Origin of the sequence: Embleya sp. NPDC008237 (assembly GCF_042956465.1) — a bacterium.
GTDB lineage: Bacteria > Actinomycetota > Actinomycetes > Streptomycetales > Streptomycetaceae > Embleya.
The window spans coordinates 724,984-781,262 of sequence record NZ_JBIBGL010000002.1; the positions used below are offsets into that span (position 1 = coordinate 724,984).

A 56,279-nucleotide genomic window follows, 5' to 3' on the forward strand; every position below is an offset into this window, starting at 1 on the left:
GTACTTCCACCCGTTCCAACAGCACGTGACTCTCCGTTGTTGAATCCGGCTAAACGACCATGTTCCGAGTGGGCCTTGATGCCGTCCGACGGGTGACGGTTGGATCGGACACGTTATCCCGACCGGCCGGATCGGCGGCGATCGGGCCTCGCAGGGGAGGGCCTGATCCCCGCTCACGGCCATGACTTGGAGTGAACGATGACGATCCCCGGGGCTGCCCAGGTGACGGGAGCGCGGCTGCGTCGCATCGTGGCCACGCTCCGGGTGTCCCTGGACGGCGTGGTGGGGACATGGCAGCAGGGGTGTCCCGCGCACTGCGCAGCCCATGTGCGCCCCGTCGCGGAGGACGTTGCCGAGTGGGACGACACCCGAGTCCTGGGGCGGGAGGTCGCCGCCGGCTTGGCTGAACTCAAGCGGCGACCCGGCAGTGACATCGACGTCTCCGGCAGCATCACCCTGACTCGCTCCCTGCTGCGGATCGGCCTCGTCGACGATCTGCACCTGCTGATGCACCCGATCGTAGTGGGCGCGGGACGACGACTGTTCCCCGCCGACGGTGAGCGCATCCCGCTCGCCCTGGTCGAGGCGACGCGCACCTGCGCCGGTGTCGTGCACCTGCACTATCGGCCGGACCGACACGGCATATCGCCGTCCCTACGGCTACAGCGGGAGACGTCCGACCGCGGACGATGACCCCGGGAAGAGCCCCGGGACGGAGCTGCGGGAAGGAGCCCCGGGAAGGAGCACGATGACGATGCGAGCCCCCGGTCGGGACTCGTTCGCGGGTCCGATGTATCGAAGGTCGTCGTGCCTGCATGCCGCGCACTTCCAGGCCCGGCACCCCAATCCACCCATACCCCGGAGACTTCCGTGACCACTTTCGTCCTGGTCCCCGGCGCCTGGCACGGCGCCTGGACCTTCCAGCCCCTGGCCCGAGGCCTTCGCGAACACGGCCACCAGGCGTACGCCCTGACCCTGACCGGTGTCGGCGACCGAAGACACCTGTTGACCGCTTCGGTCAACCTCGACACCCACATCCAGGATGTGGTCAACCTCCTGGAGGACGAGCAGATCACCGACGCCGTACTCGTCGGGCACAGCTACGGGGGAATGGTGATCACCGGTGCCGCCGATCGTGTCCCGGGCCGTGTGCGGGGACTCGTCTACGTCGACGCTCTCCTGCCACGTGACGGGGAATCCTGCTGGTCCCTGGTGACCGACCGGGAACGCGAGTGGTACCTCGGTGGCGTCGGCCGTGACGGCTACACCAGCGAGCCACTGCCGTTCTTCGATCCACGGGCCACCCCGCACCCGTTGGCCTCGCTGATGCAGGCGGTGCGTCTCGAGGGCGGCCTCGACCGGTTCGAGCGTCGGGACTTCGTGTACGCGACCGCATGGGAAGGAGAGTCGCCCTTCCAGGCCGTCCATCGGCGACTGTCGAACGACCCGGCCTGGCACGTGCACAGTGTGGCCTCCGGTCACAACATCATGCGCGACGCCCCGGACGAACTCCTGAAGATTCTGCTCGACGCCGCCTGAGCGATCCCGTACTCGACGAGGGACGCCTGTCTCCGAGTCGTCCGACACCGTTCTTCGATCAAGAGATTGAGGGGACACGGCCGTGAGTCGTCGTGGGGCGTTGTTGTTCGCGTGCATGTGTGTGATCTGGGGGATCCCGTACCTGCTGATCAAGGTCGCGGTGGACGAGGTGTCGCCGGGGGTGCTGGTGTTCGTGCGTGCCGGGCTGGGGGGCCCTGTTGCTGTTGCCGTTCGCGTTGCGGGGTGCGGGCCTGCGGGGGTTGGGTCCGTACAAGTGGCCGCTGGCGGTGTTCGCGGTGACCGAGTTCGTCGGACCCTGGTGGATGCTCTCGGAAGCCGAGCGGCGGTTGTCGAGTTCGACGACGGGGTTGTTGATCGCGTCGGTGCCGATCTTCGGGGCGGTGCTGGTGTACCTGACCGGTGGTGGCGAGCGTATGGGTGCGGTGCGGTGCGGTGCGGTGCGCTGGGCCGGGCCGGCGATCGGGTTCGGTGGGGTTGCGGTGTTGGCCGGGCTCACGCTCGCGATCGGGGCCTCGTGCGTGCTGATCCTGGGCGGCGCGGTACTGGCGACCAGAAGGAACAAGGGAATCCCCACCCGAGTACGGGAGTCCCGGGCCGCGTTCCCCGTCAGACCGGCGTCGTCACGGGCACCATCCGTTTCGTCGCTCCGTCGACGGCGAACGACTTCAGGTGGGTGACCGTGCTGTCCGGCCTGGTGCGGTCGGCGACCTTGTACCAGTCCATCTGCACGCGTGCGGCGGTCACGTCCAGCACACCGCAGCCGTTGGCTTCGGATTCGCCCCATTGCAGGGGCGGGTTCAGCTCGAGGATCGCGGTGACGATCTGCGCGCCCGCGCCGCCGGGGTAGAGCGTGCCGAAGGGCGTCGAGGTGATCGACGTCATCACGAACTGCGATGCGAGCGGCGCCCCTCCGCCGGGCGCCGGGACCTCGCCGGCCCATGAGGAGTGCAGGTCGCCGGTCAGGAAGACGGTGTTGCGTTTGTCGTGGTCGCGCAGGTGGGTGAACAACTCGCTCTGCTCGGCCCGGTAGCCGTCCCACTGGTCGGGGTTGACGGTCGCGGGCGCCCCGGGTCGGGCGCCGGGCAGCAGCCACGGCGCGGCCATGACGGAGCTGCCGATCAGGTTCCAGGTGGCGGTGCCGCGCGCGAGGCCGTCCTTGAGCCAGGCCATCTGGTCGCGGCCGGTGAGGGTGCGCGCTCGATCGTCGAGGCCGGCGGTGTCGGTCGCCGCGACCTGCCGGGAGCGGAAACTGCGCAGGTCGAGCATGGTCAGGTCGACGAGGGTGCCGAAGGACAGGCGACGCTGGGTGGAGCCGGGCATCGCCCGGCGTACGGGCAGCCATTCGAAGTACGCCTGTTTCGCCGCCGCGACGCGGTCCGCCCAACTGCCGTCGGAGGCCGGATCGTGCTCGTCCGCCCCGCCGGACCACCACCCGTTGCACACCTCGTGGTCGTCCCACGTGGCGATGATCGGTACTACGGCGTGCATCGCCTGCAGGTCGGGATCGGTGCGGGAACGGCCGTGCCGGGCCCGGTAGTCGGCCAACGTGCGGCACGCGGTGGGCGGTTCCATCGCCCGGACGGACCCCGGCTTGGCAGTCCGGGTCGGGGGTGACGCGGGTCCGGATGACGACCCCGTCGGGCAGGGGGTCGCCGGACGCGACGCCGTGCAGGAACGACCCCCACGCGACGCCGGCCGCCTCGGGGGCATCGGCCTCGGCCGCCTGCGCGCCGGGGGTTCCCGACCGCGTGACGCGCGTCGGCCCCGCCCGCGCGTGGCGGACGGGGCCGAACGGCTACGGGGGCGGGCTACTTCATGCCGATCCGGTCCATGACACCGGCCGCCGCCACGCCGGAGGCGGCAGCCGTGATGCGGACGAAGTCGCGGCGGTGCAGCGGAGTTCCCGTCATGCGTTCCTCCAAAAGGTGTGGCACGGCCGGGTGGGACCGAGGCGCGGTGACCGAGATTGAAACACCTGCGTTAACTTGGGAAGGGGCAGGAGCGGAGCCCGGGTTGTCGAAAGGTCACAACGAGACGGTCGCCGCCCAAAGGAGCACGCGGATACACCCGCGAACCACACTCGCGGCCGTCCGGGCGATCGCGGCGGGCGCACCACGCAGGCGTGGCCGTGATTCCGGCGGACACACGACCCAGGCTTGGCCGGTGATCCCGGCGGCTCCGGCGTACCCCCCCGGCGAGGGGTTTCGGCAGGTGGGTGAGGTCGCTCGGCAGCGCCGGCGTGATGGTGTCGGGCCCCTCCGGGCGGGCGGCTTCGTGGGCGCGCCTACTGCGATTTCAGTAGGTGGTCGTGCGCTTTCGGTAGGCCGCAGTGTCCGTAGCGGCATGACGACGGGACGGGTATTGCCGGGCGAGCCTTGAGCGGACATCGCTTCCGGAATATGGAGACCCTGACGTGGCGACTTTTCTGTATCGGCTCGGGCGCGGCGCCTTTCGGCGGCGCGGCTGGGTCGTTCTGGTGTGGCTGGGGGTGCTGGCCGCGGTCGCGGTGGGCGCTGCGGGGGCACCGGGGCCCTCGGACGAGGAGTTCTCGATGCCGGGGATCGAGTCGCAAAAGGCGTTCGATCTCATGGAAGAGCGTTTTCCCGGAGAGGCCGCGGACGGCGCCACCGCCCGCGTCGTCTTCGTCGCCCCGGCCGGGCGGAAGGTGACCTCGGGCGACCTGCGGAAGGCCGTCGGGGACGCGGTGCGTTCGTTGTCCGGCGGCCCGCAGGTGGCCGGTGTCGCGGACCCGTTCGAGTCGAAGGCCGTCAGCAAGGACGGTTCGACGGCGTATGCGACCGTCACCTACAAGGTGGAGTCCTCCGAGGTCACCGATGCCGACCGTGCGGCGGTGGACAAGGCGGCGAACCAGGCGCGGGCGGCGGGCTTGACGGTGGAGACCGGCGGGTCGGCGATGGACAGCGGCGGTGGACCCGACGGGACCGCGGAGATCGTCGGCCTCTCGGCGGCGGCCATCGTGCTGCTGTTCACGTTCGGTTCGCTGGCGGCCGCGGGCCTGCCGCTGCTGACCGCGATCGTGGGCGTCGCCGTGAGCCTGTTCGGGATCCTGCTGATGGCGGGCCCGTTGGGCCTGTCCTCGGACACGCTCACGCTCGGGATGATGCTGGGCCTGGCGGTGGGCATCGACTACGCCCTGTTCGTGGTGTCCCGCTACCGGGAGGAACGCGGGCGCGGCCGGGCACCGCAGGAGGCGGCCGGGGTGGCGGTGGGTACCGCCGGTTCGGCGGTCGTATTCGCCGGACTCACCGTGGTGATCGCACTGTCGGGCCTGGCGGTGGTCGGGATTCCGACACTGACGAAGATGGGCCTGGCCGCCGCGGGGACCGTCGCGGTCGCCGTGCTGGTCGCGTTGACGGTCGTCCCCGCACTGCTCGGCTTCCGGCCCGACGCGGTGCTGGCCCGCAAGGTCCGCAAGGCGCGCACCCGGGGCGGCGACCGAGCCGTGCTCACGAGCGGCGGACGAGACAACCTGGGCGCGCGCTGGGCGCGTTTCGTGCTGCGTCATCCGGTGCCGGTGCTGGTTCTCGGCGTGGTGGCGCTGGTTGCACTCGCCGTGCCGATGGCGTCGCTGCAACTGGGCATGCCGGGTGACGAGGCCAAGTCCACCGCCACCACCGAGCGGCGGGCCTACGATGCGCTCGCCGAAGGTTTCGGCCCCGGCTTCAACGGCCCGCTGACCATCGTCGTGGACGCGAGGGGAGCGGCCGACCCGCACGCCGCGGTGCGCGCCATCAGCGACCGGATCGGCGGCACGGACGGCATCGTGTCGGTCTCGGCGGCCGGCTTCAACCAGGCCGGCGACACGGCGGTCTTCCGGGCCACCCCGTCGACCAGCCCCACGGACGAGAAGACCAAAGCCCTGGTGGAGACGATCCGCCGCAACCGTACGGCCGTGGAGAAGCAGACATCGGCGACCTTCGAGGTCACCGGCACGACCGCGCTGAACATCGACATCGCGGCGAAGGTGCAGTCGGCGCTGGCACCGTATCTGGCGGTGGTGGGCGGCTTGGCGGTGGTGCTGCTGCTGGTGGTGTTCCGGTCCGTACTGGTTCCGGTCAAGGCGGCCCTGGGTTTCGTGCTTTCGGTGCTGGCGGCGCTGGGTGTGCTGGTGCTGGTCTTCCAACAGGGACACGCCGCAGGCCTGTTCGGGGTGGAGCAGACCGGGCCGATCATGAGCCTGATGCCGATCTTCATGATGGGCATCGTCTTCGGGCTCGCCATGGACTACGAGGTCTTCCTGGTCTCCCGGATGCGGGAGGCGTACACCCACGGGGAGAGTGCCGGTCAGGCGGTCGTGTCCGGGTTCCGGCACAGCGCCCGGGTGGTCACGGCCGCCGCGCTGATCATGATCGCGGTCTTCTCCGGGTTCATCGGGGAGCAGGGCTCGCTGATCAAGATGCTCGGATTCGGCCTGGCCGCCGCGGTGCTCTTCGACGCCTTCGTGGTCCGGATGGCGATCGTGCCGGCCGTCCTGGCCCTGCTCGGCGACCGGGCCTGGTGGTTGCCGGTGTGGCTGGGCCGCGTCCTGCCCCGGGTCGACGTGGAAGGCGAGAAACTCGGCCATACGCGGTCCGCCGGCCCGAACCCTCATCCGGACGGGCCGGTCGAGGCGCACGTGTGACCGGCTCCGGCCCGCAGGACCGCCCGAGCAAGGTGCCTCGGGCGGTCCGCACGCCCGTGCCGGCGATCATCGGCGACCATGGACCTCGGCCACGCCCCCTCGCGGAGACTACGATGACCAGCAATCTCGAACGATACGCGGAGCGCCATGCCCGGGCCGCGGACGTGGTGACGGCGGTGGCGTTGTGCGTCTGCACGCTCTTCGGGGCCCAGATCGGCACATCGGAATCCTCGCCCCCGCACGCCCTGTGGCCCGCCTGGATCCTCGCCGCCGGCAGCGCGGCCGTCATGGCCGCCCGCAGCCACCCGCGTGCCGCCCTCGCGGTCGCCGCCGCCGCGGCCGCCGTGCTGACCGGCCTGGGCTACCTGCCCAGCCCGCTGCTGCTGGCTCCGGTCATGGCCGCCCTGTACTGGCTTGCCGCGCTCACCGACTCGCGGACCACCGGCATCTACGGTTCGGCGACCCTGGCCGTCCTGGTGGCCACCTCGCTGGCAGGCGCGCCGCTCGGCGACGACCTCATGCTCCGGACCGTGGGCACCGTCCTGTGGCTGATGCTGCCGGTGTCCTTGGGCGGCAGAAGCCGCTTCCGGCGCGCCTTCCTCGAATCCGTCAAGGCCCGCGCCGCGAACGCCGAACGCACCCGCGAGGAGGAAGCCCGGCTCCGCGTCGCCGAGGAACGCATGCGCATCGCCCGCGAACTGCACGACGCCGTTGCCCACCACATGGCCGTCGCCCACGCCCAGGCCGGCACCGCCGCCCACCTCGCCGACACCCACCCCGAACAGACCCGCAAGATCCTCGCCGACCTGGTCGGCACCACCACCGCCGCGCTGCTGGAACTACGCGCCACCGTGGGCGTGCTGCGCCGGACCGCCGACCCGGACGCCGACCCACTGGCGCCCACCCCGGGCCTGGACCGGCTGCCGACACTCGTCGCGGGTTGCGCATCGGCCGGCCTGACGGTCACCGTCAGCACCGAAGGCCAGGCTCGTCCCCTGTCCCCGGGAGTGGACCTGACCGCCTACCGGATCATCCAGGAAGCCCTGACCAACGCCACGAAACACGCGCCCGACCACGCGGCCCGAGTCCGGCTCCACTACGCGGGCTCACGCCTGCTCGTCACCGTCACCAACGACGGCACGGCGAACGGGGCCACCGTGCCGATGCCCGGCGGCGGATACGGACTGATGGGTATGCGCGAACGCGCCCACTCCGTCGGCGGCGACCTGCGCGCCGGCCCCCGACCCGAAGGCGGCTTCGAAGTCGCCGCCGCCCTCCCGCTCCAGCCCCACACCCCGGCGGACGCCCCGGCCGGACAACGACACGAGGACACCCGTTGACCATCCGCGTCCTGCTCGCCGACGACCAGGCCCTCCTGCGCGGCACCTTCCGCCTCCTGATCGACTCCTGCGACGACATGGAGGTCGTCGACGAAGCCGCCGACGGCCACCAAGCCGTGGAACTCGCCCGCGCCCACCGGCCCGACGTCGTCCTCATGGACATCCGCATGCCCGACACCGACGGCCTCGCCGCCACCGCCGCCATCTGTGAGGACCCCGACCTCACTGGCACCCGCGTGCTCATCCTGACCATGTTCGAGACCGAGGAATACGTCGCCCGGGCGCTCCGCGTCGGCGCCAGCGGCTTCCTCGGCAAGTACGTCACCACGGACGCGCTGCTGGACGGAATCCGCACGGTCGCCGCAGGCGAAGCCCTGCTGTCACCGGGAGCCACCCAAGCCCTGATCACCCGCTTCCTCACCACCCCCGCCTCCGGACCACCCCTCGCCCCCGCCGAACGCCTCGCCGACCTCACACCTCGCGAACAGGAAGTCACCGTCCTGGCGGCCCACGGCAAATCCAACGACCAAATCGCCCGGGAACTCGTCCTGAGCGTCCTGACCGTCCGCACCCACATCCAACGCGCCATGACCAAACTCGGCGCCCGCGACCGCGCCCAACTCGTCGTCATCGCCTACCAAAACGGCCTTGTACGCCCTGAACCACCCCATCTTTGAAGACAACGGGCGGAGCGTCCACTCGCCGACGACGAAGACTTCGACGGGACCACGGCGCCGCCGTGGAGTGCGGCTTGGGGCTCGGCGGCTCGGCGGGGTCCGGCGGTCGGGCGGTCCGGTGGTCCGGATGAGGATGTGGTGCGGGAAATCAGGCGACCGATCGGGGAATCTCCGCTTTCCTTGGCAGGCCGGTCGGTTCCGTCGTCGTCGCTCGCCGGTGTCCCGGTGTACCGCCCGCACTCTGCTCGACCGCACAGGCCATGACGGCCGGAGGTAACGGATGACCCTAGCGACAACCGCATTCGCCACGCTCCTGGACTCCCTCGCACCCGCAGAGCTCGCCGAGGTGTCGGCGAGGCTGCCCGCGGACATCCGGCGAGACCTTCTGCGACTTCGACCCTCCGCCGACGTGGTCGCATGGGCCCTGGAGACCGGAAGCGCCGAGGACCGGCTCGTCCTCGCCGAGAACCCCGGAGTCGGCCGGGGGGTGCTGCGCCGCCTGCTGGAACGGGCGGAACCTCGGGTTGCCGTCGCGGTCTATGTGCATCCGGAGTTCACCGCCGCCGATCGCCGCACCGTGTGCGAAGCCGATGACCTTCCCGGCGCCGTACGGGAGTTGCTGCTCACGACCCGGTCCCGGAAGCTGCTCGCTCCGGCGCTGCGCGCGAGTGACCCCGAGGTCGCCGCACATGCCGGCCGCAGCATCGGCGGGCCGAAGAAGAAGCGGCCGGAGGGCCGACCCGCGGAGTTGTACGCATGGATGGCGCAGACACCGCACGCACGCATTCGCCACCTGCGCGGCCGGATGGCGCTTTTCCGCCCGGAGGACTGGTCGGTGGCGGACTGGCGAGAACTCGTCGAACTCCACCACCGACACCCCATGGCGGACAGCGCCTGCCGGGCCGTCGTCGAGTCGGGCGTGTGTCCGAAGGACACGGCGCTCGCGTTCTTGGACTGTAGGCAGGGGAGGGCACTCGGTCACTTCTCTCGGCAACCGACGACGGCGATGGTCGACACGGCCGTGACCGCGCTGCGAGCCGGGCTGATCGACGCAGCGGATCTGCTGCACCGCGCGCAAGCGGCTCCCCGCATCCTGGAACTGATCATGGCGCTCCCTCGGAACTCGGGTGCCGGGGAGGCATTGCGGACGCAGCTCCACGAGCACCTCGGCGAGAACCCGGCACGCTGGGTGAGCCTGTTCGCACTGCTGCCCGGATTCACCGGCACGGTCGGCGCACTTCTCGAAGCGGCACAGGAACCCGTGATGGCAACGGCGGAACTCCACGAAGACCAGGCCTCGTTCCCGCACCTACTCGGGCTTGCCGGGCCGAAGAACGCCCGGGCGATCGTCTCCGCACCGGGGCTCGCCGACGTCGTCTACCCTGTCACCGCCGCAGGCTGGGCTCCCGGGCACGTCGTCGAGGCAGTCGTCGACGAGATCACCGACGAAAGGGAGTTGCTGCGAATCGCCGGGGAGGCAAAGAGCCGCCCGGAGGTCTACCTACCGCTCCTGAGCCGTGACGACCCCGACGTGAACGCGGCGGTCCTCATCCACAGCAGTGTTCCGGGAGAGATCGCCCGACGAGTCGTGGCCGGTGTGCCGTTCGGGCCGGGGCGGCGGAAGACGCTGCGAACGACCCGGAGACTCACGTCCCACCTCATCTCGGGCCTGAACAAGAACATCGAGACGAAACACCTCACCCCTTACGCGAACGACGCCGGCGTCCTGGCCGAGGCGGTACTCGACGTGCGTGACCGTCTGCGGGACAGCGAGCAACTCACCGCCGCCGCTTCCCTGGTGCGCACCGGGCGCGTCGACATCCTCCGGGACGTCATCGCCAACGGCCAGATCCAGAACGTAGCCGTCTCCCTGACGGTGTCCGACGCGCTCCGGGCAGCCGATCCGGCAGCCTTCCTGGACGCCCGGATCACCGAGGCACGCCGCCACGAGTGTGTGGAAGGAGTCGAGCTGAACGCCGACGCGTTGGACGATTTTCTGGAATGGGACTGGATTCGCGAGGCCCTCGCCGACGGCCGCCCCTTCAGCGGCGCCGCGCTGCGCCACCTCTGCACCCGCCCGCACTGTCCCGACGATGTTTCGCTGGCCCTGCTGCGGGCCGATCCGACGCGGACCGCGACCTGGCTCGCCCACCGTTCGCCGGAACACGCGCTCTCGGCCCTCGCCCTGCTGCCCGGAGACCAGGTGTCCGCCGCCCTCCTCGAGGACTGTGTGAAGTCGGGCGCCCTCACCCTCACCGACCTGTTCGCCCTCGGCTGCCCGGCGGAGGCGGTCCTGCGCACCGGTCACCCGGTGCCCGCGGACCTCGTGGCCGACCTCGTTTCGGCAACTGCGGATGCGTGGGCCGTCGTTGCCCGGCTTCTCCCCGACTTCCCCGGCACCCTCCGCGAGTTGATCGACACGGTGAAGGCGATCACGGACCTTCCTGCCGACTGACGCCGCCGACTGACGCGGCCGCGGCCCCGCAGCGGATCCGCCTCGGCCCGCGGCCCCCGGCCCGGAGCCTCACATCCACACGCAATCGGCCCTTCACCAGCGCATGCCGAGTTCGGTGAGCAGCCGCTCCCGTTCCTCGCCCAGCGAACCCCGCCGCGTGCGTTGGTTGTTGACCCATTTGCCCAGTCGTACCAAGACCACCTCACCCGACCCGACCGCGGCCACGGTCTCGACATGAGCCCGAGGCACTTCCAGATGCCCTTCCCGCCCCCGATACCGGACCGCCGCCGCGAACGCGGTCCTCCAGGCCCCCTTCCCACGCCGCGCCCGCACCCCGATCGCCCCGTCTCCCTCGCCGACACCGGCCGCGCCGGCCGGGCGGTCGGGGCGCGCGTCGCCAACCACCGTGTCGCTACCTCCTTCGAGCTCATTGCCCAACTCGCCGAACGCGCCGAACGCGCCGAGCTGCCGGAGCTGTCCGGGCTCGAGCTCGGCGCGTACGGCCGCTCGGCGCTCACGGCACTCACGGCACCCGGCGCGGAGGCTGGGAGCCACCGCCCACCACTCACACCGAGGCCACCGGTACCGGCACTGGCACCGCAACACACCAGCTCATCAGAGCCATTCGCGTCGTTCCCCACGCGCACGCCGGCCGCCCCCGTGTGGCGGCCATCGCGCACCTGATCCAAGCCGAAGACCGAGAGCGAGCCTTCGACTATCGGGTCTGCCATCGCCGTGGCCACGATGGCAGGCATCCGCGCTGCACTGACCAGGTCCGTGGAGCCCGTTCGCCAACCGATGGACTCACGAACGGGCTCGCGGCTCGCGGTTCTCAGTGATAGGCCCAGAGGTAGTAGTAGCCATCGGTGTGCGGGCCCCGGCACTGGGTCGCCCATCCGGTGGAGTAGGTCAGCTGGACCGCAGCCGAATGGCACTCGACGGAGAAGAAGTACCTGTTGCCGGTGTACCGCCACTGCACGGCGGCGACCTCATCGGCGGAGGCCCCATCACCGGCACCCGCACGCACCGCCACGGCAGGCCCCGCGCTGTTCGGGGACGCTGTCGCCTGTGCCGGTACGGACAAGGCGCCCACGATGATCGCCGCGCCCATCCCGACCGCAGCAATCCTCTTGCGTATACGCATGCCTCTCCCTCGTTCTGGCCGATACCGCGGCAGACGCGGCCGGCCGTGAAACCATCCGGTGAAGTTCGGCCGGCTCCGGCACCAACGTCCGAGACGACGACCTCGAACGATCCTGCGCTGCGCCATGTCGGCCTGTTCCGCACCCGGAAATCCCCCCCACGCTGTGGGAATGCGACCGTACGGATGCCGAACACCCAGCTTCCGTGGGGCAATTCGGCATGGTCAAGACGACTTCACCGTCCCGGACAGGCGAGACGGCGTCCTGCCTGGTCAGCACCTCGTCCCGATACCGTCCCGGACAGGATCCGGCCACCCGACCGCGGTAGCTGCGGGGCCGCGACTTCCGGTGCTTGCCCGGCGGATGATTGGGCTGCCCAGCGTAGGAACGGTCCGGACCGGCCCACCGCCCGGTTGCCCAAGTCATTGCAGCCCTGGGCGTGTTGACTCCTGACACCAGCCATCCGACACCGAGGACACCCGACCGGACTCGGAATACATCGTGACCGACACCGGGGCCACGGCCGCTCGCGGTGCGTCGATGTGTACAGAGCCGGGCGCCGGGCTGCGGGTAACCGTGAACTCCCTTGCGAACGGGTCGATTAGGGGAGATGACGACGTTGTCACCGCGAGCAGGCCGGCTGGGGTCATGCGACGTTCTCACCTCGACGTCGGTTGCCTTCGGCCCACCATCGGCGGCACACACGAGCGCGGCCTTCGCGACAGGTTGGCGACCGCAGGCGCTGCGCACACACGGGAACGACAGCCGCCCGCAGCCCTCGACCCCGAACGACCGCGCACGAACGGGGCTCTCGACGAAACTCGTTCGCCTCACAACCACTCCCGCGCGCCCCGGCGGGAGAGCGCCACAGCTCCGGCACCGGGCGGGCAGATGTCAGCCACCGAGAGGCCGCACCACGGTTGTCTTGGACGCGGGCAGTCACGACTTCGCGAGGATATCGAGTGAACCGTCGGGATCGCTCACCATCCTGACGTTCACCGGCACCACGGGGCAGAAAGCAGCCTTCACCTCCTCCAGCGGCACGATCAGCCAAATCAACACCGCAATGTCGGCGCCGAACCCCAACGGAACGTCCTACTCGGCGCCAGGACCACGGCTCATCGCGCGCGCCGGCCACGACCACCCTCCTCCCGGCGAGCAGGTACCTAAACGATCCTTTCGACCCGAATAGTGGCAACGACGAGACCTTTGCGCTCACCCATGCCTTTACGGCCCACCCTCACCTGCGTGGGGACGTCGGCAAGTTGACGCCAGCGGACTGCCAGGCGTACGGCTCACCCCCACCTGCGTGGGGACTTCCCTTGCTGACCTGTGGGTTCTCGAGGGCTTTGCCGATTCGTGATCCAAATCCGTTCATTGCGGCAAGATAACTTCCTGAATTCACCTGGTGGGCTGGCAACTGTCCCCGGAAGTTGTCGCTTGGGTGTCCCGATCATGGCGATGGTCGGATGGATGCGTCCAGTCGGTTTGCGCCGAGTAAGAGTCCGAAGAGGTGCTTCCGCCGACATCCCCGGAGGGCGGTCCGCCCAGACCCATCACGGTCGCGGGAGTAAGCATACGAGCCTGGCCCGGGCTATCTGACGACCGGCAGAACCGCACCGACGACGACATTCCGCGCCCTGTTCCGCCTTGGGGGACACCTGTGCACGCCCGTTCCGGCGGGGCGCGAGCCGGCGGTGCGGAACCAAGAACGATGCTTGCTGCAAGTCGGACTCGTATCGTCGGGACGCTACTGGTATCCAGGCTCGACACGTTCCTGTCGCTTCCCGCCGTGTCGGCGCACTGTGGCTACGAACTCGCGTCAAAGGTGGTGTGATCATCGATCCGAGGTGGCGGCGCGTCTGGTGACTCCGGGTGGGTACACGCCCGAAGGGCCAGCTGGCGTTGGCTGTCAAGGTCGGTCACACGCTCACCTCGCTGCATCCAGACGGCTCGGCGGACGTGGCTTCCTCCGGGTGAGCAGCGTGCATTGTCGTGGGTAGGTAATGAAGTAATGATCCGCGGACGGAGCATCGGCATCATTGCGGAGTCTTACTGCGGGCCGTTCTATCGACGAGGTGAGAATTACGGTTTCCGCTCGGGCTGGTGCGCGGCCTTGCCTGTCTTGGGACTTCAGCCTTATCGGGAGTGCTTCAATCCAGTAGCCGGAGCTCCGCGTTGCCGACCGGGTTGCCCTGGCCGGCCAACGGGGTCCTGTTGCTGGGCTGTATGTGCGCTCGGGGGCGTCGGGTTCGATTTCCCCGGTGTGATTACAGTAGGCCCGCAGCTGCGCATGTAAATACTGCATCCATTCCGGCGCGCGCGTCATTGTGACCACAACGTTCAGTGACAATCGGAAACCCGGGTGGCACATCGTGGCCTGTATCTGGCAAACCGATCCGTCGGCCCTGTCCGTCAGGCACATGGGAAGTCGGCGGAGGAACTGGGGAACTCTCAGGGCGGGGAGCAGTGTCCGGACACTTGGCAGGTCAGCAAAGACGCCGTCGGCCGTCATCGGCCGGGATCCGACCGAGGCCTACGTTCGCGTCTGCCAGCAGGGGTGGCACTCGGAGCCGGAGAACGGCGTGTCGTGATTCGCGGCGAAGCCGGATATTCGATGCTTGGCACCCGTGCCCCGTGCTTCCCGCGGAGCATGGCCTCCGCTTTGGAAAAGAGGCGTACCTTCGGGCATTTCACGCCGGGGATGGGACCATTTGATGTCCGATCTGGCCCGACAGTGGCTCCGCCACCAACGGCCACACCGCGATGAGCAAGCTGCGCCGTTGGCTGGGCAGCGACCTTGACGGAGAGCCGTACTGCCGATAATCGGCGACGCCGGCTACCGCTTCGCCTCGGGCGTGACCTGAGACTGGACCCGCTTCCAGCGCCTGGCAGGCAAGAGCATGCGGCTGGGCTCGCTGGGCGGCCCCGACCTCACCACGGCCCTGTTCCTGCGCGGACGCCCGTTCGGCGGCGCCAGCCCCCGCCGCTATTTCTGGGCGGCGTACCTGCACCAGGACATGACGACGTCGATCGTCGACGTGGCCGCGCACCTGGGCGAACTGCGCGCCCTGCGTGACAGGGGCGTCCGCGGCGCGAAGCTCGCCCGGAGCAGGGCGTCGAGGTCTGCCCCGAGTCCGAGATGCTCTACCGTTTGATGTTCCGTGCTGCCTAGTGCCGCATCAGGCAACGTTTGCCCTGTCGTGATGTGACGCGCCGTCCGGGTTGCGCCCCGGACGGCGGGTGGACCGCGAGGCTGTGTCCGTGGCGGAACGCGTGCGGGTACGAGAGATCGACGACGACGAGGGACGAAGACTGCTGCGGATCGTCCGCAGAGGAACCGGATCGGTGGTGACCTGGCGGCGGGCCCAGATGATCCTGTTGTCCGCGCAGGCCATGAGCGTCGCGAGGATCGCGGAGGTGACGTTCACCAGCGCGGACCGGGTCCGCGACGTGATCCACAACTTCAACGCCGACGGCTTCGACTCCCTGACCCCCAAATACAAGGGTGGTCGACCGAAGACGTTCACGCTGCCCGAGCGGCGCGAGATCAAGAAGACGGCCAAGTCCAAGCCGGCCGAACACGGTCTGCCCTTCTCGACCTGGAGCCTGGCCAAGCTCGCCGACTTCCTGGTCGCCGAGGGGGTGGTCGACGACATCAGCCACGAGGGACTCCGCGTCCTGCTCCACGAGGAAGGCGTCTCCTTTCAACGCGTGAAGACCTGGAAGACCTCCCGCGACCCCGACTACGCAGTCAAGAAGGCCCGGATCGAACACCTCTACGCCATCGCCGACGGCGAGGTCCTCCCCGAGTCGGGTGAACCCGAAGTGGTCTGGTGCCTCGACGAGCTCGGCCCCCTCAACCTCCAACCCCACCCCGGCCGGCAGTGGACCGAACGCGGCGGACGACACAAGGATCCCGACCGTGAACCCCGACCCCGCCGCCGCGCGACCTACACCCGGCCGCACGGGGTGCGGCACCTGTTCGCCGCCTACGACCCGAGCGCCGACAAGCTCTACGCGCACGTCAAGAAGTCCAAGACCCGTACGAGGTTCCTGGAGTTCTGCCGCTACCTGCGAACCCTCCACCCGATCGAGACCCGAATCGCGATCGTGCTCGACAACTTCTCCCCACACCTCACGACGAGGAGATGCCAACGCGTCGGGGACTGGGCCACGGCCAACAACGTCGAGTTCGCCTACACACCGACCAACTCCTCGTGGCTGAACCGCATCGAGGCCCAGTTCACCGCCCTCCGCTACTTCGCCCTCGACGGCACCGACCACCCCACCCACAAAGCCCAAGGCAGCATGATCCGCCGCTACATCATCTGGCGAAACAAACACGCCGCCGACGAACGCCTACGTCAGATCGTCAACAGGGCAAACGTTGCTTGATGCGGCACTAGCTCTCCGGCGACATCGACGAACTTGAGGCGTACGCCGCACGCCTCAACCGCCTGCTCGACGATCTCGGGTGCGATATGGAGGAGGACACGATTCACCCTCTCTGTTCCCTCCTGGAGGCCCGCCGCAGAAGCGCCGACCCCGGGTCGCGGGATAGGGGACTAACATCGACGATCCCGAGTTCCAGCCCGGCCAGGCTCTCCGAGGGGCCATATGGACGAACCGTCAACCGGAGAAGCTGAATCAGGCAAGCCGTTGCCTGATTACCCCGATATTCGATCACGGATTGACAACGGCCTCGGGAAGCCGCAGGTCAGCAAGGGAAGTCCCCACGCAGGTGGGGGTGAGCCGGCCGTGGTCTCGGGCGTAACCGGGCTCTGGGAGAAGTCCCCACGCAGGTGGGGTGGGACGACTGTCTACACGAGCGGAGTGGGGTTGAGCCCGGGGCCGAGGATGGTTGGACGGCGTTCTTTGCCCGCCTCCGCTGGGGTGCGGTGTGAAAACTGGGCCTGGTGCGGCCGCGGTCGGTGGGTGGCTTCGGAGTTCGAGGGGGCTTCGGTTATCGACGCCAGGCCGTGATGAGGTCGGCGGGGCCCCAGTGGAGGTCGATCGGTTCGGTCGGGACGTCGGAGGCGATGCCGGACAGGGAGACCACGGCCAGGGCGGTCGAGCCGAGGGTGAAGCCGGGGACCTGCGGAGCGGCTGCGGCGAGGTCGGCCATGTCGTGGCGGTCGAACGGGCTCGACAGCCATTTGATGGAGCCGACCAGACGGATGTGGCGGGCGACGGGTGCGCGGTCCGCGCCCACGATGTCTACCTCGGGATCGAAGCGGCGGTTCCACCATCCGCCGACCGCCTCGATGTCGTCCCACGGCAACCGGCCGTCGCCGGCGGCGAGTTCGAGCGCCTCGCGCACCAGTGGTTCGACGGCACGGCCGCGCCACGCGGCCCAGCGGCGCTCGACCAGCCGGTACGCGGCTTCCGGCCGGCCGCGTCGCACCTGCTCCTGGGCTCCGCGCAGGACGGCGAGGTACAGCCGCAGGTTGCTGTCATGGATCCGATACAGCGCCGGTTTGCCCGGCTGGGTGGAGATCGGTTCGTCCGTCGCGAGGACGCGTTTCTCCTCGACGAGGCGGCGGAGTACGGGGGACAGCGAGCCGGATGGGATGGCGCCGCTCCTGCCGCCGGCGGTTGCCGCGATGTTCGCGTGCGTGCGGTCGCCGCCGCCGACGGCCTCCAGTACGCGCCGTGTCTGATCCGGGGCGGGGAATTCGGCCAGTAGCGAGGATTCGGGGACGCCGAAGATCGGGGAGGCCGGGTCCGCGCACTCGGCCCGGAGGAACGAGAGCGCGGGGGTGCCGTGGGGCCAGGCGCGCAGGATGCCGGGCAGGCCACCGCAGACCAGGTGCGCGTCGATGGCGTCGGCGGCTTCGAGCCCTAGTGCGTCCGCGGTCTCGGCCGGGTTGAGCGGGCCGAGAACCAGGTTGTCCGCGCGACCGTAGAACGGCCGGTCGTACGCGGTCAGCCGCTCCATCATGTGGAGATCGCTGCCCAGGAGCAGCAGAAGCACCGGGCGCTTGGACAACAGGCGGTCCCAGGCGGTCTGCAACGCTCCGTCGAAGAGATCGTCCTGCTCGGCGAGCCAAGGGAGCTCGTCGATCACCACGATGGTGGGCCGATCGGGCAGGACGGCGGCCAAGGATCGGAAGGCGTCGGGCCAACTGCCCGCGCCGCCCGACGGGACCAGCTCGGAGTCTCCCGGCAGCGACGATTCCGCCAGCTCGGTCAGGAAGTCCGCAACCGCCTCGACCGGCGAAGCGCCCTTGGTGGCGGTGAAGAACACGTACGGCGCCCCGGCCGCGTCGCAGAACTCCTGGACCAGGCGAGACTTGCCGACCTGCCGCCGACCGCGCAGCGCGAGCGCGGCTCCGGCACCGGTGGTTGCGACCCGCTCGAGACGCTTGGACAACAACGCCAGCTCAAGGCGGCGACCAACGAAGGACATGCGATTCCCCGAAAATCTGGATACTTGGTAGGAGAAATCTACAAAGTTGGGATCTATGTAGAGTCATCCTACCTAAGGGAGGGGGAGATCGGGCGTTCGAAGCCCGATGCCCGCATCCGGGCGTCGCGTCCGTCCAGGTCCACTCTCGCGGCCGGCGAGGAGTTCGCCGATGCGTTCCAGGCGGGCCGGGGCCGGGGTCACTGGGGCGCGGATGGGCCGAGACCACCCGCCCCTGGGGCGCGGCCGGGCCGGGCCGACGTGAATGCCGGGCCGCACGATCCGCACTGCCGCCCGGCACCCCTCCTGCCCCTGCCCCCAGGGAGGACCGGAGCGGCCAGTCACCGAAACGGTCAGCCCCGATTCCACGCCGCCCCTGGGGGCGCGCCAGATCAGTACGCGTGCGGCGTGCTGTGAGCGGCGATTTCGTCGTCGGGTGCGGCGAGGAGGGCGCGCAGGGTGACGCTATGCCCCTTCGCGCTCGGCGCGCGCCAGCGCAACCAGTGCACGCCGGACTCTTCCCAGCATCGACGGGGACTCATGCCACCCCCGCCCGGACCGCGTCCGCGTCGCGGGCAGACGAGAGAGACCCGGTGGACAACCGCCGGGAGTGGTTCTGCATGATCTGCGGGATCCGCAGTATGCGATTCGGGCGATCGAGAACAACCTCTCCGGCCGTCGGGTCGGGGACTCGGCGACGGAGCTGGGCCTGGCTCGCATCGAGGACCCGAACTACCCCAGCGTCATCCAGAACTACCCCAACCGGTTCCCCGACGGCCGCCCGGTCAAGAGCACGTCCATCGGGATCAAGAACGCCGCCGGCGAGTACGTCGCCGCCCTCTGCCTGAACCTGGACGTGTCGGTGCTGTCACCGGTGACACTCGCGTTGTCGAACCTGGTGGCCACGGACACCGAGCGGCGCACGGACACCGAGAACCGGGACCAGCCACTGGAACCCTCCGGGACCGCAACGCCCGCGAGTTGCGCCGGGCGGTGGAGGAACTGGCCGCGGAGCGCGCGGCTGCCCCTCGGTCGCTGAGCAGGGAGAGCAAGAAGGCGCTCGTGCGGCAGTTGCACCAGGACGGCCACTTCGACTCGCGCCATGCCGCGCAGACCATCGCGGACCTTCTCGGCGTGTCCCGGGCAACCGTCTACAACTACACCAAGTGAACCGCCCACAGCTGCACCAAGTGAAAAAGCCACACCCGTGAACGGGCCCCACCCGGTGAACGAACCACACCAAGTGAACAGCACCTCGTGACCACTGCCGGTTCGACCACCCGCCCCGTGCCCGCTCCCTCCTCCGGCTACGGCCGGCCACCGGTTGTGCGTCGCCTGCTGCACATCGCTGCATGGGTGCGGACGCCCCCGGCAAACGCGAATTCCCACCCGAACTGTTCAGGCGCGCCCACCTCTTCTGTAACCTGCCGGTGCAGGCCCGCCACATGGGCGAAAGCCAACACGCCCCTGCGCACACGGTGTTCACCCGCTCGGCGAAGTCCTCACCGGCCGCGCTCCGGGACGCAGCGACGACAACGACATCACGGTCTTCGACAGCTCCGGAATCGGAGTGCAGGACCTGTACCTGGGCCTCTGTACCTGGGCCTCTGTACCTGGGCTCGGCCCTTCTGAAGAAGATGGAGGTCTCCCTGTGAACAGCCCCGCAAGGGTCACCAGCCCGCACGTCACCCGCACCCTGGCCGATCCCGACACCCCGTTCGCCGTCGTCGACGTCCACAAGACCCGGCGGGACAGCGAACGACTGGCAGCCAGGGCCGACCGGCTCGGGGTCGCCCTGCGGCCTCATGTGAAGACTGCCAAGAGCCTGGACGTCGCAGGCCTGATGCGCGACACACCCGGCCCGATCACCGTCTCCACCCTGGCCGAGGCGGAGGCGTTCGCCGACGGCGGCTACGTCGACATCACCTACGCCGTCGGTATCGACCCCCACAAGCTCACGCGTGTCCTCGCGCTGCTGCGCCGCGGTGTGACCCTGCGGATCCTGCTGGACAGCATCGAACAGGCGGCATTCGTCGCCGAAGCCTCCCGCCGGGCCGGCTTTCCCATGCCCACCCAGATCGAGATCGACTGCGACGGCCACCGAGGGGGCCTCGAGCCCGACGACCCCGCGCTTCCCGTGATCGGCCGCATCCTGCACGACGCGGGATGTCTGGACGGTGTGCTGACCCACGCGGGCGAGTCCTACTTCGCCTACACCGCCGAGGAACGGCGCCTGGCAGCCGAGAACGAACGCGACGCCGCCGTCGCCGCGGCCGAGCGGCTACGCGCGGCCGGTCTGCCCGTGACCACCGTCAGTGTCGGCTCCACCCCCACGGCCCACGCAACCGAGGACCTCGACGGAGTCACCGAACTGCGCGCGGGAAACTACGTCTTCTTCGATCTGGTGATGGCCGGCATCGGCATCTGCCGCATCGAGGATCTCGCCCTGTCGGTCGTGGTCACCGTCATCGGCCATCGCCGCGAACGCGGGTGGATCGTCACCGACGGCGGCTGGATGGCCATGTCCCGCGACCGCGGCACCGCCGTCCAGTCGCAGGACCAGGGCTACGGCCTGGTCACCGACCTGGCCGGCAACCTCGTTCCGGGCTTGGTCATGACGGCCGCAAGCCAGGAACACGGCACCCTCACCGCCCGCGACGGCGCCTACCTGCCTGAGCTGCCCGTCGGTACTCGCCTGCGCATCCTGCCCAACCACGCCTGCGCCACCGCCGTCCAGCACCGCGGTTACCACGTGGTCGACGGCACACCGACCACGAACGCCGCCCCGGCGATCCAGACCTTCTGGGAACGCGTCTCCGGCTGGTGACCAACCGGTCCACGAGGAGACGAAGAGGACCGACGAGACACGAAGAGACACGACGAGACACGAAGAGACACGAAGAGACACGAAGAGAACGACGAGACGACGGGAAACGAAGAGAAACGCAGAGAAACGCAGAGACCAGCCGCCCGGTCGGCGCCGGCCCGTGTCCGATGGCCCACGGCATGCCGGCGGGGGGAGCCGTTCGGCTGAACGTCGCCTGGTGGTGCATGGATCGGTGGGGCAGGGGAACGGGGTGCGCGTTCGCCGCGACGTGTTGTCGCGGTGCCGTGAGGGGATGGCTGTGGACGCACGGTTCCTGAGTGAGGACGAGCGGCGGGCGTGGTCCGCCATCGAGGCCGAGTTGCGGCTCGACGCGGTGTCGCGTCGATTGCCACAGGCATTCGCCGCTCCGCTGTCGGAACGCCGGCTGCGCGTGATCGCGGGCGCCGCGATCCTGATTCCGGTGTCGTTCGCATGTGGCGTGGTGGCGGCGACGAGGTTGGCGCACCCGGTGGTTCTCGCTCCGGTCGCATCGCTCGCCGTACTGGGAGCACTGCTTATGACGGCGTGGATCGTACGCAGTCATCGCCGTCGCCCGTGATCGGCGTTCCCCCTCCGGCGCGCCGGTCGACCGTTTCGACGCGGCTCCTTCTTTCCGACTCTTCCGTGGAGCGTGCATGACCGACGTCCAGGCCCCGGTGTCGCCTTCCGGGCCCCGCACCGTGGTTCCGCGCTCTTCTCGTCGCGGCGCGATCGTGGTGAAGTGGCTGACCACCACCGATCACAAGACCATCGGCACCCTGTACCTGACGACCTCGTTCCTCTTTTTCCTGTTCGGCGGCGTGCTCGCGCTGGCGATCCGGGCGGAGTTGGCGCGCCCGGGAAACCAGTTGCTCACGAACGAGCAGTACAACCAGGCATTCACCATGCACGGCGCGATCATGCTGCTGATGTTCGCAACGCCCCTGTTCGCCGGGTTCACGAACTGGATCATGCCGCTCCAGATCGGCGCGCCCGATGTGGCGTTCCCGCGCCTGAACATGCTCGCGTACTGGCTCTACCTCTTCGGCTCGCTGATCGCGGTCGCCGGTTTCCTCACGCCGCAGGGAGCGGCCGACTTCGGCTGGTTCGCGTACACCCCGCTCAGCGGAGTGGTGCGCTCGCCCTCCGTCGGCGGCGACATGTGGATCATGGGACTGGCCATGTCCGGATTCGGCACCATCGTGGGCGCGGTCAACTTCATCACCACGATCGTGTGCATGCGCGCGCCCGGGCTGACGATGTTCCGGCTGCCGATCTTCTGCTGGAACGTGCTGTTGACCTCGGTCCTGGTGATCATGGCCTTCCCGGTTTTGGCGGCGGCCCTGTTCGCGTTGGAGGCCGACCGCAAGTTCGGCACCCACGTCTTCGACCCGGCCAACGGCGGCGCACTGTTGTGGCAGCACCTGTTCTGGTTCTTCGGTCATCCCGAGGTCTACATCATCGCGCTGCCGTTCTTCGGCATCGTCACCGAGATCCTCCCGGTCTTCTCCCGAAATCCCGTCTTCGGCTACAAGGGCCTGATCGCCGCCACCATCGCCATCGCGGGCCTGTCGGTCACCGTCTGGGCCCACCACATGTTCCCCACCGGCGCCGTGATGCTGCCGTTCTTCTCCTTCATGACGTTCCTCATCGCCGTCCCCACGGGTGTGAAGTTCTTCAACTGGATCGGCACCATGTGGCACGGGTCCCTGTCGTTCGAGACACCCATGTTGTGGTCGATCGGCTTCCTGGTCACGTTCCTGTTCGGCGGCCTCACCGGCGTCATCCTCGCCTCGCCACCCCTCGACTTCCACGTGACCGACTCGTACTTCGTCGTGGCCCACTTCCACTACGTCGTCTTCGGCACCGTCGTGTTCGCCATGTTTGCCGGATTCCACTTCTGGTGGCCCAAGTTCACCGGCAAAATGCTGGACGAGCGACTCGGGAAGATCCACTTCTGGACGCTGTTCGTCGGCTTCCACACCACCTTCCTCGTCCAACACTGGCTCGGCGCCGAAGGCATGCCCCGCCGGTACGCGGACTACCTCGACTCCGACGGCTTCACCACGCTCAACACGATCTCCAGCATCGGCGCGTTCCTGCTCGGCCTGTCCACCCTGCCCTTCCTCTACAACGTCTGGAAGACGCACAGGTTCGGACGCGAGGTGGTCGTGGACGACCCCTGGGGCTACGGACGCTCACTGGAGTGGGCAACCACCTGCCCGCCGCCCCGCCACAACTTCACCAGGCTGCCCAGGATCCGTTCCGAATCACCGGCCTTCGACCTGCACCACCCCGAGATTGCCGTCCTGGACTACGAGACCCAACGCGGCATCGAGGGCGTCCTGGACGTCAACCCCGACAAGATGGGGAGGTAGCGGCAACGAGCGATCAGCCCGACCGACGACCGCTCGCCGCTCGCCGCTCGCCGCTCGCCGCTCGCCGCACGGCGGAGCGCGGACGAGGAGTTGCGGGTCCACGAACCCGCCGGCCGTCTGCTCGGGCGCGCCGGCGGCTTCGTGGTGCGGAGGAGTTCGTGCGGCGCTTCAGCACCGGACGCGGGCCGGAGCCGAATGCCAGAGCCGAACGTCCTACCCTCCCCGCGGAAGTCGGATCGTGACGAGGAGACCGCCGGTGGGGCGGGGGGTGAGGTCGAGGGTCCCGTCGTGTGCCCGGACGATGCTGTGCACGATGGCCAGCCCGAGGCCGACGCCCGCCTGCTCGTCGGCGCGTACGCGTCCTGTTCCGCGTTGAAAGGGTTCGGTGAGGGTCGGTACCAGTTCCGCTGGGAGCGCATGACCCGTGTTCTCGACCCGCAACACGCTTGCGCCGTGCTGCGACTCGGTGTGGATCGTGACGGTGCCGTCGGCGGGGAGGTTGTGGACGATGGCGTTCTGGACGAGGTTCGTCACCATCCGCAGGAGCAGCGCCGCAGAGCCGACGGTCTGTGTTGTGTTGCCGGTGACGTCGAGCGTGATCCGGCGCTTTTCGGCGAGCGGAAGCAGTGTTTCGGCGGCTTCTTCGACGATGAGGGAGAGGTCGACGGGCTCGCGGGTGAAGCTCCCGTGGTCGGCGCGGCTGAGCAACAGGAGTGCCTCGGTGAGGTCGATCGCCCGCGTGTTGACAGTGTGGAGGCGTTCGATGACTTTGCCCTGGTCCGGCGTGGGGTCGTTGCGGGCGGCGTCGAGGAGCGTCCGGGAGATTGCCAGCGGGGTGCGCAGTTCGTGGGAGGCGTTCGCGGCGAACCTTTGCTGTTCGGCGACGTGGGATTCCAATTGTTCGAGCATGATGTCGAACACGTCGGCGAGTTCGCGGAATTCGTCTCGGGGGCCTTGCAGGCGGATCCGGTGGGACAGTGATCCGTTCGCGGCCAGCCGTGCCGCGGACGCGATCCGGGTGAGGGGTGCGAGCATTCGGCCGGCGAGGATCCATCCTCCCAGGAGGCCGACCACGAGGAGGCAGGCCAGTGCCGTGGCCGCGGCGGGGACGAAGCCGCGCAGGAGGTCGGAGCGGCCGGGTCCGACGATGATCACGCCCCCGAACTTCTCCTGGAGGCTTGGGGCGTCGTCGTCTCGTACCCAGCGCAGCATGAACACCCAGACCACGGCCAGCAGGAGCACGCCGGCGACGAGGAGGAATCCGGCGTAGCTGAGGGTGAGTTTCAGTCGGGCGCTGAGCCTTGGGCGTCTATTCATGAGTGCCGCCAGGGTGGGTGGTGTCCATACCGGTGTCGATTCGGTGGCCGACGCCGGGCGTCGTGGCAATCAGCCAAGGTTCGCCGAGTCGTTCGCCCAGGGCGGTGACGGCGATGCGGACGGCGTCGGTGCATGGGTCGGCGTTGGCGTCCCGGGTCCGCTCCGGTGACTCTTTGCCACTGACGACGTCGCCACTGACGACGTCGCCACTGATGGCACCGCCTTCGGCGGCGACGCTGCCGGTCGGAGGTCGTCACGGACGGCTTCAGCCGGCAAGAGCTCGTCCTCCACGATCAGCACGCACATCCACGAACCCTAAACAGGGCGGCGTATCGCCGACGTATGCAAAGCATGCAATCCGGCACGCCGCTGCCATGCCGCAGTACGCCCCCGGTACGCCCCGGTACGCCTTTGCGCGGCGCGGCATGGTCGCGGCCCGGCAGGGATGCGCTGGGCGTCGCGTCCGGCGCAACCGAAAGCGGATCCGTCATCTCACGCTCTCCCGTCTCGTGCGATCACTGACCGCGATGAGAACATCCCACAGAGCGCCGGACGGAGCCACGACACTTCCGGAGGGTGATCAAAGGCGTTCAGGGACGACCGCGGCTGCGGGGGATCGGTTCCCCGGCCCGCTCACGGTCCGGAAGCGGCTTGGTCCGGTGCCGGACAGCCTCGCCAGGCCGGCGGACGGCCTCGCCGGCCAGACACGAAACGCACCGGGTCGATCAACTCGCCGAACGTGCCGCGCACCGCGTCGTCACCGCCGACGCCGGTACCGCCACCATCCGCGCGCCTGCACCACCGCGGCGCACAGGCACTCAGCCTGTCGTTCAACCTTCGCCGATCTCGTAGGGCGGAGACCGGCGGTTCCGGACTGCGTCGAACTTCTCGATGGTTCGGCGGAGTTCGCGGGCACCACGACGTGACAGAGCCTGCGTCACGGTGTCGAGGAGCGCACGGGCTTCGAGAGGGTTGCCGCAGCAGTACCAGTGCACGTTGCCCCACTCGTAGTCATGCCACTGTTCGCGTTGGGAGCGCTGGACGTAGTCCTTCCACAGCCGCACGGCCGAGCCGACGTCTCCCGGCTCCAGGTAGTTGCGGGTGCGCTCGAGCCGGAAGATCTCCGACAACGTGCGTGCAGACAGTCCGTCGATGGCCGACGTCGTCTCCTGCGCCCTGTGGCGGGACTTCGTCGCCGTGGTCCGCATCCTCGGTGCCCGCACGGGGCTGAACGTTGATCCACCCGTGATACTCGAACATCTTTCGGACCCTACAGGTCCTCGTCGCAACGGACATGAGTGAAGAGCTCGCGGGCGGCACCCGGGCGAGGGAGTTGGATGCGGTGGCCGACCGGCCCGCAGGGGCGTGTGATCGCCTCGCGGGTATCGTGCGCGTGACAGCGACAGAGGGGTGTGGGTGTGACGGCCGAGGCTGAGGGTTTCGATGCTCTGGTCGAACCGTTTCGTTCGGAGTTGCTGGCGTACTGCTACCGGATGCTCGGCTCGGTCCACGACGCCGAGGACCTGGTCCAGGAGACGTACCTGCGGGCGTGGCGGGCGCGGGAGCGGTACGACGAGACTCGCAGTTCACTGCGTACCTGGCTCTACCGGATCGCGACGAACGTGTGTCTGACCGCCTTGGAGGCCCGCGGCCGCCGACCGCTGCCGTCGGGTCTGGTGGCCGCGTCGGAGCCGCTCGCACCGCTGGTGCCGGGAAAGAACCTCGCCTGGCTCCAGCCCCTGCCGGACTCCTTGGTGGACGCGGGCGATCCGGCCGGGATCGTGATCGACCGCAGCAGCCTGCGCCTGGCGTTCGCCGCCGCCCTGCAGTACCTGTCGGCGCGTCAGCGGGGTGCGCTGATCCTGCGTGACGTGCTCGGCTTCTCGGCGGCGGAGGCAGCGGAAATCCTCGGCGCCACCGTCGTATCGGTGAACAGTTCCCTGCAGCGGGCGCGTACCCGGGTGCAGGAGGTCGGGGGTCGGCAGGAGCTTCGTGGCGAGCCGTCGACGGCCGAGCAGCGCGCCTGGGTCGAGCGATACATGAAGGCGTTCGAGCGGGCCGACGTCGAGGGTCTCAAGCGGCTGCTCACCGAGGACGTGATCATGGAGATGCCGCCGATGCTCAACTGGTTCGCCGGTCCCGGCAAGTACGGCCTGTTCATGGAGTGGGTCTTCGAGGTCGCCGGTACGGACTGGTATTTGCGGCGGGTCGCGGCCAACGGCCAGCCCGGTTTCGCCGCTTATCGGCGGGTCGGTGACGGGTACGAGCTGCACACGCTCCAGATCTTCACCGTCACCGCCGCGGGCATCAGCCGGAACTCGGTGTTCCAGGATCCCGAGGTCTTCGCGTCTTTCGGCTTGCCGGCCCGACTCGACGCCGGGGGACTCGCGACCTCCTGATCGTCGCCGAGCAGGGCCCGATGACGACCGCGGCCGACGGCGTGGCATGGGAAGCCGGGACCGGGACTGCTTCGGGCGGCCAGGACACGGTTCGGAGGGGGCGGCGGTACGGCAATCTCTCCGGGCCGAGCATGCCTCGACATCTTTTTCCCGCGGGCGCGATGAGTTCCGACGCCGCCGCCGGTATGTAGTGACGAGTTCGCCGGAACACCCCCGGCGGACCGATCACAAGGGAGATCCGATGTCCGACAGTCGTGCTGAGGACAGGGCCGCCATCCGGGCCGTCCTGATTGACTCCTACAAGGCGTGGGAGGGCGGCGACGCCGAGGGCATGGTCGCCGACTACACCGCGGACGCGACCGCCATCATGACCGGCTCGCTCCGGGACAGCCGTGAGGTCATCCGCGAGAACATGGCGCTGGCCTTCGCCGGGCCACTGAAGGACACCTCGACCTACAACAGGCAGCTCAGCCTGCGCTTCGTGGGCAGGGACGCCGCGATCGTCGTCAGCGAATCCGGCATCCTGTTCCCGGGTCAGACGGAGGTTCCGGACGCCGGCAAGGTGAACGCAACCTGGGTCTTCGAGAAACGGGACGACCGGTGGCTCATCGCCGCTTACCACAACAGCCCGGTACTGGCGCCCGGGCAGTAAACCGGTGGTGAACCCTCCCTCGTAACCGGCAGTGACGGCGTGTCGCGGGATGCACGACCATACGCAGCGCGGATCCGTGTTGCGTATGGTCCACCGGCCACCGGCCACCGGCCACCGGCCACCGGCCACCGGCCGACGGCCGATGGGGGATCGGAGCAGCCTCGGCTCACCCGGCCTCACCCGGGCCGACCCGCCGCTGCACCTGGCACGGCCCGGCCCGGGCCCTCGCGGGCCGCCGCTGCCTCCGGCGCGGCTACCTCGCTCGCGTGGGTCAGGGTCCGGCCCACCGGAGATCCCCGCGGAGGCATCTCGTCCCGGAACGCGGAGGTGCGGGCGTTGCGAAGGGGAGGGTTCGCGGGCGCTGCGGGCGTCGCAAAGGGGGGAGGGTTCGCGGGCGTCGCGTAGGTGGCGGGTCTTGCGGGCGTCACCGGTGTCTCCGGACCCGGGGTGGGCGTCGAACGCTCATACACCCGGCACGCGTTGGCGTGCCGGCCTTGTGCCCGCTCGGCGGCTCGACCATTCTCGACGGAGAACGAGAACGTGTTGCGGAAAACTTCACGGGGGGCACGGATGGAACTCGACGACGCCGTACTGCACTTCCCGTTCGCGAGCGGGCCCGGTGGCACCCAGCCGGAGGAGTTCCGCGAACTGCGCGCCGGTTGCCCCGTCGTGCCGGTGATCCTGCCGTCCGGGGACCGTGCGTGGCTGGCCAGTCGGTACGAGGACATCCTGACCGTGCTCGACGACCCGCGGTTCAGCCGCGACCTCTCCCGCGCCGGCGCCCCGCGACTGGCCGAAGGCTTCGACGCGTCGCTCGTCAAGGACATGATCGTCGGCATGGACCCGCCGGAGCACACCCGGATCCGGCGGATCGTGCAGGGCGCCTTCACGCCGCGCCGGATCCGTACGTGGGAGCCGCGGGTGCGGGCGGTCGCCGAGCGGCTCCTCGACGACTTCGTCGCCGGCCCCGGACGGACCGGCGACCTGTACGAAGGGTTCGCACTTCCGCTGCCCATCCGGATCATCTCCGAACTGCTCGGCATCCCGGACGACGACGCGGCCGACTTCCGGCGCTGGACCGAGACGGGGTTGTCGCTGACTCGCTGGACGCGCGAGGAGATGCTCGCGGCACACCGCGAATACGTCGACTACGTAAGCGCGTTGATCGCGGCACGACGAACCGCGGGCGTTGCCGACGGCACGGCGGGCGACGGCGCCGGTGACGACGAGCGTCAGGGGGACCTCCTGGACGCCCTGGTCGGCGCCCGCGACCAGGACGACCGGCTGAGCGAGCACGAACTCGTGCAACTCGTCCGCGCGTTGATCTCCGCCGGCCACGAGACCACCGCCACGGTGTTCACCCGCGGCCTCTACACGCTGCTCACCCACCCCGAGCAACTCGCCCGGCTGCGCGCCGAACCCGAACGCCTGGACGCCGCCGTCGAGGAAATCCTGCGGTACGTGCCGCCCGGCTCCGGCGGCACCCCGCGCATCGCCACCACCGAGATCGAAATCGGCGGCGTCCGGGTCAAGCCACACGAAGGGGTCATCGCCCCGTTCGGCGCCGCCAACCACGACCCGGCCCGGTTCGCCGACCCGGACACCTTCGACATCGCCCGCGTCGACCCGCCGAGTCACATCGCGTTCGGCCACGGGCCCCACCACTGCCTGGGCGTGCACCTCGCCCGGCTCGAACTACGAGTCGCATTCGAGACAGTGCTGCGCCGTCTACCGGGCCTCGAACTAGCCGTAGCAGAAGAGGAGTTGGCATGGTCGGAGGGCCTGCGAGTGCTCAAGCTGCAGGCCCTCCCAGTGCGCTGGTAACCGACACGGCGGCCACGACCGTTGCGTTCTCCCCGCGGGGACCGTCGAGCACGTACGCGCGCATCACTTCGCGTTCGCAGCGGACGCGACTCCGCCAGGAGAGACGAGGGTGCCGCGGGTCGTGGACGCCCCGGGCTTCACAGCTGGGGGTTTCGGCCCATGCGGTGCAACAGCCGGTCCTGTGGCGATGCGCCCCGGGCGGGTTCCCCGTCCGGTGCCGCGAAGAAGCGATGTGTCGTTTCGGCGGCGACGGGGGTCTCCGCCAGGCCTGCGTAGATTTCGTCGAGATGGGCGCCGATCCACCCGACCAACCCCGCATCCAGGGCGTCGTCGACGCCGATCGCCCGGGCCAGATCCCACGTGTGGATCACGCTGTCCGTGGTTCGCACGGCGATCGCCTGCTGCCCGTTCACCCGACCCAGCGGATAGTCGAGGACGCGCTCCAACGCGCCGGGCAGTGCGAACGCGGCTGCGCATTCGCGCACCGATCGGATGTACGCGGCGACCGGATCCGCACCCGACGCGTCCTCGTCGCGGAGGCGAATGAAGTCCGCGCCGGTACCGCCGTGAAGGAGTTGAACGTAGCCGACGTTCCCCCGGGTCATGTGGTTGACCAATTGACGTACATCCCACTCACTGCAGGGGGTGGGCCACGTCCACTGTTCCGGCCGCACCATTCGCAGGCGTCGCTCGAATTCTCGCCCGGCCAGGACGAATCGGTCGATGAGTCCCTCGCTTGAGTTGAGCACGCATCCCAGCATGGTCGCGAAGGTGGCCCACGGCCGGCGGAAATCGGACCTCGCTTTTGCCCATGGCCCGACCCGGCGGGGCGTTGCGCCGGCAGGGCGCACCGGCGATGCCTCGCACGATCGTTGCCCGCGGCCGCGCGTCGACGGCCGCGTTGGAGCGGTTGTTATGAGCCGGTGCATGCCGTGAATGCCAGGGCGTAGCACAGGGCGTCCTCGCCGATCGCTGCCGGCAGTGCGGGAATTCCGGTGTTCGCGGCGGCTTGGCGCCATGCCTCGCCCAAGATGGCGCCGCCCACCGAGGCGCCGGCTCCCACGAGGGCCGCGATCGTTGCCCCACCGCCCGTACGACGCGCCAACATCGCGGCGGCCGTTGCTCCCAGCAGGACGCGCGGAGCCAGGCCCGGCAGGCTCAGTCGGGACGGGATGTCGGGGCGCTTGTCCGCGACGAGTTCGCCGATGGCGGCCGAGCCGACGGCGAGCCGGGACAGCTTGCCTGCGCCGCGAGTGGTCAAGCGAACGGCCGTGACCCCTGCCTGGCTTCGGCCGCCGCTGGCCACACCCACCAGCAAGGCCCGCACGAGGGCGCTCACTTGGGGTCCATCGTCGCGAGCGCCGCGTACGTCGTGAAGCCGTAGGCGATGTGCGGCACGATGTCGGCGATCCAGTCGGCCGTCGACCACGTACGTGGGTCGGACACCCGCAGTCCGGCCATCGCGCCGTTGGCGGCGATCATCGCGGCGGCGCCCACGAGCAGCGAACCCGCCCAGATCGGCGGCCGTAGGCCGATGCCACGCAGCGCGCCGAAAGCGGCGCCCACGCCTACGCCGGTCGCGATGCCCGACAGCGCGCCGAGCCCGGTCAATCGGTTCGCGCGCGTGTCGGAGTCGCCCTCGACCGGGCGCCCGATGCGGCGCGCGATGGTGGCGATGGTGCGTTGTGGCGTTTCACTGGCCGGGCGCGCCCGGCCGGCCATGTCGGCGTAGGTGACCGCATCGAGGGCGGTGGTGCCGGCCGCGCCGGCGGCGGCACCTCGCAGGATCCCTGAGAGCATGACCACCCGTTGCCCACGCGCCGTATCGGCAAACCGTCGTCGAGCGACCCGTCCGGACCCCCGTCGGCCGATTCGGCGCCGTTCCACGGAGCTGTCCGCCCTCTGCTGCCGCCCGGTCGTGCATCCGTGCGCGAGTCCCGCGCCCGGCAGCGCACACTGCCCGGAGCCGGCAAGCCGTGCGTCCGCCCGCCGGTGTCGATTCCGTCAATCCCGCGGCACGGCTTCGCGAGCGACGTCCCCCGGCAGCAACGGCCGCATGAAGGTGCGCTCGTAGCGCACGACACAACCGCTCTCGTCACGAATGCGATCCGCGGCCACGAAGTCGGGATCCACGCCGAACAGGTCGCGGTACTGCTCGTAGGCGGCCAGGCTCGGGAAGCTGAACAGGGCCAGGGCCCGGTCGCTCGCCCCCTCGGCAGGCAGGAAGTAGCCATGGTGGGTCCCACCGTGGCGGCCCACCAGTTCCATCCAACAACGCCCGAACCGTTCGAACGCCTCGATTTTGGCGGGATCGATCGTGTAGTCGACGACGCAGGTGATCACCCGAACATCCTTCCCATTCGAAGACGCTTTCGGCACGGTTCGTCCTTCGACCGCAGGTCTCGAACGTCGCCCGGCGATGTGTTCGGCGCGGCAGGCGTCCACGGTCGGGCTCGGGAGACGCCGCCGACCGCACGCAGCGCGTCTGCCGTCGCCTGGGGGTCAGTGCTCCGGATGGCCCGGGGCGAGGTCTCGGACATCGGTGTAGGTCAGCAGGTCGGTCGAGGTCGGGTCCGGATGCCCCGGGGCCTCGATCGGAGCCAGGACGATCCCGGTGTGGTCGCCGAGGTCGACCACGTCCACGACCCGACCCACGAAGCGCCGGGGGCAGTCGGTCAGCAGCGGGACGCCGGCGGGGCCCTCGGTCCACGCGCAGTGCGCGAACTTGTCCATTCGGTCGCCGGTTTCCTCGCCGAACAGGGCCGCGAGCGGGTGTAGAGACGAATCCGGCGCGTGTACCGCGAGTACGGGTGCGGCGGTGGCGACGCCGTGGGTGTGGTTGAGGATGGAGACGCAGACCAGGAACCGAGGCGGTTCGATGCTGCACTGGGTGGCGAAGCCGACCAGGCAGCCGGAGCGCTCGCCGGTGTCCGGTCGGGCTGCGGTGACGATGAACATCGGGTAGTCGAGTGCCGCCACGAAGGCATCGAAATCGGCGCGATCACCGGGATCGGGATCAGGATCGGGACCGGGATCGAGACCGGCGCCGGAATCGGTACGGGGATCGGGACCCACCGGTTCCGTGTGACCGCTCCGCGAGTCGTCCACCATGTCCACCTTCCCCGTACCGCTCGTACCGCTCGTACCGCTCGTACCGCTCGTACCGCTCGTCACGACCGGAGGGTTACTGCCCACCACCACCGGTCCTACGCTCCCGCGCGTACTGCCCACCACGCGAACATCGACGCACCGGAAGCGCGTGCGTACCTGCGTGTCGCTACGGCCCGTGATGGGTGCGGCTGGTTACGGATGCATCTCCGCCCCCTTGAGGACCTTGTCGACCACGTTGCGCGGCCCGTGCACGGCCATGCCGACCAGATCCAACCGCTCCCGCCGGACGCCCCGTACCGCCGCCCGGTTGTCCCGGTCGTTGCCGGTGGCGAAGAGGTCGGCGGTGAACACCGCCACCGGCAGGCCGCGACCCACCGCCCGGGCGTTGGCCGAGGCGAGCAGGTCACCGCTGCCCTGGAAGACCAGTACCGGCTGCCGGAACATCGGCAGATAGGTGGTGTCGTCGGCATCGGCATAGGGTTCGCCGATCACCTCGGGAATCCGCGTACCGAGGCCGCTGACCAGGAACGCGGTGACGTTCAACCGCTGCCATACGGCCAGGTCCGCGCGCAGGAGCACAGCGATCTTGGTGTCGAAACGAACGGGTGCGAGCTGGGTTTCCATGCCCGCATCGTGTCTCTGGCGGACGGTGATCGTCTTGTACGATCCTGACATGGTTGCCGGCTCGGAGATCGTGGCGTGGCGGCCGTCGGTGGCCGGGGTGAGCGAGGTTCTGCACGCCCACATGACCGATCACGCCTACCCGATGCACACGCACGCCGCGTGGACGCTGCTGATCGTCGACGACGGCATGGTCAAGTACGACCTGGATCGGCACGAGCACGGCGTGCTGCGGCGCGCGGTGAGCCTGTTGCCGCCGCACGTTCCGCACAACGGCAGCGCGGCCACCCCGACCGGGTTCCGCAAGCGGGTGCTCTATCTGGACTCCTCCCATGTGGCCGACGACCTGATCGGCCGGGCCGTGGACCATTCGGTGCTCGACGACCACGCACTGCATGGACGGGTGCATCGACTGCACACTTTGTTGCTGCGACCGGGCGAGGAATTGGAGGCGGAAAGCAGGCTCGCGTTCATCGCCGAGCGGTTGCGTGGGCACCTTCTGGGCCGAGTCGCCGCACCTACCGTCGTGCGTGACGCCGGATTGGCCCACCGTCTGCGCGATCTACTCGACGCGCGTTTCGTCGAGGGCGTCACCCTCGGTGCGGCGTCCGAACTGCTGTACGCCCACCCCACCCATCTGGTCCGCGCCTTCGGTCGGGAGTTCGGCATCGGCCCGCACCAATACCTGACCGGACGCCGAGTCGACCTCGCCCGCGCACTTCTGCTGGACGGCATGCCGCCGCACACCGTCGCCGTGACCGCCGGCTTCTACGACCAATCTCATCTGAACCGCCACTTCAAGCGCACCCTCGGTATCAGCCCCGGCCGCTTCGCCCGCACCGGGGCACGTTTGATGACCGCCGCCCGGCCGAACGCGCGGACCGCGGCGACCGCGGCGACCGCGGCGAATACGACGAACACCGCGAACACAGCGGCCAGTACCACCGCGTCGACGCCGGGCGCCAACGGCTGAGGGCCGGCCCGCGTTCGGTCCCCGCTCGGTCCCGATCGGTCCGATCGCTCCCGCGCGCTGACGCGTTAGACGGCGCACGCGGCCCACCACCGACAACGCCCGCCGTTGCCTCGTCGCCCACCGCTGCGCCTTCGGTGGAGCGGACGCCGACTCTCCGAGCCGCTCGACCTGTCCGGGCTCGAGTTCGGCGCGTGGGGCCGCTCGCCGGTGCCGGTGCCGCTGCGCCCGGGCTCCGATGTCTTCGACGCCGACGGTGTACCCGCCACCGGCTCCCCGTGGTTCCACCCATGCCGACGGGAACAGCCGTACCTCGTTGGCGGCCCTCTGCCAGGCGACGGCCCATCCCCTCGGTCACATCGGCGAGGGTGCGGCGGTGTCGTCCCGGTCGGATGTGGGCCGGCTGGGGGGTTGGGCGAGGAGGCCGTCGATGATCACGCGGAGTTTCCACGCGGCCCTGGCGTTCCGGTCGCCGCCGGTGAGCGTCGGTGCCAGGGCTTGCAGGGTGGGGTACCGCTCGGCGGGCAACGCCCGGAAGGTGGCGTCGAGTCGGGCGGTGAACGTCTCGGGTTCGGTCGGGTCGGCGGCGGACGAGGGTTGTGTGGGGGCCCGCCGAGGCCGTGGGTCGTCGGCGTTCTCCAGGGCGGTCGAGTAGATGTACTGGCCGAGCAGGTCGATGGCCCAGGAACAGGCGTCGTCGTCGAGTCCGCCCGCCCGGAGCAGGCGCGCCGCCTCCTCGGTCAGGCGCAGGCCGTGCGGGCCGGGGAGGGCGTCCCGCAGGCCGACGGAGGCGATGTCGTTGTGGCCGGCCAGGGCGGCGACGATGCGCCCGACGAGCAGTTCGAGGCGGGTGCGCCAGTCCCCGTCGTCCTCGTCGGGCACGACCACGTCGGCCACCGCGTGGTCGAGGACGAGCGCCATCAACTCCTGCCGATCGCGCACGTAGACGTAGAGCGAGGCGGGACCGGTCTCGAGGGCCTGGGCGACGCGCCGCAGGCTCACCGCTTCGCAGCCCAACTCGTCGACCAGCGCCATGGTGGCGGCCAGGACGGCGTCCAGGCCGAGCATGGATTTCGAGGGGCGGGAGCGCGAGCGGGCTTGCGGCATGGCATAACCCTACCTTGACGAATGCTGTTCGTTAAGGGCATCCTGCTTGACGAACAGTGTTTGTTAAGCCTGGTTGGGAGACCCCCGTGACCGTTCCTGCTTCGACGTCGGCCGCCCGCGCGGCACCGCCCGCGGCCCATCCGCATCGGTGGCGGATCCTGACGGTGGTGCTGCTCGCGCAGGCCCTGGACCTGCTGGACGCGACCGTGATGAACGTGGCCGCCCCCTCCGTCCGCGCCGGGCTGGGCGGCGGCGCGGCGATCATGCAGTGGCTCACCGCGGGGTACACGCTCGCCTTCGGCGTCCTGCTGATCGTCGGTGGTCGGCTGGGTGATCGGTGGGGTCGGCGGCGGTTGTTCGTCCTGGGCGCCGCCGGGTTCACGCTGGCCTCCGCGCTGTGTGCGGCGGCGCCTTCGCCGACCGTGTTGGTGGCGGCTCGGGTGGCGCAGGGTGCGCTCGGCGCGTTGATGATCCCGCAGGGGTTCGGCGTCCTGAGCGCGGTGTTCGACGAACGCGAACGCGGCCGCGCGTTCGCGACGTTCGGACCGGTGATGGCGCTCGCCGGCGTCGGCGGCCCCGTCCTTGCGGGTGGCCTCATCGCCCTCGACCCGGCCGGACTCGACTGGCGGCTGATCTTCCTGATCAACCTTCCGCTCGGCGCACTGGCCGTGGTCGGGGCGCTGCGGTGGATGCCGGCCGACCCGGGGGACCCGCTGGTGCGGATCGACCCGCCGGGTGCCCTGCTGGTCGCAATGGGGTCCGCGCTCGTCGTCCATCCGCTGATCCAGGGCCGGGAAGCGGGTTGGCCGTGGTGGACCTTCGCGGAGATCGCCGCCGGTATCGTGGCCTTCGCCGCCTTCGGTCGACGTCAACGCACCAGCCGCTCGCCGGTCCTGGTGCCCAGCCTGCTGCGCAAACCCGCGTTCGTCGGCGGCCTCGCGGTCACCGCCGCATTCTTCACCGGCCTCGGCGGACTGCTGCTGGTCCTCTCCCTCCACCTCCAACTCGATCTCGGCCGGTCCGCGTGGGAGACCGCGCTCTCCCTGTCGCCGCTCGCCATCGGCATCGGGCTGGCCTCACTCGTCGCCCCGGCGGCGGCCGTCCGGCTCGGCCGCTCACTCCTACAGTTGGGGCTGGGGATCGAGGCCCTCGGCACGCTCGGCCTTGCCACGGTGGCCGCGTCGGGAAGTCCCGCCTGGGCGCTGTCGATACCCACCCTGGTCGTGGGCCTGGGTGTGGGACTGGTGTCCGGCACTCTGGTCCGGTCGATCCTGGCGGCGGCCGAACCCGCCGAGACAGGCAGCGCGTCGGGCACCCTCAATGCCCTCCAACAACTCTCCACGGCCCTGGGCGTCGCGGTGTTGGGCACCGTGTACTTCGCCACCCACGACCCCGGCGCCCCCGACCCGGGGGCGGACGGCCTGGTCATCGGCGCACTCGTGGTCACCGCGACCTGCCTGCTCGGCGCGGCCCTCGTACTCCTGCTGCCCCGTACTCGCACCCCGTAGCCGACAGTCGGACGGGCAACGCCCTGGGCCGTCCCGGATCGGCCGGTATTCGGGTCGCGCTTGTGCAACTGAGCACTCATACGCCCTGCACTCATATGCCTGTACGCCCGACGCCCGTACGTCCGGCGCACGTACACCCGACGCCCGTGCACCCATAGCTCGTGCACCCATACGCCCCTGCCCCCGACGAGCAACCCGCACCAACCGCCCACCCATCGACCACGTGAGGATCCCGTCATGAGCAACGTCATCGTCTTCGGAGCCAACGGCCGCACCGGACACCTCGTCGTCCGGGAAGCACTGCGCCTGGGCCACGACGTCACCGCCGCGGTGCGCGAGCCGGCCCGGTGGCAGCCTCCGGCCTCGGAAGACTCGCCCGGCGCGGGGAAGCCGAACGTCGTGCGGGCCGACGTGCGCGACGCCGCCGACGTACGCGCCGCCGTCGAGGGCCACGACGTCGTGGTCTCCGCGATCGGCCCGCCGGGGCGGCACGCGCACCGGCTCTACTCCGACGCGGCGCGGACCCTGGTGGCCGCGATGGAAGACGCCGGCGTACCCCGGCTGATCGCGGTCACCTCGGGCGGGGTCCACCACCGTGACCCCAACTTCCCCTGGTGGTACCGCAATCTCGTCACCCCCCTGGTTCGGGAGTTGTACGACGACATGCGGCTGATGGAAACGATCGTCCGCGGAAGCACCGTCGACTGGACCTTCGTCCGCCCGGCCCGATTGCAGGACGAACCCCCCACCGGCAACTACCGTGTGCTCGACGCGAGCAACCCCAAGGGCGGCCGGAAGGTGACCCGCACCGACCTCGCCCGCTTCATCGCCCGCGAACTCGACGAACATCGCTGGTCCCACGCCGCCCCGACCCTGGCCGAATGACCCACGAGGCTCGGGCGCGCCGGCCCAGCGTCCGCCGCCGAACGATCGATCGCCACTCGGCGCCGCACACGCACGGTGCCTCCGCACCAACGGGCGCAGGCGATCACGGTGGTTGGGTGGCACTTCGTTCCGCGGCCTGAACCGGTTGTTGCACAGGTGGCGGCGATCCGCGACGGGTACGTGGGTGGTCGTCCGGGGCCGCGTCAGGGCGTGGGCGTTGTGCCGGTCGCCGCGTGTGCGGAGTCCAGGACCAGGCCGAGCAGTCGTTCGGGTCGGCTCGGACCGTCGTCCCGCGTGGTGGCGAGGGCGATTCCGGCGACGAGTTGGACGAGGTCGCCGGCGTCGACGTCGGTGCGTGCCGTTCCCTCACGTTGCGCCCGGGAGAGCACGGTGTCGGCGGCGTCCAGGACGACGCGGTGGCAGTCGATGCCGAAGTCGACGGTTTCACCGAGCATCGCGACGACGCCCATGCCTTGGTGGAGTCGTGCGTGCGCGAGCAGGGCCGCGAACCAGGCGGCGAGCGCGTCGTCGGGTGTGTGTGACTCGCGCAGGGCGTCGGCGAGGCGGCTGAGAGCCGTCACGCGGTCTTTGACGATCGCGACCATCAGGGCCTGGCGGTTCGGGAAGTGCCGGTAGAGGGTGCCGGGACCGACCGCGGCGCGTCTGGCGATCTCGTTGAGCGAGGCCTCGGGTCCGCTTTCGGAGAAGACCTCGCGGGCGGCGGTGAGGATGCGTTCGCGGTTGACGCGCGCGTCCGCGCGCGACGCGCCCGGCGTGGGCGGAGGTACCGAGGCCGCCGCGTCGGTCGAGTCTTTGGCCGGGTTGCGCTTGGTCATCGCGTCCGCCTTCCCACTGGCTATCCGGAGAACTTCTCCGTATCGTATCCCGAGACGTAAGCGGAGAGGTTCTCCCTTTGTTGCGCGAGGAGTATTTCATGCACGACGACACGCACGCCGACCTCGGTCCCGTAGGCGTCTGGACCTTCACCTTCGACGCGCAGCCGGCCGGGGCGGTCCGTGACGCGGCCGCGGAGATCGAGGAGTTGGGCTACGGCGCGATCTGGTTCGGCGAGGCGTTCGGCCGGGAGAGCTTCGGCCAGGCGTGGCTGCTGCTGTCCGCGACGACGCGGCTGACGATCGCCTCCGGCATCGCCAACATCGCCTTCCGCGATCCGATCGCCGCGGCGACCGCGACCCGCACACTCGGCGACGCCTTCCCGGGCCGCTATCTGCTCGGGCTCGGCGGCCATCGGGTCGACGACACCGTCCACGACCTCGACGGCTACCCGATGCCGGCGCGCGGCCGTGCGGTACACACGATGCGCGCCTATCTCGACTCGATGGACGCGGTGCCCGCGCACGGGCCCCGCCCCGAGCCGGCGCCGCGGCGCGTGTTGGCGGCGTTGGGTCCGAAGATGCTGGAATTGGCCGCGGAGCGCACCTGGGGTGCGCACCCGTACTTCGTGCCGGTCGCGCACACGCGGAGCGCACGGCAGATCATGGGCCCGGACGCGTTTCTCGGTGTGGAACTCGCCGTGGTGTTGGACACCGATGTGGCACGGGCGCGCGAGTTGGCCACCACGCATGTGGCGATGTACGTCCAGAGCGCGCCGCACCAGCAGGCCAACGTGCGCAGGCTGGGATTCGGTGACGAGGACATCGTCGGGGGGCCGAGCCGGCGCCTGGTCGACGCGATCGTCGCGTACGGCGACACGGATGTGCTCCGGCAGCGGGTGCGCGAGCACTTGGACGCAGGCGCCGACCATGTGTGCGTGCAGGTCCTTACAGCGGCCCCCGGCGAACTCCCCGTTCGGCAATGGCGCGAGCTGGCACCTGCGTTGACCGACCTGGGTAAAGGCGCCGCGGCGGTGGCCCCTCGATGACAGTGCTGCGACGGGCGGCCCAAGGCGCCGCGGTCGCCCGTCCGCGTCGCCCGCGAAGCGGAGCGGCCCGCACGCGCCGTTGCGAAGCGGAAGTCACCATCACCATCGGCGAGTACGGCACGGCTACCGCTTCGGCAGCAGCGACCGGGACCTGGGCGACGTGGACCGACGCCCGCTGCGGCCGACGCGGTTCGTGGCCTCGGACGATGTCCCTTCCACAAGCGCCCCGCCCACGCACGTACCGGCTCAGAGCCCGGCGAGGCGTACTCTCACCAGGAGGTCGTGGAGCGCGTCTCCACGCCGTCGGCCCGCCACATGCGCGCACGCGTGTGCTCGCCCTCGCGCAGCCCGACCAACTCGGCCACAGGCAGCAGGTGTACGCCTCGCAGGTCGACGTCGGAATCCTCCGAGGGAAACCCGTACAGGTGCGCGCCGGACACGGTGGCGAACACGAGCGGATCCGGCTGGTCGGCCGCGATCGCCGCGAGGCGTTCCAGTTCTATGTCCAGTGCCACGACGGGCCCTTCGAGACGGCGCTACGAGAACCGGCATCCCAACTCGCGCCCCGACGTGCGCCTTTCCCCGGCAGTCCACGCCGACGTCAACGGTGCCGTCCCATGCCGAGCCCCATACCTCGCGGTACAAGGGCGAGCACGCGTACATGAAACACCTACCCGTGGGAGCGACGCCGGTCAGCGGGCGAGTACGTGGCCGTCGTGGGGGCGGTGGTCACGGGAGCGACGCAGGTCGGTGGTGACGTAGGTGCGTTGCAGCCAGCGGTCTGCGCCGTCGTAACGGGGGTGGAAGGCGGTGCGGCCATGGACGGTGACGCGGTTGTCGATGACGACCAGGTCACCGGGTGCCAGACGCAGCGTGCGGGCGGTCGCCTCGCAGGCGCGGCCGAATTCGGTCAGTGCCGCCGTGGCCCGAGGGGTGAGCGGGGTGGTGACCAGTTGGGCCATCCGTATGTCGGGATCCTCGACCGCTCCCGACAGCACCGGTCGGGGCTTGACGGCGGGCTCATCCGCCGCGGCGTCGGCGCCGAAGGAAGGTGGTGGTGTGGTGATGAACTCCGGTGCGAACAGGGCCTGGCGGCCGGCCGGGGTGAGAAGCGGCAGCGCTTGACGGATGCCTGCGACGCGCATGCCGGCGATCCGGTCGTGGTCGGCGCGCAGGCACAGGAAGATCACATAGTCGGGTGGGTGGGGGTGGAAGCCGTTCTCGGTGTGGAAGGACAGTGGCACCGATCCGGCGTTGCCGTGGAAGCTCTCCTGCCCCGGCACGGGCACGACGTCCTGCACGAGGGCACCGGATTTCTCGGCCCGGTAGGCGAGAGGCTCGCCGAGTCCGCAGGCCACCATGGTGAGCACCGCGGCCGAGACGGTGGCCCGGCGCTGGACCGAGCCCGGTACGGACGGCGTCGCGGGCAGGGCCGCGCGATCCACGGGCAGGCCGCCGATCACCAATGTGCCGTGCGGGCCGGAGTGCCTTCGGAAGCGGCGCACCCCACGGCGCAACGGGGATGGAAGTTCCTCCCAGGCGTCCCGGGCCCGGGCCACCCACGCGGGGTCGTCGACCTGGTCGTGCCCGCCGGTGCACAGGGTGCGTGCCAGCTGCTCGCACGCGCCGGCATCGGCCGGGTCGAGTGCCCAGTCGGCGGCGACGGCAGGGCTTCGGGTGGTGCCGGGCGTCGTCTCGGGCATCGGGGTCTCCTGCCGAAGGTGTGGGCGGCGCACATGCGGACTCACGAGTGGCGCAGGCCGGCCACGGCGTCGGCGACGTAGTGGTCCCCGAAGCGGATCAGGGAGGCGTACCGGGCCGCGCGGCGATGGCGCATGTGTCGTAGTTCGGCGACCGCGTTGTCGGGGCCTTCCGGTTTCTGGGCGATGGAACGATGCAGATGCACCATCGAGTACGCGAGGGTGACGTGCCGTTCACCGTCCACGATGTCGGCCTCCAGGAGAGCGCCCCGCACCTCGGCCAACTCCGGGGCGCGGGCCGCCAACTGCTCGTAGGAGTCGGGAACCACGGACAGCAGGTCCTTCATCGCCGCCCGGAACAGCCTGTATCCGCGATGTTGGCGCCCGCTCAACGGGACGTCCACCGACGGCGGCGCCATGGTGTGCCGGATCGCCGCCATGTAGTAGTCGGCCGGGACCGTACTGGCGTGGGTCATGGCCGCCGGAAAGCCCCGCACGTACACCGTCGCGTCCGCCAGCCGCAGCAGAGCGGCATCGCCGTCGCCGTGCCGCAGATGGCGGGTGGCGTCGGCCACGGCGACCGCGGCGCAGACGTTGAACAGGACATGGACCTGGTGCCCGATGAGCCACCGAGCACTCCACACACTCTCCAACGCCGCCGCAGCAGCAGGCTCGGCGACGGCCGGCGGCGGTACGGAGTCGGGGTCGGCGCTCGGCACTGCGCCGGTGAGGTCGAGCACCGACTGCCGCATCCCGGCCGCCTCCAGCGCCAGGTCGGCACCCGACAGCGGGGCCTCGCACAGGTCTTCCAGGCCGCGGTGGACGACCAGGACTCCGTGCAGGGCGGCCTGCTGATCCGACAACTCCCCTTCACGGACCCGGAAGAACGACTGACTCGTCGACTCCGCCGGCAGTTCCTCGCCGACCACGGCCGGAGCCAGAACCGACAGCGCGGCCACCAACTCACCGGCAGCCGCGGCGGCCTGCCGCAGCGCGACGGTCCGCTCGACAGGTCTGGCATGGGTCGCCAACCCGGCCAGCATGCGCGCGGTGCGCTGCGCCTCGGCATCGACCCGCGCGCCCAGCACCGGGACGGAGCGCCCGCCGCGGGGCTCACGGAAAACAGCGACAGCAGGATGACCGGCAACCGGCGATATGCCCATGGCTGACGTTCGCCAGGAACACCCCACATGAAACCCTGAACCGCAAGACCGTTCCCGTGCGGTGCGCCGGAGCCGGCCGGCGCGGTCCGCGGCGGCGGGCCCGGCATGTGTACCGCGGGGGCTTCCGCTCCTCGCGAGCCGTGGCCGGTGCCCTTCCACGGTGGGAATTCGGGTCACCGCAGTTGTTGCCGGGGGACCGGACGGGCAACGCCATCCTCGACCGCACACCCAAGCGTCCGCCGCGCGACCTCTCCACCGACCCCGACGCGGTTGCCGCCACCGTGCCCCGAACGGACGGCAGCAAGGTCGGCATCTCCGAGTAGGGCCCCGGCAACACGATCGGCTGCGTCATGTTCTCGGATGTGGGACCAACAGGCCTGCGGCGCGGGCGGTTTCGGCGGCCTCGCGGCGGGATGTCGCGCCCAGTTTGTCGAGGATCGCCGCGACGTGGTGTTCCACGGTCCGCACCGACAACACCAGGTGCCGAGCGATCTCGGCGTTCGAGCGACCTTCGGCAAGCAACTCGAGGACGTGCGATTGGCGGGTGGTCAGTCCCGCCGGATGGGTGCGGGTGGCGGGTACGGGGCCGCAGGGCACGCGGCGCAGTCCGAGGGCGCGCAGTCGGGCGCGGACCGGGTCGGCCGCGGCCGAGGCGCCGAGTCCGTCCAGTATGCCCAGTGCCGTCAGGGTCGGGTCGAGTTCCCCGGACTCGGCGAGTTCCAAGGCCTGTTCGTAGGGTGCCCCGGCGGCGGCGAAACCCTGCGCGGCAGTTCGCCAGTCGCCGCGCAGACTCGCCGCGTACGGCTCCGGGCAGCCCTCGAACGGCTCGGCCGCCGGCCCGGATCGGGCCAGATGCCACAGGAGTTCGGCGCGGAAGGATTCCCTGCCGGGCCGGTCCAGACACGGCAGCAGCACGTCGCGGACGACACCGGCGGCTTCCGGCCGCCGGGCGAGCCAGGCCCATTCGGCGTAGGCGATGCCGGCGTAGGCGAGCCCGGGCAGGGAGCGCTGGCGCAACGCGCGATGCCACGCCTGGATCAGCGGCTTCTCGGCGCCGGCGTCGCCGCGGCGGGCCAGGAGCCGCGCATACGGCGGGACGCTGTAGACGTAGAGCATCCCCGGATCGTCGACGCCCTCCACGAGTGCCCGCAACCCCTGCTCGGCGCACGCGGTCTCGCCGCGTCGCATCAGGGCCAGGCAGCGGTGCACGTCCAGGTTGTAGGCGTGCGACCAGAAGCCGCATTCGCGAGTGAACGCCAAGCCCTCGTCGACGCACCGGTCCAGATCGGCCAAGTCGTCGAAGCGGTAAAGCAGTTCGGCGAGGTTGGTATAGGCGCGGGCGGCACTCTCGTGGGACCCGTCGTGCAGGGCGCCGGCGAGGCTCTCGCGGACGCAGCGCAGCGCGGAGGCCGGTTCGCCCAGGTCCGCCCGGGCCACCCCGAGGTAGTTCAGGCACAACGAGATCAGCTCCGAGCAGCCGTGTTCCCCGGCGAGCCGCCGCGCCTGGTCGAGGACGCCGACGGCGCGTTCGCTGTGACCGGTCAGCGCGAGCAGCGCGCCCTGGTGGGTGAGCGCGGATGCCAACGCCGGGGTGCGGCCGAGCGGGGCCAGGACGCGGACCGCCCGGGACACGGCGTCCTCGGCGGCATCGGTCTCCCCGGTCATGTAGTGGTGGCGCGAGAGCCGGACCAGGGCCCGCCCGAATGCCGCCGGGTCCTCCAGCGGTTCGTACAGGCGCACCGCCTCCTGGCCCGCGCGTACCGCCGAGGCGAAGCGGTGGGCGTTGTACAGCTCCCAGGCGTAGTCGTCCATCAGGCCCGCGCGGTCCGCGGCGGTGAAGCGGTCGGGGTGGCGCAGCGCGGCCTCGAAGTGCGTCAGCGCCTGCCGGTGCGAGCCGACGCGCGCCGCCTCCCGGGCGGCGGCCGGGGCGTGGGCCGCGATGGTCTCGGCGTCGTCGGAGCGTACCGCGTGGTGCAGGAGCCGGTCCCGGTCCGGTTCCCGCCGGGCGAGCAGGGCGCGCACCACGGCACGGTCGAGGGTACGGCGGCGCAGGGCGGGCAGGCTGCCCTCGATCGCGCGGCGGGCCGGCTCGTGGCGGAACGCCGGCCCCTCGGGCCGTACTTCGACGATGCCGCGCCTCTCCGCCTCGGCCAGGGCGTCGAGTCGGTCGCCGAGCAGTTCCTCGGCGAGGCGCAGGGCCGACGTGGGTGGGCACCACGGACAACTGCTCGAGCGCGGTGCGGCAGTCCTCGCCGAGGACACGCACCCGGGCCGGCACGGCGTCCGCGACGGTCTCCGGCACCTCCCCGGGGGTGTCGGCGAGGACCTCGGTGACGTAGAACGGGTTGCCGCATGTGACGGCGTGCAGGGTCCGCGGATCGCGTCCGGATCCGGCGGCGAGTCGGGCGACGGCGTTCGGGGACAGTGGTCGCAGGGGGAGTCTGCGCACCCGGGCGCGGCTGAGGGCGCCGAGCAGCCTTTGCAACGGATGCCGGGTACCCAACTCGTCGTCGCGGAAGGTGAGGACCAGGACCGTGCCGAGGTCGTCGACGCGTCCGGCCAGAAAGGTGAGGGCGTCCAGGGTCGCGTCGTCGGCCCAGTGCACGTCCTCGACGACCAGCACCGCCGGGCCCGCCTGTGACATTTCCGCGGAGATCGCGGCGAACACGGCCTCGCCCGCCGCCCCTTGCGTGAGAGTCCGCTCCAGGGGACCGCCGGTGCCCGCGGCGGCATCGCGCAACGCGCCGAGCGCGCGCGGCGCCATCAGGTCGTCGCAGGCGCCGACGAGGACGCGCACGTCCGTTCCGACGGCTTCCGTGAATGCTCGGATCAGGCTGGTCTTGCCGATCCCGGCCTCGCCGAACACCAGGACGACCGAGCCCCACCCGTGCCCGGCTTCGTCGCTCGCTGCGAGTAACTCCGCCATTTCCCGGTTGCGTTCCAGCATGGCGCCCCCAACCGACATCCTGCCCCGCTGCCGATCCGTTGTCGCCTCGATGAGTGCTCCCCATGGCGGTCACGGCATCGGACGACGCGACCTCGTTTACCGAGACCCACCGGACACGGCATAGGTGGCCACGCTCTCCAACATAGGTGGCGACCACCGATGCCGACCACCGGTCAACGCCCGTAGAACGGTCGGGTCGGCACCTCGCCGGGGGGAACGGCGGCGACGGCCTTCGACCTACGGCGGTCCGCGGCCCGCGGGCCGGTCACGACGCGAGGCGTCGACAGGCACGGCAAGGCAGCACACAACGGGAATATGAATATGGGGGAGAAATGACCCAAGTGGAGTCCCCGGCGGTCGTCGACCGTAGCGGAGAACCACCGTCCGAACCGGACCGCCGGGTTCAGCGGCCCGCGCCCCGGTTGCACATCGAAGCCGTCGAACCGCCCGTCGAGTCCGACGAGGCGCTGGTCAACAACGCGTTCGCGCTCGACAGTTCCTACATGGGCGTGGCGGTGCGCCCGGGCGGGCCGAGCAGCGGCTGGTTCCGGATCTTCAAGGTGGGCGGCTGGTTCCAGGGCGGCGCGGACCAACTCGTGGCGATGGACTGGACGCCCGGCTTCGCCACGGTCCACGAAGAGGCCCTGGGCGGAGCGCTGACCTCCGCTCCCGGAGCGACGTTGTGGAAGAACCGCCAACGCATAGACGTCTTCGCGCGCGGCCTCGACTCGGCGACCTGGCACCACTGGCGCGATTACCAGCAGGGCGTGACCGGCTGGAACGGACCGCACAGCCCGCCGGACAACACCTCGATGACGGCCGTGTGGTCGTCCGCGGACCATCTGCTGCACTACGCGGTCCGCGGCACCGACAAGCAGTTCTGGACCGCGACCTGGAACGAGTCGACGTTCTCCTCGTCCGGCTGGGGGTTCACGCGCCCCGGTCCGGTCGAGTTCACCTCGGCCTGCGCGGGGGCCAGTCCCGAGATCGACGTGATGCGGCTGTACGCGCGCGGCGCGGACGGCTACCTGTACCGCACGCAGGGACGCCAGTCGACACCGTCCAGTTGGGAGGCCTGGCACCGGGTCGGCAACCAGCCGGTGAAGCTGGCCAGTGCACCCACCGCGGTGAACTGGGGCTGGTGGGCCGAGGAGATCTTCGCGATGGGCGTGGACGGCCACGTGTGGAACGCCTGGTACCGCGACCAGGAGGGCTGGAACTGGGAGAAGCTTCCCAAGCCCGACAACTCCACGGCCGGGCTCTACCGCCAGGCGACCCCGATCGTGGCGAGCCACCAGGTGGGGACGCTGGACCTGTTCGTCCCGGGTCACACCAAGGAGTTCCTGACCAACCGCTGGAAGGGAACCTGGCACGGGTGGCGAGGCGTGGTCGTCCCGAACCACTTCTACCCGGTGCAGTAACCGCACCGCGCGTCACCCACGTTCCGCGGGTGGATGTGCCGTGAACCCGGGACACCACCCGCGGAGCAGCGCCGCCCCCATGGCTTGCTCACCTCGCACCCGGAGCCGGTCGGCGGGGCGGCGCCGCCGATTCGGTCGCCGAGGCGCGGCGCGGAATAGTCGGTCCGACCTCGCCGGCCACCGGGAGGTGGTTCGCTGCCCAGAGCCTCACTTGGACTCGATCCGCCCCAAGGGGGCGACGCTCTCCGACAACGCCTTCTGCGCTGCCGTCCAGCCGGCGTCCTCGATGCCGAGTGCGTGGCGAAGGTAGGCCCGGGTGACCCGTTGGATCAGGGCCACGCGTTCGGGGTTCTCGTCCGTGGTCTCCCGGACGTCGTAGCCGGCGATTCCGCCGAGGGAGTGCTCCGCCCCGAACAGGGTGAGCAGACTCTTGCGTCCCGGGCTCAGGTGGTAGGGGTCGGCGAGCCACTCCGGCCCCCTGACGGACAGCGGTGAATCGTCCTTGTCTCCCGCGACCACGAGGGTCGGCGTGGTCATGTGCGCGAAGTCCGGTCCCTTCAACCACGGGAGGTTCTCGGTTGCGTAGGGCGTCAGGTCGGCTCCGCCCCGGCCGGCCGTGGCAAGCAACACGCCCGCTCTGATCCGCGAGTCGGACAGGTCTTCCGCATTCCCGGTCACCGGATCGAGGACGCGCAGGCCCAGCAGATTGCCCGCCGTCTGGCCACCGAAGGAGTGTCCGGCCGCGGCGATGCGGCTTCGATCCAGGCGCCCGCCGAGACCGGGAACGGCGGCCTCCAGCAGATCGAGCCGGTCGAGGATGCGCTTCATGTCCTGCACGCGGGAGTGCCACAGCCGCGGTGTGCGGGGATCGTCCCGGGGAAGGCCCACGGTCCTGGAGTCGAGATGGGTGGGCTGAATCACCACGAAACCGTGAGCTGCCCAGAAGTCGGCCAGGGGCCCGTAGCCGTTCAAGGACGACCCGAAACCGTGCGAGAAGACGATGATCGGCAGTTCGTTTCCGGTCGTCGGCGCGGAGATTCTCACCTGCAGGCCTTCGCCGCGGCCCGGTGCGTCCAGCACCACCGGCCTCACCGAGACGATCGGGGCGGGGGCGGTGATGGGCACGTCCGTGGACACCACGTCTGATGCGGTCATGGGCAGAGATTCCTTCGCATTTTCGATGGGGAAGGTGTCGAACAAGCCGGTCACGGTCTCGTCCTTCGCCTCGATGTGAGCCGTCGCGAGATACGCTAGAACCTGACGCTGACGTCAGAGGCAAGAAGTGTTGTCCGGCTCACATCGGAGAGACATGCGTATCGGCGAGCTCGCCACCAGGACGGGCGTGAGCGTTCGGGCGTTGCGCTACTACGAGGAACAGAACCTGCTCGCCTCGGAACGCAGCCCCAGCGGCCAGCGACAGTACCCGGACAGCGCGGTCGAGCGTGTCCGATTGATCCAGCAGTTGTACGCCGCCGGGCTGCCCAGCAAGTCGATCGCGGATCTACTGCCGTGTGTCGTGAACGGTGAGGCCACCCCGGAGTTGCTCGACCGGCTTTCGGCGGAACGGGATCGCATCGACAGCCGGATCGGCGAACTGGTGGGAGCCCGGGACAGGCTGAGCACCGTCATCGCCGCCGCCACCGCGAACCGGCGAACAGGCGAACGCTGCCGACCCCGGTAATCGACATGCCGGGCTCTGCGGTTGGGGACGGGGGGACGCCCGGCCATCGACCGATCGATGAACAGGATCGGCACGCATGCGGTCGGAGCGGTGGCGCAGGCGCTGACGACGAGCCCGCCGGCCGACCCCCGTCCCGAAGCTTTCGTGACACCTTCCGCGGGAGCGTCACAACGATTCGCGTGCACCCGCCCGAACGGGATCCCCGGCTTCCGGGTGACCCGTACCGCCGGTCGCGGCAGCGGCACGCAGCGCCGCCTCGACCCGGCGGTTGCCGGTCATGGTCGCCGTGACGGCGGTCATGGCGAGGAGGAGGCCGGCGGCGGCGTAGAGCGGGGTCCGTACGTCGTACGCGGTGGCCAGCCAGCCGCCGAGGAAGGCGCCGAACGGGGCGGCGCACATGGCGAACATGCGGGAGGTGGAGGCGACCCGGCCCATCAGGTGGGCGGGGACGATCGCCTGCCGGAGGGAGGGGCCGAGCACCATGGTGGCGCCCATGCCCGCTCCGCAGACGGCGAGCGCGAGGCCGGCGACGTACGGGTTCGGGGCGGCCGCAAGGCCGAGGATGGCGAGGCCCTCGACGGCGGCCGTGCAGGTCAGCGCGGTGCCGGTGCCCAGCAGTCGGCCGAGGCGGGAGGCGATCGCCGCGCCGAGGAGGCCGCCGGTGGCCTCCGCCGTGAGGAGCAGGCCGAAGCCGAAGGTGTCGATGCCGAGACGGTCGTGCGCGAAGAGGGCGAGTACGGTCTCCACGGCGACGAAGGCGATGTTCCCGACGGCCGGACGCAGCGCGAGTCCGAGCAGCAGCCGGTCCCGGAAGACGTACGAGGCCCCGGCCCGCGCCTGCCGCAGCAGCGACTCACGGGCCTGCGGTACGGGCCTGGGCGCGGCGGGCAGCGACCGTACGAGCAGCGCGGAGAGCGCGAACGAGACCGCGTCGGCGAGCAGTGGGACCGCCCGCCCGAGCGCGAGCAGCGCACTGCCCGCGGGTGGCCCCGCGAAGCCGGACGCGGCGGTCTGGGCGCCGCGCAGGCGGGAGTTGGCGCGCTCCAGGAGCGCGGGGTCGCGGCCGAGCAGATCCGGCAGATAGGCCGTGGCGGCCGTGTCGAAGAAGAGTCCGCCGAGGCCGAGGAGGAAGGCGACGGCCGCGAGGAGCGCAATGCTCAGGACGTCGAGCGCGGCCGCCGCCGCCGGTATCGCGAGCAGCACCGCACGCGCCGCGTCCGCGATCCACATCGTGCGCCGGCGGTCCCAGCGGTCCACAAGTGCTCCGCCGAGCACCCCGAAGAGCAGCCACGGCAGCGTGCCGGCGGCCGTGACGACGGCGAGCGCCATCGGATTCCGCGTCAACGCCAGCGCGAGCAGCGGCAGCGCGGCATGCGTCACCCCGTCGCCGAGCGAGGACACCGTCTGCGCGGTCCACAGCCGTCCGAACCCGGTCGGCAACTTCCGGATGTCCGAGGTCACTTGGCGTCCCCCTCGGCCTGCTCGGGTTCGGCCTTCTCGTGCGATGCCGGGTGGAACAGGGCGAAGACGAGAGACGCGTCCGGCAGCGAGGGATCGGACAACTCCCGGTACTCGTCCGCCAATGCCTCCAGCCGTGCCCCCAGCGCCGCGAACTGCTCGTCGGTGAGCCGCAGATGCGCCATCCGTACGTGCCGCTCGGCGTCGACCGGCGCCGCCTCCAGGTCCGCCACCGCATGCCGCATCAGCACATCCGGCCCTCCCTCACCCGGATCCGGCAACACGATCGACCGCGCGGCCATCGCGTAGTACCGCTCGGTGACCCCCCGCACCTTCCGCGTCCGCACCACCTTCACCAGGCCGGCCCGTTCCAGCAGCCGCACGTGGTAGCTGGAACTCCCCTTGGCAAGGCCCACCCGCTCGGCGATCTGCGTGATCGTCGCGGGCTCGAAGCGGAGCACGGCCATGATCCGGTGGCGCGTGAGGTTGGAGACGGCGCGCAACTGCGCGCCAGTGGTGACGTGAAGCGTCTCGGGAAGGTCTTCGGCAGGCATGCGCTTAATGGTCAACGATTCTTGACCATTGAGCAAGGGGGTTTCGTGCGGTTCCCAAATTCGCTGTTTGGCGCGATCGGCCTCGGCCTCGGCCCGAAATCGACCTGGTCCTCGACCTGGACCTCGTCCGGTGCGCAGGGCAGGCGGGTCGGAGTGCGCGGTACGCGGCCCGGGCGCGGGCGGCATCGGTCAACGCGCGGGGCCAGAGGGCCGGTCCGCGCCTGGTGATGTCCTCCCGGTACCGCGGCCCCCGACCCCGGCGAAGTCGGTGAGCACCCGACCGGGGACGCCGCGCCGCGGGCAGTCGCGCCGCCCGCGCCCGCACCGCGGCCGCCAACTGCCCCCCGCCGGCCTCGTTCGAGGTTTCCTTCCTTGGGAGGTCGCCGCCCGGGCCGATTCACGTTCGCCGAACGAGGGCTTTCGTCGTGGTGCGGTTTTCGGGACGGATGTCGGAGGAGGTGGGGAAACGTGGGCCGGGGTCGTCACGGCGCCGGTCGGTCCACCCGATCGCGGATGATCCGGCGTGCGGTTGCGGCGCGGACGTCGGCGAGTTCGCCCGCCACGGCCGCCCAGACGTGTTCGTCGACGGGGACGATCCCCTCGAATCGTTCGCCCTCGAGCGCCTGTCGCCGGCGCAGCCGGGTGGGCGGGTGGGTCGCGTCAACGCTGTGTCCGTGCAGCGTTGCGACCCGGCGCAACCGTTCGTACTCCTGTTCCGGGATGCGCGCGATGTGTGCGGCCAGGTCCTCCCACAGCGTGTGTTCGGAGACGGTCTCGCCGCGCCGCGCCCCGGGCCGCCCTCGGGTGTTGGCCGCGACCGCCCGTCGGTGCAGTTCGGTGCGTACCGAGCCTTCGACCAGGAGCAGGTCCAGGAGTTCGACGACCGCCGCCGAGGAGGCGACCCGCGCGGCGGTCCGGTCGGCGAGGTATTCGGCTCGCTGGGTGGCGCGCAGCGTGAGGTGGTCGAGCAGCATCAGCATGCCGTGCACCGCGGTCCGGGGCGGGAACAGCACGATGTCGACCAGGCCGACGGGCCCGCGTTTCCCGCTCGGGGCGAGCAGGTAGCGCCAACCGTCCAGGGAACGCAGGGCATTGCCGACGACGAGCCCGTGTCGACTGTCGCCGTTCGCGTAGTGGGCGAGTTCGTGGCCCAGCAGCGCGACGCGTTGCCCGGGGGTGAGGATCTCCCACAGGCCGAGCCCCAGGCGCAGGACCCGGCGCTGCCGCAGGCCGTGGGTTCGAACACTCGCGTTGACGTCGGCGTCTACCTCGACGACGTGCACCCCGGTTGTGCCGGTGGCCGCCGCGACTTCGTCGATCAGGGCGAACAGCTGCGGCGCGTCGACCCGTTGCAGGGCCGGCACGTTCTTGTCGAGTGCGCCCAGGCGCGGGCGCAGGGTCAGCGCCGCGAGCAACAGCACGACGCCGAGCGCCGGTTGCACCCCGGTGGACCAGCCGAGCACGATCAGCAGGAGGCCGCCGACGGCGAGGCCGAGGGTGATTCCATGCACGGCGAGCGCGGTGGTGAACGCGAGCACGGCGTAGACATCACGGCGAGGACGGGCGGCCGGATCTCGCAGGACTTCGGCGAACAACTGCTCCGCGTGCAGGCGTGCCGAGCGCCTGCGCAGTTCCTCGATGCGCCCGTACCGGGGTTCACGGCCGCCGGGGTCGACATTCCAGTCACAGCTCGCGCACCATGTCACGAACCGCGGATCGACCGGCATGTCCGCCCCGAGTCCGGACACGGCTCCGCGTTCGGCTTCGCGTCTTCCACCGACGTGTTTCGTGTTTCCATGATCCCTTCCCCGACGGCCCCTCCCCGGGGCGCCCCACCCCGCCGACGTGCTGACGGCGGCCACGCAGAGTAGCGCCCTGCCGTGGAATCCCGAACGCGGGGGCATGGTTGGGCGGCATCCCATGTCCCGGCGGCGACCGGCTCCCGTTCGGCGGTGTTGTTTCGGTGGTGGGTCAGGGGGAGGGGTGTAACTCGTCGAATAGGTAGACGAATTGACCGCCCCGGCAGGCACGGTGGCCCGTGGCAAGGGATTCGTCGGGTCCGAGCCGGCGGTGCCGCAGGACGGGTACTGCCTGGCCGGAGTCGAAGTCGGGAGCGCATCCCGGCGAGGTGTGCGCATCCGTCTCGACTCCGCGCGTCGGACCCCCGGTCGTCGTGTCGTTGCTCGGGGTTGTCGGGCCTATGCGTAGCCGAAGTACCGGTCCCACCAGGTGGGTGGCCACCGCTCGTCCTTGCGCAGCGACGCGGGTCCGTCGTACCGCCGACGCTGCGGTGTCCTGCGGCCCGGACAAGGTGCCGCGCACCGGCGGCGTGTACACGCGCACGAACGGATGCGGGTCGTGCAGGCGTGCCCGCTCGGCGCATTGTGGAGCCGGCCGGTCACCGTTGTGCACGAGGGTGCCTCGAACGGGAGGTTCGATGTCGGTCGATGTGCGTGAACTCGGTTGCGGTACCCGGCTGTTCGCTTCATGTGAAGGCGAACCAGCCGATCGATCCCGGGTGGCGGGGTCTCCCTCTCGGCGATCCGTCCGGCGGTGCGCTGCGGGTCTCCTCGGTTCGAGCCCGAACGCCGTAGCTTTCCTGGACGAGTGGGTCCGAATCCTGGGGGGCAGGGGTGCCCGTAGGGCATGATTATCCGTATGGAGACCCCTGACTCCGCGCTCTCGCGCGCCCCTGCCGCGTACGCCTGCCTGATCGTTCGCAAGCCCGCCGAGGAGGCGTTCCGTGCTTTCGCCGACCCGGCTGTGACCTCCCGATTCTGGTACACCAAGAGCAGCGGGCCGATGGTTGCGGGCGCCGAGTTGCGCTGGGAGTGGGAGACGTACGGTGCATCGGCCGAAGTCCGGGTCAAGGAGGTCCAGGAGGACCGGCTGATCCGGTTCGAGTGGGGCAACTACGGGCAGCCGACCACCGTTGAGTTGCGGTTCACTCCACAGGCGGCAGGAGCCACGTTCGTCGAGGTCACCGAGACCGGTTTCGAGGGCTCGGGGGATGATGCCCTGCGCTGGGTGAACGACGCCGTCGGCGGATTCGCTACAGCCCTGTGTGCCATGAAGGCCCTGCTGGAACACGGCATCGAACTCGGCGCCGTCTCCGACCATCACCCAGTCTGACCGGCACGGCTCGCGCGCGGTCAGGGGCCCCTACCTTCCGGTGCGGTGCGGCGGGGCGGGGAGCGTGAGGCCCGTCCGGGCTTGGACGGAAGCGGAACGCGAGATCCGACGCCACGTGTAGAGGCCTTGTGCCCCGTATCCACGACTTCGCGGCCGGGCCTCGGACTTCGCGTTTCGGTCCCGGTTTCGACGCCCATGGGGATCTCGGATAGACACGGATCCGAGATCCCCCGGCTGATCGGCGCCGTACACGACTCGGCGTGCTTCCGGGCCGTCCACCCGAACACGCCGGCCGGGCACCCCGGCTGGGCGTCGGGGGAGCCTCCGCGAGGTCAGGGCACGGTGATGACGATCTTGCCGCGTGCGTGGCCGGTGGTGCTGACGTCATGAGCCGTGGCGGTTTCCTTCAGTGGGAATACAGCGTGCAGCGGGACGGTGAGGCGGCCTTGGTCGGCCAACTCGGCTGCCAGTGGCAGTCCTGCCCAGCCCGGTGACTCTCCTGCCTCGGAGCGGGAGAATCGCACTCCGTGCCGAGCGGCGTCGAAATCCGCGATGGTCACCACGCGGTGCGGGTCGCCGGCGATGGCCACCAGTTGGGCCAGAGAGCCCTTGCCGGCGGCGTCCAGAACCACGTCGACACCGCGCGGAGCCAGTGCGGCGAGGCGGTCGGCCAGCCCCGTCCCGTAGGTGACCGGTATGACGCCGAGCCGCTCGAGGAAGCCGTGATTGCCCTCGCTCGCGGTGCCGATCACGGTGAGGCCCCGGGCGCGGGCGAGTTGCGCGGTGATGGTGCCGACGCCTCCGGCGGCGCCCTCGATCAACAAGGTCATGCCCTCGGCGGCGTCCAGGGCCTCCAGTACGCGTGTGGCGGTGTCGAGGTTGCCCGCGGCGCCGCCCGCTTCCTCGAAGGACCACGACCGAGGCTTGGGCGCCCACGCCTCCAGCACGGCATACTCGGCCGCGGCACCTCCCTGATCCACGAAGGGGACGAGACCGAAGACCGCGTCTCCCACGGCGGTGCCGATCACGCCTTCCCCCACCTCGTCGACGATGCCTGCGGCATCCATGCCCGGTACATGGGGGAAGTCCAGGGAGACGAAGTCTCGCAACATCCCCGAACGCAGGTACCAGTCGGCAGGGGTCACGCCGGTGGCCCGCACCGCGATGCGGACCTGTCCGGGCCCCGCGTGCGGCTCGTCGACCTCCTCGACGGCGAGAACCTCGGGACCGCCGTAGCGGTGGTACTGCACAGCAAACACGCCCAACCTCCGTACACATGCCCGTCGTTCGACGGGAGAACCCGCCGCCGCCCACCTCCGCGACCGACAGCCGGCCGCGAAACACCGCGGCACCCCGTCACGCTAACCCGCTAAACGGTCGACCTCTTCCGTTTGTGCTTAAGTGGGAGACATGCCTGCCCGACCGTCTCGGAACCCACCTCCGACCGCCTCCGGCACCCCCGCGCCGAGACAGCGAGCCGACGCCCGGAACAACCGCGCCCGACTCCTCCGGGCCGCCCGCGAGGCGTACGCCCTGGACGGCGCCGACGTGCCCTCCAGCACAATCGCCCGTCGAGCGGGCGTGGGCGCCGCCACCCTCTACCGGCACTTCCCGACCCGCGGCTCACTGATCGCCGCCGCGTTCTCCGAACAACTCGCCCAGTGCCTCGCCACCGTCGACGAGGCCCTTCGGGACGACGATCCCTGGCGCGGACTTCGCACCGCCCTCACCAAGGTCTGCATGATGCAGGCCGAGGACCGAGGGTTCAGCGCCGCGTTCCTCGCCGAGTACCCCGACGCGCCCGACGTCCGGCGTGAACGCGCCCGCGCCGAGGCGGGCCTGGCCCGGCTGGTACAGCGTGCGAAAGACGCCGGACAACTGCGCCAGGACTTCGACACCAGCGACGTGACCCTCCTGCTCCTGGCCAACAACGGCGTCCTGGGTGACTCCCCGGCGGCCTCCGTGGCCGCATCCCGCCGCCTTCTCGCCTACTTCCTCCAGTCCTGCCGCCCGACGGCCGACACGCCCCTGCCCGCGCCCGCCCCGCTCCACCTCGACGACCTCTACAGGCCACCACGCCGAACGGAGTAGGGACCGTCAGAGGTTCGGCTCCGTCCGCCGAGCCGAACGATGTGCGCACGGCCCGGGGGCCGGTACGTGGCACGAGTCGTGGCCGTGGACGCGTACGGGAACACCTCGCCGGCCGCATCGCTCACCTTCGGCAAGTAGGCAGGCCGGAACACCGGACCCCGCCCCCTTCCCGTTCCGCCACATGGTCGGGTCGCGATTCGTGATCGACCGCGACCCGACCCCCCGGCGTTCGTCACCCACGGCCGGCGCCGTCGCCTGCCGGCCCCGTCTTCCACCGCGCGGCCCCGTATTGCACCGCGTGGTCGGGACGTCCTTGCGCTCGAGGTCGGGCCGGCCGTGTCACCGGATCGTGGCCGGAGGAGTCCCGAGCGGGATCGGTACGAATGCGGGGGGCTCCTCGTCCGGTTC

Annotated in this window: 51 protein-coding genes and 4 pseudogenes (2 of these 55 only partly in view); 26 read left to right on the plus strand and 29 right to left on the minus strand. The window is 70.3% G+C overall.

The features are described 5' to 3' along the window. A protein-coding gene (locus ACFZBU_RS06350; RefSeq protein ID WP_391582326.1) for a LysR family transcriptional regulator crosses the window boundary here: on the minus strand, window positions 1–25 show its start. It extends 872 nt beyond the left edge of the window; only the first 25 of its 897 coding nucleotides appear in the window; it begins with the start codon at window positions 23–25; its stop codon lies off the left edge, out of view. Window positions 26–198: 173 nt separating this feature from the next. On the opposite strand from ACFZBU_RS06350, the gene ACFZBU_RS06355 reads away from it, so the two are divergent. The 3 genes from ACFZBU_RS06355 to ACFZBU_RS06365 all read left to right on the plus strand — a co-directional run bounded on the left by ACFZBU_RS06355 (window position 199) and on the right by ACFZBU_RS06365 (window position 2,237). Further along, window positions 199–693 carry a dihydrofolate reductase family protein gene (locus ACFZBU_RS06355; RefSeq protein WP_391582327.1) on the plus strand — a complete coding sequence of 165 codons (495 nt, stop codon included), beginning with the start codon at window positions 199–201 and terminating at the stop codon, window positions 691–693. A gap of 177 nt (window positions 694–870) precedes the next feature. Beyond that, window positions 871–1,539 carry an alpha/beta fold hydrolase gene (locus ACFZBU_RS06360; protein ID WP_391582328.1) on the plus strand — a complete coding sequence of 223 codons (669 nt, stop codon included), beginning with the start codon at window positions 871–873 and terminating at the stop codon, window positions 1,537–1,539. Window positions 1,540–1,736: 197 nt separating this feature from the next. Continuing rightward, window positions 1,737–2,237: a hypothetical protein gene (locus ACFZBU_RS06365; RefSeq protein WP_391582329.1), complete on the plus strand. Its 501-nt coding sequence runs from the start codon at window positions 1,737–1,739 to the stop codon at window positions 2,235–2,237. On the opposite strand, the gene ACFZBU_RS06370 is transcribed toward ACFZBU_RS06365, so the two are convergent. Next, window positions 2,167–3,270: an alkaline phosphatase D family protein gene (locus tag ACFZBU_RS06370; RefSeq protein ID WP_391582330.1), complete on the minus strand. Its 1,104-nt coding sequence runs from the start codon at window positions 3,268–3,270 to the stop codon at window positions 2,167–2,169. The two genes, ACFZBU_RS06365 and ACFZBU_RS06370, sit on opposite strands and share 71 nt — an antisense overlap. 703 nt (window positions 3,271–3,973) lie before the next feature. Here ACFZBU_RS06370 and ACFZBU_RS06375 point away from each other — a divergent pair. The 4 genes from ACFZBU_RS06375 (at window position 3,974) to ACFZBU_RS06390 (ending at window position 10,674) form a co-directional block, all read left to right on the plus strand. After that, entirely contained in the window at window positions 3,974–6,202 is a 2,229-nt protein-coding gene (locus ACFZBU_RS06375) for an MMPL family transporter (protein ID WP_391582331.1), read from the plus strand. A 113-nt stretch (window positions 6,203–6,315) separates the two neighbouring features. Next, on the plus strand, window positions 6,316–7,542 hold the full coding sequence (locus ACFZBU_RS06380; RefSeq protein WP_391582332.1) for a sensor histidine kinase: 1,227 nt from the start codon (window positions 6,316–6,318) through the stop codon (window positions 7,540–7,542). Continuing rightward, complete coding sequence (locus tag ACFZBU_RS06385) at window positions 7,539–8,219, plus strand: response regulator (protein WP_391582333.1); 681 nt, start codon at window positions 7,539–7,541, stop codon at window positions 8,217–8,219. The genes ACFZBU_RS06380 and ACFZBU_RS06385 overlap by 4 nt, the downstream gene beginning before the upstream one ends. A gap of 280 nt (window positions 8,220–8,499) precedes the next feature. Continuing rightward, a complete protein-coding gene (locus tag ACFZBU_RS06390; RefSeq protein WP_391582334.1) occupies window positions 8,500–10,674 on the plus strand; it encodes a hypothetical protein in 2,175 nt (724 codons plus the stop codon). A 93-nt stretch (window positions 10,675–10,767) separates the two neighbouring features. On the opposite strand, the gene ACFZBU_RS06395 is transcribed toward ACFZBU_RS06390, so the two are convergent. The 3 genes from ACFZBU_RS06395 to ACFZBU_RS06405 all read right to left on the minus strand — a co-directional run bounded on the left by ACFZBU_RS06395 (window position 10,768) and on the right by ACFZBU_RS06405 (window position 12,902). After that, the gene (locus tag ACFZBU_RS06395; RefSeq protein WP_391582335.1) at window positions 10,768–11,079 is read right to left on the minus strand and encodes a helicase associated domain-containing protein; all 312 of its coding nucleotides are present in this window, start codon (window positions 11,077–11,079) and stop codon (window positions 10,768–10,770) included. A 427-nt stretch (window positions 11,080–11,506) separates the two neighbouring features. After that, on the minus strand, window positions 11,507–11,818 hold the full coding sequence (locus tag ACFZBU_RS06400) for a hypothetical protein (protein WP_391582336.1): 312 nt from the start codon (window positions 11,816–11,818) through the stop codon (window positions 11,507–11,509). A gap of 937 nt (window positions 11,819–12,755) precedes the next feature. Beyond that, on the minus strand, window positions 12,756–12,902 hold the full coding sequence (locus tag ACFZBU_RS06405; protein WP_391582337.1) for a hypothetical protein: 147 nt from the start codon (window positions 12,900–12,902) through the stop codon (window positions 12,756–12,758). Between the two features lie 1,817 nt (window positions 12,903–14,719). Between ACFZBU_RS06405 and ACFZBU_RS06410 the strand changes: the two genes are divergently transcribed. Both ACFZBU_RS06410 and ACFZBU_RS06415 read left to right on the plus strand, forming a co-directional pair. Then, window positions 14,720–14,974 carry a hypothetical protein gene (locus ACFZBU_RS06410; RefSeq protein WP_391582338.1) on the plus strand — a complete coding sequence of 85 codons (255 nt, stop codon included), beginning with the start codon at window positions 14,720–14,722 and terminating at the stop codon, window positions 14,972–14,974. A 106-nt stretch (window positions 14,975–15,080) separates the two neighbouring features. Continuing rightward, window positions 15,081–16,214: an IS630 family transposase gene (locus tag ACFZBU_RS06415; RefSeq protein ID WP_391582339.1), complete on the plus strand. Its 1,134-nt coding sequence runs from the start codon at window positions 15,081–15,083 to the stop codon at window positions 16,212–16,214. Window positions 16,215–16,782: 568 nt separating this feature from the next. On the opposite strand, the gene ACFZBU_RS06420 is transcribed toward ACFZBU_RS06415, so the two are convergent. Continuing rightward, window positions 16,783–18,228: an ATP-binding protein gene (locus tag ACFZBU_RS06420; RefSeq protein WP_391582340.1), complete on the minus strand. Its 1,446-nt coding sequence runs from the start codon at window positions 18,226–18,228 to the stop codon at window positions 16,783–16,785. 389 nt (window positions 18,229–18,617) lie between these two features. Further along, window positions 18,618–18,767: a hypothetical protein gene (locus tag ACFZBU_RS06425; protein WP_391582341.1), complete on the minus strand. Its 150-nt coding sequence runs from the start codon at window positions 18,765–18,767 to the stop codon at window positions 18,618–18,620. On the opposite strand from ACFZBU_RS06425, the pseudogene ACFZBU_RS06430 reads away from it, so the two are divergent. From ACFZBU_RS06430 to ctaD, 4 genes and pseudogenes are all read left to right on the plus strand, one after another. Further along, window positions 18,752–19,395, plus strand: a pseudogene (locus ACFZBU_RS06430) (transcriptional regulator). The gene ACFZBU_RS06425 and the pseudogene ACFZBU_RS06430 overlap by 16 nt on opposite strands. A gap of 481 nt (window positions 19,396–19,876) precedes the next feature. Continuing rightward, a complete protein-coding gene (locus ACFZBU_RS06435) occupies window positions 19,877–21,052 on the plus strand; it encodes a DSD1 family PLP-dependent enzyme (RefSeq protein WP_391582342.1) in 1,176 nt (391 codons plus the stop codon). Window positions 21,053–21,344: 292 nt separating this feature from the next. Then, window positions 21,345–21,650 (plus strand): hypothetical protein, encoded by a 306-nt coding sequence (locus ACFZBU_RS06440; protein WP_391582343.1) that lies wholly within the window; start codon window positions 21,345–21,347, stop codon window positions 21,648–21,650. 76 nt (window positions 21,651–21,726) lie between these two features. Then, window positions 21,727–23,448 (plus strand): cytochrome c oxidase subunit I, encoded by a 1,722-nt coding sequence (gene ctaD, locus ACFZBU_RS06445; protein WP_391582344.1) that lies wholly within the window; start codon window positions 21,727–21,729, stop codon window positions 23,446–23,448. 213 nt (window positions 23,449–23,661) lie between these two features. Here ctaD and ACFZBU_RS06450 read toward each other — a convergent pair whose 3' ends face one another. From ACFZBU_RS06450 to ACFZBU_RS06460, 3 genes and pseudogenes are all read right to left on the minus strand, one after another. Then, window positions 23,662–24,765: a sensor histidine kinase gene (locus ACFZBU_RS06450; protein WP_391582345.1), complete on the minus strand. Its 1,104-nt coding sequence runs from the start codon at window positions 24,763–24,765 to the stop codon at window positions 23,662–23,664. Further along, a pseudogene (locus tag ACFZBU_RS06455) lies at window positions 24,758–25,000 on the minus strand (hypothetical protein); the annotation flags it as partial. The gene ACFZBU_RS06450 and the pseudogene ACFZBU_RS06455, both read right to left, overlap by 8 nt. Before the next feature lie 595 nt (window positions 25,001–25,595). Then, window positions 25,596–25,895 carry a hypothetical protein gene (locus tag ACFZBU_RS06460; RefSeq protein WP_391582346.1) on the minus strand — a complete coding sequence of 100 codons (300 nt, stop codon included), beginning with the start codon at window positions 25,893–25,895 and terminating at the stop codon, window positions 25,596–25,598. 288 nt (window positions 25,896–26,183) lie between these two features. Here ACFZBU_RS06460 and ACFZBU_RS06465 point away from each other — a divergent pair, with 288 nt between their 5' ends. The 3 genes from ACFZBU_RS06465 (at window position 26,184) to ACFZBU_RS06475 (ending at window position 29,640) form a co-directional block, all read left to right on the plus strand. Beyond that, the gene (locus ACFZBU_RS06465; RefSeq protein ID WP_391582347.1) at window positions 26,184–27,164 is read left to right on the plus strand and encodes a sigma-70 family RNA polymerase sigma factor; all 981 of its coding nucleotides are present in this window, start codon (window positions 26,184–26,186) and stop codon (window positions 27,162–27,164) included. 241 nt (window positions 27,165–27,405) lie between these two features. Further along, on the plus strand, window positions 27,406–27,816 hold the full coding sequence (locus ACFZBU_RS06470; RefSeq protein WP_391582348.1) for an SgcJ/EcaC family oxidoreductase: 411 nt from the start codon (window positions 27,406–27,408) through the stop codon (window positions 27,814–27,816). A 570-nt stretch (window positions 27,817–28,386) separates the two neighbouring features. Further along, window positions 28,387–29,640 carry a cytochrome P450 gene (locus ACFZBU_RS06475; protein ID WP_391582349.1) on the plus strand — a complete coding sequence of 418 codons (1,254 nt, stop codon included), beginning with the start codon at window positions 28,387–28,389 and terminating at the stop codon, window positions 29,638–29,640. A gap of 137 nt (window positions 29,641–29,777) precedes the next feature. Here ACFZBU_RS06475 and ACFZBU_RS06480 read toward each other — a convergent pair whose 3' ends face one another. The 6 genes from ACFZBU_RS06480 to ACFZBU_RS06505 all read right to left on the minus strand — a co-directional run bounded on the left by ACFZBU_RS06480 (window position 29,778) and on the right by ACFZBU_RS06505 (window position 33,375). Further along, window positions 29,778–30,389, minus strand: a complete 612-nt coding sequence (locus ACFZBU_RS06480; protein WP_391582350.1) for a TIGR03086 family metal-binding protein — start codon at window positions 30,387–30,389, stop codon at window positions 29,778–29,780. 164 nt (window positions 30,390–30,553) lie between these two features. Further along, window positions 30,554–30,901 (minus strand): hypothetical protein, encoded by a 348-nt coding sequence (locus tag ACFZBU_RS06485; RefSeq protein ID WP_391582351.1) that lies wholly within the window; start codon window positions 30,899–30,901, stop codon window positions 30,554–30,556. A gap of 74 nt (window positions 30,902–30,975) precedes the next feature. After that, on the minus strand, window positions 30,976–31,440 hold the full coding sequence (locus tag ACFZBU_RS06490) for a hypothetical protein (protein WP_391582352.1): 465 nt from the start codon (window positions 31,438–31,440) through the stop codon (window positions 30,976–30,978). Between the two features lie 204 nt (window positions 31,441–31,644). Then, on the minus strand, window positions 31,645–31,983 hold the full coding sequence (locus ACFZBU_RS06495; protein ID WP_391582353.1) for an NIPSNAP family protein: 339 nt from the start codon (window positions 31,981–31,983) through the stop codon (window positions 31,645–31,647). Between the two features lie 159 nt (window positions 31,984–32,142). Beyond that, window positions 32,143–32,619: a flavin reductase family protein gene (locus tag ACFZBU_RS06500; RefSeq protein WP_391582354.1), complete on the minus strand. Its 477-nt coding sequence runs from the start codon at window positions 32,617–32,619 to the stop codon at window positions 32,143–32,145. Window positions 32,620–32,943: 324 nt separating this feature from the next. Then, on the minus strand, window positions 32,944–33,375 hold the full coding sequence (locus ACFZBU_RS06505) for a DUF2000 family protein (protein WP_391582355.1): 432 nt from the start codon (window positions 33,373–33,375) through the stop codon (window positions 32,944–32,946). Between the two features lie 49 nt (window positions 33,376–33,424). Between ACFZBU_RS06505 and ACFZBU_RS06510 the strand changes: the two genes are divergently transcribed. Then, window positions 33,425–34,345, plus strand: coding sequence for an AraC family transcriptional regulator (locus ACFZBU_RS06510; protein ID WP_391582356.1), 921 nt, complete (start codon window positions 33,425–33,427; stop codon window positions 34,343–34,345). A 351-nt stretch (window positions 34,346–34,696) separates the two neighbouring features. Here the strand turns inward: ACFZBU_RS06510 and ACFZBU_RS06515 are convergent, their stop codons facing one another. Beyond that, window positions 34,697–35,449 (minus strand): TetR/AcrR family transcriptional regulator, encoded by a 753-nt coding sequence (locus ACFZBU_RS06515; RefSeq protein ID WP_391582357.1) that lies wholly within the window; start codon window positions 35,447–35,449, stop codon window positions 34,697–34,699. Between the two features lie 86 nt (window positions 35,450–35,535). Here ACFZBU_RS06515 and ACFZBU_RS06520 point away from each other — a divergent pair, with 86 nt between their 5' ends. Together ACFZBU_RS06520 and ACFZBU_RS06525 are read left to right on the plus strand one after the other, a co-directional pair. Then, entirely contained in the window at window positions 35,536–36,957 is a 1,422-nt protein-coding gene (locus tag ACFZBU_RS06520; protein WP_391582358.1) for an MFS transporter, read from the plus strand. A 237-nt stretch (window positions 36,958–37,194) separates the two neighbouring features. Further along, window positions 37,195–37,842, plus strand: coding sequence for an NAD(P)-dependent oxidoreductase (locus ACFZBU_RS06525; protein WP_391582359.1), 648 nt, complete (start codon window positions 37,195–37,197; stop codon window positions 37,840–37,842). A 203-nt stretch (window positions 37,843–38,045) separates the two neighbouring features. On the opposite strand, the gene ACFZBU_RS06530 is transcribed toward ACFZBU_RS06525, so the two are convergent. Continuing rightward, window positions 38,046–38,678: a TetR/AcrR family transcriptional regulator gene (locus ACFZBU_RS06530; RefSeq protein ID WP_391582360.1), complete on the minus strand. Its 633-nt coding sequence runs from the start codon at window positions 38,676–38,678 to the stop codon at window positions 38,046–38,048. Window positions 38,679–38,776: 98 nt separating this feature from the next. Between ACFZBU_RS06530 and ACFZBU_RS06535 the strand changes: the two genes are divergently transcribed. Beyond that, entirely contained in the window at window positions 38,777–39,724 is a 948-nt protein-coding gene (locus ACFZBU_RS06535; RefSeq protein WP_391582361.1) for a TIGR03620 family F420-dependent LLM class oxidoreductase, read from the plus strand. A gap of 293 nt (window positions 39,725–40,017) precedes the next feature. Here ACFZBU_RS06535 and ACFZBU_RS06540 read toward each other — a convergent pair. From ACFZBU_RS06540 to ACFZBU_RS06550, 3 genes and pseudogenes are all read right to left on the minus strand, one after another. After that, window positions 40,018–40,239: pseudogene (locus tag ACFZBU_RS06540) on the minus strand (DNA polymerase beta superfamily protein); the annotation flags it as partial. A 177-nt stretch (window positions 40,240–40,416) separates the two neighbouring features. Then, a complete protein-coding gene (locus ACFZBU_RS06545; RefSeq protein ID WP_391582362.1) occupies window positions 40,417–41,427 on the minus strand; it encodes a TauD/TfdA family dioxygenase in 1,011 nt (336 codons plus the stop codon). A 41-nt stretch (window positions 41,428–41,468) separates the two neighbouring features. Continuing rightward, window positions 41,469–42,512, minus strand: a complete 1,044-nt coding sequence (locus tag ACFZBU_RS06550; RefSeq protein WP_391582363.1) for a hypothetical protein — start codon at window positions 42,510–42,512, stop codon at window positions 41,469–41,471. A 215-nt stretch (window positions 42,513–42,727) separates the two neighbouring features. Between ACFZBU_RS06550 and ACFZBU_RS06555 the strand changes: the two genes are divergently transcribed. Next, the gene (locus tag ACFZBU_RS06555) at window positions 42,728–42,910 is read left to right on the plus strand and encodes a hypothetical protein (protein WP_391582364.1); all 183 of its coding nucleotides are present in this window, start codon (window positions 42,728–42,730) and stop codon (window positions 42,908–42,910) included. Window positions 42,911–42,935: 25 nt separating this feature from the next. Here the strand turns inward: ACFZBU_RS06555 and ACFZBU_RS06560 are convergent, their stop codons facing one another. Next, on the minus strand, window positions 42,936–44,849 hold the full coding sequence (locus ACFZBU_RS06560; RefSeq protein ID WP_391582365.1) for a LuxR C-terminal-related transcriptional regulator: 1,914 nt from the start codon (window positions 44,847–44,849) through the stop codon (window positions 42,936–42,938). 226 nt (window positions 44,850–45,075) lie between these two features. Here ACFZBU_RS06560 and ACFZBU_RS06565 point away from each other — a divergent pair, with 226 nt between their 5' ends. Continuing rightward, window positions 45,076–45,228, plus strand: a complete 153-nt coding sequence (locus tag ACFZBU_RS06565) for a hypothetical protein (RefSeq protein WP_391582366.1) — start codon at window positions 45,076–45,078, stop codon at window positions 45,226–45,228. Here the strand turns inward: ACFZBU_RS06565 and ACFZBU_RS06570 are convergent. Continuing rightward, window positions 45,172–45,552: pseudogene (locus tag ACFZBU_RS06570) on the minus strand (ATP-binding protein); the annotation flags it as partial. The gene ACFZBU_RS06565 and the pseudogene ACFZBU_RS06570 overlap by 57 nt on opposite strands. Window positions 45,553–45,866: 314 nt before the next feature. On the opposite strand from ACFZBU_RS06570, the gene ACFZBU_RS06575 reads away from it, so the two are divergent. Beyond that, window positions 45,867–46,955, plus strand: coding sequence for a hypothetical protein (locus tag ACFZBU_RS06575; RefSeq protein WP_391582367.1), 1,089 nt, complete (start codon window positions 45,867–45,869; stop codon window positions 46,953–46,955). Between the two features lie 207 nt (window positions 46,956–47,162). Here the strand turns inward: ACFZBU_RS06575 and ACFZBU_RS06580 are convergent, their stop codons facing one another. Then, entirely contained in the window at window positions 47,163–48,110 is a 948-nt protein-coding gene (locus ACFZBU_RS06580; RefSeq protein WP_391582368.1) for an alpha/beta hydrolase family protein, read from the minus strand. Between the two features lie 154 nt (window positions 48,111–48,264). Here ACFZBU_RS06580 and ACFZBU_RS06585 point away from each other — a divergent pair, with 154 nt between their 5' ends. Then, window positions 48,265–48,636: a MerR family transcriptional regulator gene (locus tag ACFZBU_RS06585; protein WP_391582369.1), complete on the plus strand. Its 372-nt coding sequence runs from the start codon at window positions 48,265–48,267 to the stop codon at window positions 48,634–48,636. 165 nt (window positions 48,637–48,801) lie between these two features. Here the strand turns inward: ACFZBU_RS06585 and ACFZBU_RS06590 are convergent, their stop codons facing one another. The 3 genes from ACFZBU_RS06590 to ACFZBU_RS06600 form a co-directional block, all read right to left on the minus strand. Then, the gene (locus ACFZBU_RS06590) at window positions 48,802–50,097 is read right to left on the minus strand and encodes an MFS transporter (RefSeq protein WP_391582370.1); all 1,296 of its coding nucleotides are present in this window, start codon (window positions 50,095–50,097) and stop codon (window positions 48,802–48,804) included. Further along, on the minus strand, window positions 50,094–50,648 hold the full coding sequence (locus ACFZBU_RS06595; RefSeq protein WP_391582371.1) for an ArsR/SmtB family transcription factor: 555 nt from the start codon (window positions 50,646–50,648) through the stop codon (window positions 50,094–50,096). Before ACFZBU_RS06595 ends, ACFZBU_RS06590 begins: the two co-directional genes overlap by 4 nt. 482 nt (window positions 50,649–51,130) lie before the next feature. Continuing rightward, on the minus strand, window positions 51,131–52,396 hold the full coding sequence (locus ACFZBU_RS06600; RefSeq protein ID WP_391582372.1) for a M48 family metallopeptidase: 1,266 nt from the start codon (window positions 52,394–52,396) through the stop codon (window positions 51,131–51,133). A 910-nt stretch (window positions 52,397–53,306) separates the two neighbouring features. Between ACFZBU_RS06600 and ACFZBU_RS06605 the strand changes: the two genes are divergently transcribed. Further along, the gene (locus ACFZBU_RS06605) at window positions 53,307–53,780 is read left to right on the plus strand and encodes an SRPBCC family protein (RefSeq protein WP_391582373.1); all 474 of its coding nucleotides are present in this window, start codon (window positions 53,307–53,309) and stop codon (window positions 53,778–53,780) included. 332 nt (window positions 53,781–54,112) lie between these two features. On the opposite strand, the gene ACFZBU_RS06610 is transcribed toward ACFZBU_RS06605, so the two are convergent. After that, window positions 54,113–55,039: an NADP-dependent oxidoreductase gene (locus tag ACFZBU_RS06610; RefSeq protein WP_391582374.1), complete on the minus strand. Its 927-nt coding sequence runs from the start codon at window positions 55,037–55,039 to the stop codon at window positions 54,113–54,115. Window positions 55,040–55,190: 151 nt separating this feature from the next. Here ACFZBU_RS06610 and ACFZBU_RS06615 point away from each other — a divergent pair, with 151 nt between their 5' ends. After that, window positions 55,191–55,871, plus strand: a complete 681-nt coding sequence (locus tag ACFZBU_RS06615) for a TetR/AcrR family transcriptional regulator (protein WP_391582375.1) — start codon at window positions 55,191–55,193, stop codon at window positions 55,869–55,871. 339 nt (window positions 55,872–56,210) lie between these two features. On the opposite strand, the gene ACFZBU_RS06620 is transcribed toward ACFZBU_RS06615, so the two are convergent. Next, window positions 56,211–56,279 carry the 3' end of a hypothetical protein gene (locus tag ACFZBU_RS06620; RefSeq protein WP_391582376.1) on the minus strand. It continues 168 nt past the right edge of the window, so the window shows 69 of its 237 coding nt (coding positions 169–237); its start codon lies off the right edge, out of view; it ends in the stop codon at window positions 56,211–56,213.

What these genes read in the sequence shown, in the direction of transcription:
- ACFZBU_RS06535 (WP_391582361.1), top strand. Translation starts at nt 38,777, where the DNA reads ATGCACGACGACACGCACGCCGACCTCGGTCCCGTAGGCGTCTGGACC.
- ACFZBU_RS06410 (WP_391582338.1), top strand. Translation starts at nt 14,720, where the DNA reads ATGCGGCTGGGCTCGCTGGGCGGCCCCGACCTCACCACGGCCCTGTTC.
- ACFZBU_RS06400 (WP_391582336.1), bottom strand. Translation starts at nt 11,818, where the DNA reads ATGCGTATACGCAAGAGGATTGCTGCGGTCGGGATGGGCGCGGCGATC.
- ACFZBU_RS06450 (WP_391582345.1), bottom strand. Translation starts at nt 24,765, where the DNA reads ATGAATAGACGCCCAAGGCTCAGCGCCCGACTGAAACTCACCCTCAGC.
- ACFZBU_RS06390 (WP_391582334.1), top strand. Translation starts at nt 8,500, where the DNA reads ATGACCCTAGCGACAACCGCATTCGCCACGCTCCTGGACTCCCTCGCA.
- ACFZBU_RS06565 (WP_391582366.1), top strand. Translation starts at nt 45,076, where the DNA reads ATGCCGGGTACCCAACTCGTCGTCGCGGAAGGTGAGGACCAGGACCGT.
- ACFZBU_RS06380 (WP_391582332.1), top strand. Translation starts at nt 6,316, where the DNA reads ATGACCAGCAATCTCGAACGATACGCGGAGCGCCATGCCCGGGCCGCG.
- ACFZBU_RS06580 (WP_391582368.1), bottom strand. Translation starts at nt 48,110, where the DNA reads ATGACCGCATCAGACGTGGTGTCCACGGACGTGCCCATCACCGCCCCC.
- ACFZBU_RS06615 (WP_391582375.1), top strand. Translation starts at nt 55,191, where the DNA reads ATGCCTGCCCGACCGTCTCGGAACCCACCTCCGACCGCCTCCGGCACC.
- ACFZBU_RS06545 (WP_391582362.1), bottom strand. Translation starts at nt 41,427, where the DNA reads ATGCCCGAGACGACGCCCGGCACCACCCGAAGCCCTGCCGTCGCCGCC.
- ACFZBU_RS06355 (WP_391582327.1), top strand. Translation starts at nt 199, where the DNA reads ATGACGATCCCCGGGGCTGCCCAGGTGACGGGAGCGCGGCTGCGTCGC.
- ACFZBU_RS06425 (WP_391582341.1), bottom strand. Translation starts at nt 18,767, where the DNA reads ATGAGTCCCCGTCGATGCTGGGAAGAGTCCGGCGTGCACTGGTTGCGC.
- ACFZBU_RS06505 (WP_391582355.1), bottom strand. Translation starts at nt 33,375, where the DNA reads ATGGAAACCCAGCTCGCACCCGTTCGTTTCGACACCAAGATCGCTGTG.
- ACFZBU_RS06515 (WP_391582357.1), bottom strand. Translation starts at nt 35,449, where the DNA reads ATGCCGCAAGCCCGCTCGCGCTCCCGCCCCTCGAAATCCATGCTCGGC.
- ACFZBU_RS06470 (WP_391582348.1), top strand. Translation starts at nt 27,406, where the DNA reads ATGTCCGACAGTCGTGCTGAGGACAGGGCCGCCATCCGGGCCGTCCTG.
- ACFZBU_RS06370 (WP_391582330.1), bottom strand. Translation starts at nt 3,270, where the DNA reads ATGCCCCCGAGGCGGCCGGCGTCGCGTGGGGGTCGTTCCTGCACGGCG.
- ACFZBU_RS06530 (WP_391582360.1), bottom strand. Translation starts at nt 38,678, where the DNA reads ATGACCAAGCGCAACCCGGCCAAAGACTCGACCGACGCGGCGGCCTCG.
- ACFZBU_RS06525 (WP_391582359.1), top strand. Translation starts at nt 37,195, where the DNA reads ATGAGCAACGTCATCGTCTTCGGAGCCAACGGCCGCACCGGACACCTC.
- ACFZBU_RS06605 (WP_391582373.1), top strand. Translation starts at nt 53,307, where the DNA reads ATGGAGACCCCTGACTCCGCGCTCTCGCGCGCCCCTGCCGCGTACGCC.
- ACFZBU_RS06510 (WP_391582356.1), top strand. Translation starts at nt 33,425, where the DNA reads ATGGTTGCCGGCTCGGAGATCGTGGCGTGGCGGCCGTCGGTGGCCGGG.
- ctaD (WP_391582344.1), top strand. Translation starts at nt 21,727, where the DNA reads ATGACCGACGTCCAGGCCCCGGTGTCGCCTTCCGGGCCCCGCACCGTG.
- ACFZBU_RS06420 (WP_391582340.1), bottom strand. Translation starts at nt 18,228, where the DNA reads ATGTCCTTCGTTGGTCGCCGCCTTGAGCTGGCGTTGTTGTCCAAGCGT.
- ACFZBU_RS06475 (WP_391582349.1), top strand. Translation starts at nt 28,387, where the DNA reads ATGGAACTCGACGACGCCGTACTGCACTTCCCGTTCGCGAGCGGGCCC.
- ACFZBU_RS06440 (WP_391582343.1), top strand. Translation starts at nt 21,345, where the DNA reads ATGGCTGTGGACGCACGGTTCCTGAGTGAGGACGAGCGGCGGGCGTGG.
- ACFZBU_RS06575 (WP_391582367.1), top strand. Translation starts at nt 45,867, where the DNA reads ATGACCCAAGTGGAGTCCCCGGCGGTCGTCGACCGTAGCGGAGAACCA.
- ACFZBU_RS06585 (WP_391582369.1), top strand. Translation starts at nt 48,265, where the DNA reads ATGCGTATCGGCGAGCTCGCCACCAGGACGGGCGTGAGCGTTCGGGCG.
- ACFZBU_RS06595 (WP_391582371.1), bottom strand. Translation starts at nt 50,648, where the DNA reads ATGCCTGCCGAAGACCTTCCCGAGACGCTTCACGTCACCACTGGCGCG.
- ACFZBU_RS06490 (WP_391582352.1), bottom strand. Translation starts at nt 31,440, where the DNA reads ATGCTCTCAGGGATCCTGCGAGGTGCCGCCGCCGGCGCGGCCGGCACC.